We start from the raw sequence: 56,286 nt of genomic DNA on the forward strand, positions 1-56,286 counted from the left end.
TCCAACCGTTTTTTTTCCATCAGGAGGTCCAACAACCGCCCCGTGAGGGCCGTCGGTTTTCCCAAGGCCCGGGCCAACAGCTCGCCTTTGACGGCGGGCGCCACCCGGGGGTGCTGCAGGGCCGCGGCCCATTCGGGCACCGCCGCCGCGACCTCGAGCCACCGGGCCAGATCGACGCGCACCGCGTCGACGGCTTTTCCGCTTTGGGCGGCCTCGAAGAGGGCCCGGGCGTAACGGTCGATGACGGCGCGGTCGGCGGCCTTGAGCATTATTTCCCCGCGGACCCTTCCATGTCGCCCAGGGCTTCCTTGAGCAACCGGTCCTGGGCGGACTTGTCCAACCCCTGGCGGAGAATTTTTTCCGCCGCGCGGAGGGACATTTCGGCCACTTCCGTGCGGATCTCGCGCAGGAGCCGGCGCTCCTCGTCGGCCATTTTCTTCCGGGCGGCGTCGAGCAGGCGCTCGTTCTCCGTCTGGGCGGCGCGAAGGATTTCGTCTTTGGCGCGGCGGCCGGCGGCTTCCGCCTCGGCCAGGATGTCCCGGGCCTTCGCGTCCATCCGCGCGATCTGCGCCTCGTAGTCCTGGCGCAATTTTTCCGCTTCGGCCTTGGACCGTTCGGCCGCCTGGATGTTGTTTTTGATGGATTCTTCCCGGGCCCGGAGAGCCTCCAAAATAGGCTTCCAGGCGAACCGGGCCAGGACCCCGACCAACAACAGGAAGGTCAGGGCCGTCCAGACCATCAGCCCCGTGTGGGGCGTGAAGAGTTGCTCCACGGACGTTGTCCTGGGGCGGCGCTTATTTCACCGTGTCGTGGTGCGCGGCGGGTTCCGCGGCGGCGCCCGGCAGCGGGATGGCCTTCAAACCGAGGTTCAAGGCGATGACGTAGGCCACGCCCAACCCGACGATGCCCAAGCCTTCGATCAAGAAGATGAAGAGCTGCATGTTGCCCTTGATCGCGTTGGCCGCTTCCGGTTGACGGGCGGTGCCTTCGACGGCGGCGCTGACCACTTTTGCGATGGCGCCCGCCGCGCCCAAGACCACCAACCCCGCGCCCAAACCGGCCGAGATGTAACCCAGACCCAAGAAGAATTGCTCAGACATGATTTCCGCTCCTTTGATGGTTTAAAAAGTAAATCAGTGTTCGGGGTGCAACGCCCCGCCGACAAAAATCGCCGTCAACATCGTAAAGACGTAGGCCTGCACCAGCGCGACGATCAATTCCAGCAGGTAAAGCCCCAGCGTGAGGCCGACCAAGACCGGCGAGACCGCCAGACCCGCCGCGACGCTGCCCTGCCCGAAGAGCAGGATGAGCCCCAGGAACAAGAGGATCACCAAGTGGCCGGCCGTCATGTTGGCGAACAACCGGATGCAGAGGGCGAGGGTTTTGGTGAGGTAACCGACGAATTCGAGCACGAAGACGGCCGGGGCCAGAACCCAGGGCACGCCGTGGGGAATCAAGTTGCCGAAATGGTGGAAGAACCCGTGTTCCCGAATGCCGGAGAAGTGGATCAAAAAGAACGTGAGGAGGCTCAGGGACGCCGTCACGGAAATATTGCCCGTGGCGGAGGCGCCGAAAGGCACGAGACCCAGCAGATTCATCAGCAGAATGAAAACGAAGAGCGTGAGGAAGTAGGGCATGAACCGCCAGCCGCTGGGCCCCATGGCCGGCTCGACGATGTCCTTCCAAAGAAACTCGACCAGGGCTTCGGCCATGGACCGCAGCCCCCGCGCGACGGCGCCCCGGCCTCGGGCCGCCGGCACGAAGATCCCAATCGACAGGGCGGCGGCGAAGATCATCATGAACATGTGTTTGGTGTAGACGAAGGCGCCCCACCGCGCCAAGGGCGCGTCGGCCAAGTGATGAACGATGAGGGAGGAAAAATCCATTATTGTTTTTTAAGAGTGACCCACGCTTGTCCAATGGTTTGAAGCACCGCGGCGGCCAGAATGAAGACCACCACGTCGCCGGGCCGCCGGTTCGCCGTCCACAGAAATTGGGCGGTCCCGAAGAGAATGACAAACCGCAAGGAAAAACACGAAAGTTGGACCAAAACTTCACGGCCGGGGAAGCGGCGCCCCAGACGTCCCGCCGCCCAAGTCAACCCGACGTTGACGGCCGCCACCGCCGCGGCGCTCCAAAGGGCCTGGCCCACGGCTTAACGGAACGCCCGGGCCAACTGATAAAAACCCACGACGGCGCCGCCGAAAAAACCGCCCAGGGTACCGAAGGGCGTCCACCCCCGTCGGAGATCCAACCAATGGCCCAGGGCCAAGCCCAGCAAAATCGTGAGGGCGAATTGAAAGCCGTGAAACAGGCCGGCCACCGTTTTTGGGGGCGGTTCGGATCCCGGCGGCGGTGTTTTCAACAAACCTCCACGGGCGAGCGCGCCACGTTTGAACCCACGATGGTGATCGGATGAGACGGAGAGACCCACGACGTCGGGCGAATGTTAGCAAAGGCTCCGGGGAGTGTCAAACCGGCCCGCCGCTGGACCGACGTAACAGAATTGAAAAAAAAATTTCCTCGCAAAAGTGCGTAGTTTTTATTGTAACGGGCATGTTAAAATTCCGCCAATGGGCAGCCCCGCCGCGTCACAGGATCGCCGTTCGGAAGACCGACGGCAAACCGATCGACGGTCGCGGCGCCGTCGTCTCCAGAAAATGGGCGGCGGAAAAGAACGACGGGAAGGCGCCGATCGGCGCGCGGCGAACCGGCGTCAGGGATTGCGCCGCGCCTCCGACACGTTTGCGGAGCGAAAACGAAAATTTGCCGCTTGGGAACGGTTTCCCCGGGTAGTGGCCGCCCCGGACCTGGGGGCGGCCCTCAATTTTTCCACCGACGCCGGTTCCGGAAAACCTGCCAGCGGAGAAGCGCCCGCTCCCGGAGCGCCGGCCCCAACAAAACCAAATAGCTGAGCACCGCCGCGGCGATCGCCAGCCGGGTCGTCGGCCCCATCGTCCCAAAATCCCACGCCAGCCAAACCCAGGTCAAGTATCCCAGGTATTTGACCTTCACGGGCAAAACAAAAAACAACAGCAATTCCATGTCGGGGAAAAGCGCCGTAAAAGCGAGAAATAGGCTCGCGTTCAAATAGGCGTTGGGCACGGGTTCCGGGGAGGGATAAAACCCCACCGCCGCGGTGGCCAGGGAACCGACCAGGTAATAAACGGTGAACCGGAAGGTGCCCCAGGCCCGTTCCAGGGCGTTGGCGTAAAGAAAAACCAAATAGAGCCAAAACGCCATGAACAACGGGTTCATCGGGGGCGGCACGAAAAGAAACGTGACCAGGCGCCAGTACTCCCCCGCGGCCAACGCGGGGGACGACAACCGCAAAAAAGCGGTCAGCCCCGGCTGGACCAGATCGAACAGGAAGACCAGGGCGTTGGAGGAAACAATAATGAGAGGAAGGCCTTCGATCCCCGCGAAGGCTCTCCAGCGCGACGAAAGGCGCGGCATGGGTCGGTTCCCGGCGGATCGCCGGGCGGCGGTCAGGCGGCCGGCGCGGGCTTGGCCTCGGGCTTCACGTTCGCCGCGGCCGGGCCCTTGGACCCTTGGGTGACTTCGAACTCAACGGCTTGACCGTCCACCAGGACTTTGTCTTTCCCCTTGGCTTGGATGGCCGAATGATGCACGAACACTTCCGCGCTGCCGTCCTCCGGGACGATGAACCCGTAGCCTTTCACGCGGTTGTACCACTTGACTTTACCTTTCATGGAACCTCTCCTCTCTCCAGGGAACTCTCCGAAGAAAAATTCGTTCCCGAAATCAGCGGGCCGCGCGCTCCGCGGCCAAAACCGTGTTCCAGAGCAACAGGGCCACCGTCATGGGGCCCACGCCGCCCGGCACCGGCGTCAACGCGCCCGCGTGGTCCCGGGCCGCGGCGAAATCCACGTCGCCGAAAAGCCCCGCGGCGGTACGGTTCATGCCGACGTCCACCACCACGGCGCCCGGCTTCACCCAATCGCCTTTGATCATCCGGTCCTGCCCGATGGCGGCGATCAAAATATCCGCCGAGCGGCACACTTCGGGCAAATTGGCGGTGCGGGAATGGGCCATCGTCACCGTGGCGTCCGCGGCCAAGAGCATCAAGGCGATGGGCTTGCCCACCAAGGTGGAGCGGCCCACCACGACGGCGCGTTTCCCGGCGACGGACACGTCGTTTTGGCGGAGCAACTCCATGACGCCCGCCGGCGTGCAGGGGAGCGGAATGCCCGAGGCCAGCACGTCCTTCCAGGATTTCAACTGGGCCCAGCGGCCCTGATTCGACGGGTGGAGTCCGTCCGCGTCTTTGGACGGATCCAAGGCCAGCAGCACCCGTTCGGCGTTCAGGCCTTTGGGCAGGGGCAATTGAACGATGATGCCGTGCACCCGGGGATCCCGGTTGAGTTTGTCCACCTGGGCCAGCAAATCGGTTTCGCTCACCGTCGATGGCAACGGCACGTGAATCGAGGCCATCCCGGCGGCCTCGCACTTCTTGATTTTTTGACCCACGTAAATATGGGACGCGGGGTCGTCCCCCACGAGCACCGTGGCCATCCCCGCGGGGAGGCCCCGGGCTTTGAGGGCCTGGGCTTTTTCCGTCACGCGCTCCAACACGCGCGCGGCGGCGGCTTTTCCATCCAAGAGTGTGGCGGTCACGATCGTCCTCCCGCGGCGGCGGGCGCGGGGAGAACCCCGAGCTTCCGCGCCAGCGCTTCCAGATTTTCAACGTCTTCCCGATTGTAGCGCAACAGCAAATCCAACGCGTCGGCGTCCCCGGTCCGGTGGGCGTGCCACAAACGAATCGCCGCCCAGCCGTCCACCCCTTCGGTGTCCCGGTGAATGCCCAGTCGTTGTTCCACTTTCTTGAGTCCACCGTACAGATTTTGGGCCCAACAGTCCAGCATTAAATCCCGGTGCCGAAACAGCCTCACCAAATCCGCTCCCAATTGATCCCGGACCAGGGGCAAATCAAACCGGGCCCCGTTGTAGGTCATGAGCAGCTCCACGTCGGTCAAATAATTCAGCAATTCCGTCCGCGAAAAATTCGGACGAATCCACTGCCGGTGCCCCCGATCGGGTCGGAAAACGCCCAGAACCGTGAGCGCGTGGCGCTCGTCGGTCTCAACGTCCAGATAGGCGCGGATCACGGCGCTCTCTTAATGGGTGACCCACAACTTCACCCGGGGTTTCAGCAATTCAAAATCCACCCGGCGGGCGGCCTTGGCCGCGGGAGGCTCGCCGTCCGACTGGGGCCACAGGGGCGATTCGGACTCGATCGTGAGGCGGGAGGCGGTGATCTTGGTCACTTTGTCGTCGAACAACGGCGCGCCCATGCGCCCCCGCGCCAAACGCAGAGCCAGGCGGATTTTGGAACGGGCCGGCACCAAATAGAAACGCAGGACGCCGTCCTCGGGCGACAGATCCTTTTCGAAATGAAGCCCGCCGGAGAAATAGGGCCCCAGGGCGGCCAATCCGAAGTAAGCCCGGGCGCTCAAATGACCGTCGCCCCACCGCACGGTGACGGCGAGAGGTTTGAACGATCGAAGCACCCGCCAGGGGGTGTCCTTACGCTTAAAGGAACTCCGCGGCCGACCGAAACCGGCGTTGTTGATGAAAATTTCCGTTCCGTCCGGATGAGCCGCGTCGGCCTGGGCGCGCCAGGACATTTGGCCGAGGCTCAAAGAGGCCAGCCGGCCCTGGGGCGATTGGGTTTCCCATCGCCCCCAGCATTCCCAGGAAAGGCCCAACCGGCGCGCGAGGTCGTTGCAGGTGCCCATGGGGACCAAGCCCAATTCCATTTTGCCCAAGGCGTCCCGGTCCCGAAGGCCCCGGACGACCCGGTGGAACGTCCCGTCGCCGCCCCAAACCACCAACCGGGTGACGCCCGTTTTGACCGCCCAATCCAACAACGTTTCCGTGTGGTGGGGGTGTTGGCGCGCCACCAACGCCCAGGGGGCCATGCCGCGCGTGACTTTGGTCACGAGCTTCACCCGGGGCAAATTGCGCAGGGACGGGTTCATCAAATGGAAGACGTTGGCCATGGGTGGAAGATAATTAAACGAAAAAACAAGGACTTGTGGTATAATATGACCTCGTTGTTCGGAGTTTACCCTCCCCCTTTTCCCCTCATCGAAGCACAGGGTTGAAGCGGTCCACGCATCGGACCCCGGGGTCGGATTTTGCCTATATGGAAACCACACTTATGGAAAAAATGGAAACCGTCACACCGAAGGACACCGGCGCGCCTCGACGCCCCGACGTGCGAAACATCGCCATCATCGCCCACGTCGACCACGGGAAAACGACCTTGGTGGACGCGCTGTTCCGTCAGACGGGCGAGTTCAAGGTGAAGGCCGACCAGGCCCAGGAATGCCTCATGGACTCCAACCCCCAGGAGCGGGAGCGGGGCATCACGATTTTGGCCAAGTGCACCTCCGTGCAATACGGCGAAACCCGCATCAACATCGTGGACACGCCCGGCCACGCGGATTTCGGATCGGAAGTCGAACGCATTTTGACCATGGTGGACGGGGTGCTGCTCTTGATCGACGCCCTGGACGGCCCCATGCCCCAAACCCGGTTCGTGCTCCGGAAGTCCCTGGAACTCGGCCTTCGACCCGTGGTGGTCATCAATAAAGTCGACCGCCCCTTCGCCGATCCGGCCAAAGCCCTGAACAACACCTTTGATCTTTTCGTCGACCTGGGCGCCTCCGAAGATCAGTTGGATTTCCCCATCGTCTACGCCTCGGGGAAAAACGGCTGGGCCACCCTGGATCTAAAACACCCCACCACGGACCTCAAGCCCCTGTTCGAAACCATTCTCCGGCACGTGCCGGGGCCCGTGGCCGACCCCAACAGCCCCCTGCAGATGCTGACCACCATGGTGGATTACAGTTCTTACGTGGGGCGCATCGCCATCGGCCGGATTCTGGCCGGGACGGTGTCCCGCAACCAGCCCGTGATGTTGATGAAAAACGACGGCCGCGCCCTTCCCATGCGGGCCACCCGGATCTACGGCTTTTTCGGCCTGGAACGCCGGGAAATCGAAAAAGCCTACGCGGGCGACATCGTGGCCATCGCCGGCATGGAAGAAGCCCGGGTGGGCGACACGGTGGCCGACGCGGAAAACCCCGTGGCGCTTCCCCCCATGATGATCGACGAACCCACGCTTTCCATCGAATTCATGGTGAACGACAGCCCCTTCTCGGGCCGGGACGGCAAGTTTCTCACCTCGCGCCACCTGCGCGAGCGATTGGAACAGGAAGTCAAAACCAACGTCGGCCTCCGCGTCGAAGAACTGACGCAAAACACCTTTAAAGTGTCCGGCCGGGGCGAACTGCACTTGTCGGTCTTGATTGAAACCATGCGGCGGGAAGGCTTCGAACTCGCCGTGTCCCGGCCCCAGGTTATTTTGAAAACCGAGAACGGCAAGACCCTGGAACCCGCGGAATATCTGGTGGTGGACATTGAGCAATCCTACCAGGGCGCGGTCATGGAGAATCTGGGCAAGCGCGGATTGGACATCAAAAACATGCACGCCGAAGGCGGGGGCACGCGCCTGCGCATCGAAGGCGTCATCGCCGCCCGGGCGCTCATCGGCTTCAAATCCGAATTCCTGGCCCAGACCAAGGGCACGGGCTTGATGCACCACAGTTTTCACGGCTACATTCCGCGATCCAACGTCGTGACCCGGCGCCTGGCCGGCGTGTTGATCGCCAAAGAAACCGGGTTGGGCACGTCCTACGCCCTGGAAAGCCTTCAGGCGCGGTCCGTGCTGTTCGTCGCCCCGGGCACCGACATCTACGCCGGCATGATCGTGGGCCAGAACGCCCGGGAAAACGACATGGTCGTCAATCCCTGCAAAAAGAAGGCCCTCACGAACATGCGCGCCGCGGGGTCCGACGATTTGATCCAGCTGATCCCCCCGCGGATCTTCAGCTTGGAACAGGCCATGGCGTACATCGAAGAGGACGAATTGGCTGAAATCACGCCCAAAAACATCCGCCTTCGGAAAAAAGAGCTGGACCACAGCCGTCGGCGAAAAACCGAGAAGGAAGAAGAGGAAGGCTAAGACCCATGATCATCGAGCCCCAATCCAAGGGCTTCATCTGCCTCACGGCGCACCCCGCGGGCTGCGCGAAAAACGTCGCGCTTCAAATCGAGCACGTGTCCCGGGGCGGCCGCTTGGCGGGCCCGAAAAACGTGCTGGTCATCGGCGCCTCCACGGGGTACGGATTGGCCAGCCGGATCGCCGCGGCCTTCGGCTACGGGGCCAACACCCTCGGGGTGTTCTTCGAAAAGCCGGCCGAGGGGAAGCGCACCGCGACGCCGGGGTGGTACAACACCGCCGCTTTTGAAACCGCCGCCCACGCCGCGGGGCTCAAGGCCGTGAGCTTGAACGGCGACGCCTTTTCGGACGAGCTAAAAGCGCAGACCGTCGCGGCCCTTAAAAAAGATTTCGGCCCCGTGGACCTCGTGATCTACAGCCTGGCCTCTCCCCGACGAACGCACCCCCGGGAAGGCGTCGTCTTCACCTCGGCCCTCAAACCCATCGGCCGGGCCTACACCTCCAAAACCGTCAATTTCCAAAACGGCCAAATGTCCGAAGTCACCCTGGATCCCGCCACCGTGGCGGACATTGAAAACACCGTCCACGTCATGGGCGGCGAAGACTGGGCCTTTTGGATCGACGCCCTTCAACACGGGGGCGTCCTGGCCCGGGGCGCCGTCACGGTCGCCTACTCCTACGCGGGCCCCGAGATCACCGCCCCCATTTACCGCCAAGGGACCATCGGACGGGCCAAGGAACACCTGGAATTGACGGCCCACCGGCTGGAAGAACGGCTGGGCTTGATCGGCGGCCGCGCGGTGGTCTCGGTCAACAAAGCCCTGGTCACCCAGGCCAGCGCCGCCATTCCGGCCATGCCGCTTTACATTTCGCTGTTGTTCCGGGTGATGAAAAACAAGGGCCTGCACGAAGGCTGCATCGAGCAAATGCGCCGGCTGTTCACGGAACATCTCTACGCCGCGGACCCGCCGCCCACCGACGAAGTCGAGCGCATCCGGGTGGACGATTGGGAAATGCGGGCCGACGTCCAGGCCGAGGTCGCGGCCCTCTGGGAAAAAGCCGCGGCGGACAACGTGGAACAACTGGCGGATTTGGCGGGTTACCGGGAAGATTTCTTTAAGTTGTTCGGCTTCGGTTTTCCGGGCGTGGATTACGGGGCGGACGCGGACCCGAACGTGGCGATCCCGTCCCTGGGCGCGGCGGCCCCGTCCGCCGATTCCTGATTTCGGTTCGGAACGAAGTTAAAATTCGAGACGCCGGTCCCCCCGAACGGCGTTTTTTTTCGCCGGTTTGGCCGGGGGGGGGCTCTTGGCCGGTGGTTTGGACGCCGGCCGCGCCCGCAAATTGGACCCCACGGCGGCCCGCCGCTTGGGGTGGGCGATGATCGTGATCCGGGTTCTCTTGGTGTTGCTGGCCGTGGTGGCCCGCCGCACGTCCTCGCCCACCGAGTCCAAGGCGTCGTCCGCGGCGGAAAGATCCACGTTCAACAGCTTGTAGTAGGTCTTCAATTCCTGCAACCGTTCCTGTTTCTTCGCCGCCGGCAAGCCCGAGGAGGCGACCTCGGCGATTTTGGCGTTGAACATCTTCTGGTCGTGCTCGTGCGCTTTTTTTAAATCCAACTGCTTGTCCAAATTGGCCTGAAGATCCGACAAGTCCGCTTCGCTGCCCTTGTAGGTCTTGTACAACCCCTGCAGATAGAGCAAGTCGGGTTCGTAAAACACCTTGGCCACCCCGAATTTAAAATGTTCCGCCAATTCGCGGTTGAGGGACGCCTGGTCCGCCGTTCGAACGGGGTTCCAGCCCAACACCCATTGAACGGCGATCCAGTAGGCGAAGTGCCCGGCCGCCAGAACCCCGACCAAAGCCGGCCAACGGACTTTGATCGTGTAAAGGCGAAGCAGAAAAGGGAACGCCACAACGCCCACGGCCAAGGCCACGGCGAACTGAAGAGCCGACACCTGGAACAAGGCGCCGGTTTTGTGCAGGCCCTTCTCCGCGCGGAGGATCAACGAGGAGAAAAAAACGGCGCCGAAGGCCGCCGAAACGCAAACCGCGACCAGGCACTCCCGAAACACTTTTTTCCGCCAATCCGATAAAATCGCCAACGCGGTGAGGTGCCCCGGCGAATAGGACAACGTTTCCCGGGCGAGATCGGCGGCTTTTTTCCAGTCGCCGGTCCCGAGAGCCTCCTCCGCCGCCACGGCGACGGAATTGCTGAGGGACGACAGGGGGTCTTTCTCGGCGATGATCTCCGGGCGGCCCGCCGCCATCCAAAAAGAAAATTCCTGCCCGGCGCAGTAACCGCTCACGCGAACGACGCTGCCTTCGGCCACCTCCAAACGGTATTTCACGGCGCGGGTGTTCGACGACAACCGCGCCCGAAGTTTCTCCGACAATTGCTGCAACGTGGCCCGGCCGTGGACCCCCGCTTCCAAATTTTGGACTTGTTTTTCAAAGGGCTCGTCCGCCGAGACCGCAATTTCCCCCACGGGCTGGACGGTGGGGGCCGCCAGCTCCATGGCTTCCCGGGGGCCGGGCACCGCCAGCCCCTTGACGGAAACCTGAAACGGTTTGAAATCGGCTTGGAAAGCCAATCCCACCACGATTTTCTTGTCGCCCAGGCACGTCGGACAGGCCATTTTTCCCTGGCCGTTGCATTTTTTGCAGGGCCCTTTCCCCCCCCCGTTGCAGACCGCGCAAGGCACCTTGCCCTCTTTGCAGTGGGTGCAGGGGAATTTGCCCGTGCCGCTGCACGCGTCGCACCGGGCCGCCCGGGTCACGCCCTGGACGCCGCCCGCCGTCATTCGGCCTTCGCCCCCGCAGCGGATGCAGGTGACTTTTTCCAGCCCTTTGCAATACAAGCAGGATTGGGTGCCGGAGCCCAGGCAGTTTTGACAGGCCTCCTCCCCTTTGCCGAAACATTGCTTGCATCCCGTTTCGCCCCGCTGAAAACAATCGTTGCATTCTCGTACCTGCAACGTGTTCGGAACGAAGTAGGTGTTTTCGTAGGCCGAAAAATCCGGGCGCGGTTCGGTCGAAAATTGCCAGAGGTCGTTGGTGTCCTTGGGGGGCGCCGGCGGGAGCACGTTTTCCGCCGGCCGGTCTTTTTCGGGCACCTGCCGGAGGGCCTTGGTCACGTTTTCGGGTTTGGGCCCGCGGGATTCCAACAGGACCTGAAGGGTGAAGGTGTAGAGGGGAATCTTCTCGCCCACCGTGATGTGCAGGTTGGAATCCACTTGTTGGCGAGTTTGGGCGTTGCGGGCCCGAAGATACGCCAGCAATGTTTCTTTAAAGGGGGCGAGATCTTCGGGCGACAATTCCTGGGGCGACGACGTGGTCAACTGAAGCGGCACGAGAACTCCTCCATCGATGTTCCGGGGGCGACCCCGATCGGTTCCCCCCAAGTGTAGGGGGAGTTCCGCCCCGGGTCAAGACCGGGGCGCGGCGTCTGTCGAATCCTCGCCGAACCCCACGGCGCGTCGCACGAGGAAGAGGGGACGTCCCTTGGCTTCGTCCAGCACCCGGGCGAGATATTCCCCGAGGATTCCCAATGCCAAAAACTGCGCCCCGCCCAATAAAAGGACGACGGCGATCAAGGAGGTCCACCCCTGAACCGTCCGGTGCGCGACGAATTTAACGTAAAACGCCCAGCCCAGGAGGACCGCGCTTCCGCCCGAGGCGGCGAACCCCGCCACCGTCACCAACCGGAGCGGGAAATGGGAAAACGACGTCACGCCGTCGACCGCGAACCGGATCATTTTCCACAGCGTGAATTTGGTCTCTCCGGCGGCCCGGGCCGGGCGGTCGAAGGGAACCCCCTCCTGCCGGAACCCGACCCAGCTCACCAAACCCCGGAAGTAGCGATGGCGCTCGGGCAAAGCGTTCAAGGCGTCCACCACCCGTCGATCCAATAGGCGAAAATCCCCCGCGTCCGCCGGGAGAGGCACCCCGGCGATTAAACCCAGTCCCCGGTAAAAAAGCCGCGCGGTCCATCGCTTGAAAAAGGAATCGCCCGGACGGTCGCGGCGCACGGCGTACACCACCTCGACGCCGGCGCGCCAACGCTCGACCATCCGCGGCAATAGGGCGGGCGGGTCTTGAAGATCGGCGTCCATAAAAACGCACGCCCGGCCGGTGGCCCGCGACAGTCCCGCGGCCAGCGCGCTCTGGTGGCCGAAATTTCGCGAAAGTTCCACAATCCGCACCCGGCCATCGGCCGCCCGCAAGGCGTCCAGCCGGGCGGCGGTTCCATCAACGCTCCCGTCGTTGACGTAAACGATTTCGGTCGCGATGCCCAGGCCGTTCAGCGCCTCGGCCAGGGCCCGATGAAACACATCGACGACCCGTTCTTCGTTAAACACCGGAACAATCACCGACAATTCCGCTGACGTCATGGAGCCCCCCATTCCAAATAGCCTCCGCCCGATTCGTCGGCGGGGACGGTGCGCAACGCGGGAAACCGAACGCGGACCGGCAACCGTCCCCCGGGCGTCAGAGCCAAACGGCGCCGACGCCAGGGCCCCAGGGCCAAAACGGGGAGACGAACCCCGGCCAATTCCAGGCGTTCCACCCGGGCCTCCAGGGCCGGACCCGGGACCGACGTCGCCTCCACCGCCGCCCGAAGGTGAAGCGGAACCCCCCAACAGCGCCCGCTCACTTCGACGCGGTTGTCGGCCAAAAATCGAACCCGGGCGTCGCGCAGGACCGGTGCCTGGGACGCCAGAAGGCGCTCCGCGTCGGCCGCGGACCAACGCGCGGACACCAATTCCAATCGGCGAAGGTCCAGGAGGCGCGGCTGCCCCGCGTCGTCCCGCGCCAAAACAAGGCCGTCCAAAAGCAATTGAACCCCGCCGATGGACCACGCCCCGACGGTCAGGCGGTCCGTGGACAAACGGCACATGGTTTGGCCGGGATAACGCAGACTGGGCTCCAGGGACCCCTGGAACCCTTCCAGAGAAATGCCGTCGGCCAGCGTGGGAAGGATTCCGGCCAGGCCCGACGGGCCTTCCAGGAAAACGCTTTGGGTCGACCGTTGAAACAAAACCGCCGACGCGCCCTCCGACAGAGGCCAGCGACCCGTTTCGTTGAAACCCCGGCGAAACCAACCGACGGGGTTGAGGACTTCGTCCCGGGCGACCTCCCAGGGTTCCCGCTTTCCCACCGCCGGGGCGGTGGCGGTTTTCACAAGGAGAAATTCGGCGAATTGGCCCAGCCGGTCCAGGCGGGTCTGTATTTCAATCCGATTGGTTAAGCCGCGCTCCTCCAGGAGCCACGCCAGGGAGCGTTCGTTCAAGAGGGCGTCGCGGGCGACCAAGGTTAAAACCGGGGGCGTATCGCCGGACGGCAAACGTTCCCGCAGGCGGTCCACGATGGAATCCAGGGCCGAGGCCTCCGGGGAAGCGCGAAGAGGGGACGCCGGTCCCCACGTTGTCCACGCGGTGGCGGACAGGGCGCCCGCCGCCAAAACGGCGGGGACGTGAAAGGGCAGCGCCGCGGCGGCCACCGGAAGCACCAGCGCCACCGGAACGAGAACGCGCGCCTCCCGGAAAGGGCACACGACGGCCGCGCCCAGACCGGTCAAAAGCCACGCCAGGGGCCGGCCCGCAAATCGACGTTTTCGAAAAAGAGCCCAGGCCAAACCGGCCCCGCCGGCGAGGAACCACGCGAAGGCGCCGGGCCAAAGGGAGGGCGATAGGAACCAAACCGACGGGGAAATCCCGGACGCGCCCCCTTTCCGGAAAAAGGAAATCCCGGCGGGGATCAGGACGGTGGCGTTTAAAACATACCAAGGGCCGCCCACCGCCGCCGCCGCCAGAAAGCCCAGGAGAAGGCGCCGTTTGTTTTTTCGCTGGAGAAAAAACGTTCCGGCCGCCGCGGCCAGTATGGGAAAAACATATATTAAAAAAGTCCAGCGGACGAGGACCCCCACCCCGAGGGCGACTCCGAGAGCCACGGTGCGGCGAAAGCGGGAAAACCCGTCGCTCGCCACCCAAAGACCGTGCGCGTATACGACGGCGGCGGCCAGGGCCGCGTCCGGGGCCGGACGACGGGTCCCGATCAAAAAAAGCGGAAAGGTGGAGGCGAGGACGGCGGCCGCGAGACCCGCTTCCGTCCCCCCGACCGGAAAAGCGAATCGGTAGGCGCCGACGGAAAGGAAAACGATCGAGAGGAATCCAACGACGAACACGGCGGCGTCGGCGGCGTCCACCCCGAGCCATCGCCCGAGCGACAATCCGACCGACAGAAGGGCGGGCACCAACGGCGGGGAAAGCCACGACGCGCCCCCGGGGCGAGCTTCCAACCAATCGAACAGCCGGCCGGCCCGCAGATCGGTTTCCACCCGGCGGGCTTCCAACAAAAGGCCCGCGGCGCTTTCCTCGGGAAGACGGGTGTCCCACCGCAACCAGGACCAGAGGACCGCCGCTTGAATCCCCGCCAACAACACGGCGGCCAAAAAGAAAACCCCGCGTCGACGCGGGGCCGGCGCCGCCGGTGGAACGGTCACGCCCCGGCTCCCCGCCGACGATAAAGCTCGTACAGGAGGGCCGCCGAGGCGCAGGAGGCGTTCAGGGAAGGCACTTTGGCCTCCCCCGGGACGGCGATCAGATCGTCGCAGCGCTCGCGCACCAATCGGTGCAATCCGGTTCCTTCGGCTCCGATGACCAAAGCGACCGGTTGGGCGAAATCAAAGGTGGCGCAGGAACGGCCGGCGGCGTCGGCGCCGTACACCCAATACTCTTTTTTCTTGAGCTCCAGAATCGTCTGCCCGATGTTGGCGACCTGAACGAGGGGCACCAGGCCCGCGGCGCCCGCCGAAGCCTTGTCCACGGCCCCCGTCATGCCGGCCGAGCGCCAGCGGGGAATCACCACCCCGCGCGCCCCGAAAAAAGCGGCGTTTCGAAGAATCGCTCCCAGGTTGTGGGGATCCGTCACGCCGTCCAACAACAACAGGGGCGAGGGCCGCCCCGCCGCGAACAAATCGTCCAGGGTTTTGTATTCGTGGGCGGAGACCCGGGCGGCCACCCCCTGGTGCACGGCCCCGGCGGTCAAACCGTCCAGGCGCTGCCGGTCCACCCATTGAAAAACGACCCGGGAATCCCGGGCGGCTTGAAGCACTTCCTCCAACCCCGAGGCGCCCCGGAGGATCCACAGCTTGTTCACCCGACCCGCCGTGAGCGCGGCGGCCACCGGGTGACGACCCCACACCAAATCCGACGTCAGTTCGTTTTCCACCAGCGAGGTCCCTGGGGCGTGTCTTCCACGACGATGCGCCGGCGCGCGAGCTCGTCGCGCAGGCGATCGGCTTCCGGCCAATTTTTGCTTTTGCGGGCGGCGGTTCGTTGGTTCACGAGGGCTTGAATGTCCCCGTCGGCTTCCCCCGCCGCCGCCGACAATTCGATCCCCAACACCTGTTCAAAGGCGTCCCGCAACAGGGCGACGCCCCGGCGGAGCCCCTCGGTGGAAAGGGCCTTCGGCGTCTCCAACCGCGTTTTCAGCTCGCCCAACAGGTCGTGCACCACCGCGAGGGCTCGGGGCGAATTAAAATTGTCGGCCAAGGCGTCGTTCAGCCGTTCGGGAAATTCCGCCAGGGTTTTTTCCAACGTTTTGCCGTTCTTGGGTTTGTCCGTCAGCGGGGTCTTGAGCCCCGCTTCCAGCCGCCGGAAATCTTCGTCGATTTCGGCCAGGCGTTCCGCCGCCTGCTTCAATAAATCGTCGGAAAACTCCAAGGGGCCCCGGTAGTGGTGGCTCAGCAGGAAAAAGCGGACAACCCGGGGAGCGTGAAGCTTGAAAATGTCCGTCAGGGTGAAAAAATTGCCGAGGGACTTGGACATTTTCTCTTTATGGACCGTGACGAACCCGTTGTGGATCCAGTAGCGGGCGAAGGTTTTTCCCGTGGCGCCTTCGGATTGGGCGATTTCGTTTTCGTGGTGCGGAAAAATCAAATCCTGTCCGCCGCCGTGAATGTCGAAGGTTTCCGTTTGGAGATTGGCCAGGCTCATGACGGAGCATTCGATGTGCCATCCCGGGCGCCCAGGCCCCCAGGGAGAGGGCCACGACGGTTCCCCGGGTTTGGCCGCCTTCCAGAGGGCGAAATCCAGGGGATCGTCCTTCCGGGCGTCCACCTCGACCCGCGCCCCCGACAAAAGATCGTCCGGCGAGCGTTTGGCCAGCCGGCCGTAGGCGGGAAATTTCCGGACGGCGTAGTAAACGTCGCCGTCCCGGGGGTAGGCCAGGCCCTTGGCGACCAGCCGCTCGATGAAAGCGACGATGGCCGGAACGTGCGTGGTCACCCGGGGGTAAATCGCGGCCCGTTGAACCCGGAGGCGGTCCATTTTGTCGAAGTAGTCGGCGATGTATCGCTCCGCCAGAGCCTCGGGCGTCTCGCCCCGCTCGGCGGCGCGGCGGATGATCTTGTCGTCCACGTCGGTAAAATTCTGGACGTGGGTCACGGCGTAGCCCAAGCGCTCGAGGCAACGGCGGACAAAATCGAAAGTGACGTAGCAACGGGCGTGGCCCAGGTGGCACTCGTCGTAGGGCGTGACGCCGCAGACGTACAGGGAAACCCGCCCCGGCGTCAGCGGCTCGAAATTTTCCTCGCGGCCCGTGAGGGTGTTGTGGAAGCGGAGCGGACGGGGAGTCACGGGCGGGACCGGGGGGCCAAGGCGACGACCGCCAGGGCCGCCAACCCCTCCCGGCGGCCGACAAAGCCCATCCCCTCGTTGGTCTTGGCTTTGACGTTCACGCGGGACGGCGGCACGCCCAGGGCCCGGGCCAGACGGGCGCGGATGCGATTTTTGTAGGGACCCAAACGGGGCGTTTCGGCGAGCAGCGTGGCGTCAACGTTCACGACGTGGTGGGAACGGACGGTGCGCCGGCGGGCGTCCGCCAGCAACTTCAAACTGTCGGCGTTCTTGAAGCGCGGGTCCCGGTCCGAATACCACGTTCCGATGTCGCCCCGGCCGGCGGCGCCGATCAAGGCGTCGATCACGGCGTGGGTCAGGACGTCCGCGTCGGAGTGTCCGTCCAACCCGCGGTCGTGGGGAATGCGCACGCCGCCCAGGATCAGCGGCCGGCCTTTTTTGAAACGGTGGCTGTCGTAGCCGAATCCCACGGCGGTCGGGACCGCGGACCGGGCCGGCACGGGACTCACCGGTCCTTCCGGGCGATCAAGACCCGGCGGCAAAGATCGAAATCCTCGGGCAACGTCACTTTGAAATTATCGGCCGACCCCAAAACGATTTCCACCGGGCGCCCCGCCCGCTCCACGGCTTGAACGTCGTCGGTCAGGGGGCCGGTCACCTCAAAAAACGCGCGGGTTTCGGCGCGGCGAAATCCCTGGGGGGTTTGGGCCAGCCAGAGGCCCGTGCGGGGCACCGTGCGACGCACGGACCAGCGCCCGGCGCGTTGAACGCCCTCTTTGATCGTGTCCGGCACCGGCCAGGCGGCCAACGCGGCCCCGGTGCGGCGCGCGGCGCGGATGACGCGGTCGATCACGGGGCGCGTGACCAGGGCCCGGGCCGCGTCGTGAACCAAAACGAGGTCGCAGGGGCCCGGCAGCGCCCGGAGACCGGCCCGAACGGAATCCGCCCGTTCGGCGCCGCCCGGCACGACCGCGATCACTTTTTTGAACCCGGCGCGGCGAAGATAGCGGTCGGTCCAGAGCCGGCGGTCCTGGGGGACCACCATCACGATGGCGGTCACCGCCGGGGTACGCTCCAGGGCCCGGAGCGGCCAATGAAACAGCGGCCGCCCGTTCAGGGAGCGAAATTGCTTGGGCGGACCGCCGCCGCCGAAGCGGCGACCGCGGCCCGCGGCCACGAGGACCGCGCCAACCGGCATGGGGCTTTACAGATCCGGGTGGGCCGGCGTGGCCGGCCGTTCCGCGGCGGCGGCCGGCTCGGCGTGGCCCCGGGACATTTTGGTGAAAATCATCCGCCCGGCGGAGGTTTGAAGAATGGACGTCACCGTGGCGTGAACCTTTTGCCCGATGGCGCGACGGCCTTCCTCCACGACCACCATGGTCCCGTCGTCCAAATAGGCGACGCCCTGGTCCCGTTCCTTGCCTTCTTTGAGCACGAAGACGTTCATGACTTCGCCGGGGAGCACCACGGGCTTCAAGGCGTTGGCCAGATCGTTGACGTTCAACACCGTGACGCCCTGGAGGCTCGCGATTTTGTTGAGGTTGAAGTCCGTCGTCAACACCTTGGCGCCCAGGTCTTTGGCCAGGGCCACCAACTTGGAATCGGCTTCCTTGATGTCGGGATAATCTTTATCAAAAATGCGGACCGGCACCTCCGGGTTTTCCTGAAGCCGCGCGAGAATGTCCATGCCGCGCCGCCCCCGGGCCCGCTTGGCCCCGTCGGAGGAATCCGCCACCGCCTGAAGTTCCTGCAGAATGAAGCGCGGAACCACCAGCGTCCCGTAAATAAATTTCGTCTCGCAGATGTCGGCGATGCGGCCGTCGATGAGGACCGACGTGTCCACCAAGTGGGTGGCCAGCGCTTTTTTCTTCGCCCCTTTGACGATCAGATCCCGGTCCAACAGTTCCAATTCCGACCGTTTCCGAACGAACAACACCATGCCGAGATACGACAGCACCAAGTGGGAAATCAGGGACCCCTTCTGCGCGAAGGCGAACACCTTGTCGCTCCCCAGTTGAAACGTCACCCAATTGAGCAGTTGCGCGGTCACCAACCCCAACACCGCGCCGATCACCGCCGAAATAAGCGCGTCCAACGCCACCCGTTCAATGATAATTTCGGCGCCGATGACCAAGAGCGCGACGCCGACGCCGATCAGAATTCCCTTGGAATCATGGGAAATCTGAGTGTAACTGATGATGGGCCCGATCACGATGACCAAGCCCCTTATGATGTTGATAAGCACGGAGTACCCCCCCCGATTAGGATAATAAAATCATTGGGCCGAAAGACCGGCCTGCGCCAAGGCTTCCGACAAGGTCGCCACGGCCCGCACGTCCAACCCTTTGGGCGCTTCCAGGGCGCGCCCCCGCGCTTTGGGCATGATCACGCGGGAGAATCCCAACTGCGCGGCCTCGCTCAACCGTTCCGCGGTCTGGGCGACGGGGCGCAATTCGCCGCTCAACCCCACTTCGCCCAGCCAAAGCGTCTTGGCCGGGATGGAACGATCCAAAAAAGAACTGGCGATGGCCGCCGAAATGGCCAAATCGGCGGCGGGTTCGCGCACGTCCAGACCGCCGGTGGCGTTCACGTAGACGTCCTGGGAATCCAGGTGAAAACCGCACCGTTTGTCCAACACCGCCACCAGGAGCAACGTCCGGTTGTAGTCGACCCCGGACATCTGGCGTCGGGGCATGCCGAAAAGGGTTCGAGAGGTGAGGGCCTGAACCTCCACCAAGAGCGGCCGGGTGCCTTCCAGGGCGGCCAAGACCGCCGTGCCCGCCGGGGCGGCCCCCGCGTGGTCCCCCAAGAAGAGCGCCGAGGGATTTTTGACTTCGGCCAACCCCGTTCCCGTCATCTCAAACACGCCGATCTCGTTGGTGGGGCCGAACCGATTTTTGACGGCCCGCAAAATCCGGTGAATGTCCTGCCGCTCGGTTTCAAAATAAAGGACCGTGTCCACCATGTGTTCCAACACCCGGGGCCCCGCCAAATCCCCTTCCTTGGTCACGTGGCCCAGGAGGAAAACACCGATGCCCCGGCCCTTGGCCAGGTGAAGCAGCTCCGCCGCGCATTCCCGGATTTGAGCCACGGCGCCCGGGGCGCCGGCCACGTCGGGCTTGTGAACGGTTTGGACGGAATCGACGACCAACACGCCGGGCCGCGTTTCCTCCACGGCTTCGAGAATCTTGGTGAGGTCCGTTTCGGCCACCAAAAAGAGGGCCGGGTTGCGGACGCCCAAACGCGCCGCCCGCCCTTTCACTTGATCCGGCGACTCTTCCCCCGAAACATAGAGAACCGGAAAATCCGGCCGGGCCAATTGATTCGCCACCTGGAGCATCAGCGTCGATTTGCCGATCCCCGGAGCGCCCCCGAGCAAAACCAGGGAGCCGGGCCACAACCCGCCGCCCAAAATTCGGTCGAATTCGCCGATGCCGGTCAACCGCCGCTCCGCCGTGAGGACGGCCGTGTCGGCCAGGGACATCACCGGGGACGAAAACTCCGTGAGTCGGCGGGGCGCCGCCGCCGGCGGCGCGTCCTTCCGTTGCACCAAGGTGTTCCATTGCCCGCAGGCGGGGCATTGTCCGGCCCACTTGGGCGTGTCGGCCCCGCAATCGCCGCAGACGAACAGAACCCGCGTTTTCGTTTTCACCGGCGGGCCGACCGCGCGCGGGGGGTCATTTTTTCGGCTCTTCGCCGCCCGCCTCGGGGTCCTGGGGTTTTTTTAAATCTTTAAAAAAATCTTCGGGCTTCATGGTTTGAAGGCTTTTCTTGAACTCCTGCACTTCCTCCTCGGAAATGGGCTTCAGGAGTTCCGGACACGCCTCGAACACCTCGTCGGCCACGAAGATGGGGCAATTGCGCCGGACCGCCAAGGCGATGGAATCCGACGGGCGGGCGTCCACCACCAGCCGCTCCTCGTCCCGTTTCAAATGGATTTCCGCAAAAAAAGTGCTGTCGCGCAGGTCCGTCACCACGACCTTCTCGAGGGTCGTCCCCAGACGCTCCAGGGCGTCCAGAAAAAGGTCGTGGGTCAGGGGCCGGGGAAATTTTTGGCCGGCCAGCGCCATTCCGATGGACCCCCCTTCGTACAACCCGATCCACACCGGGAGAAGTCGGGGGCCTTCGGTTTCCTCCAACACCAAAACGCACTGGCCACCCACGTTGGCCAAAGAATAGATGCGGGCTTCGTGCAGCATGATCGCCTTTCTTATCGCGCGATGTTGACGAGGCCGAAGAGAAACGCGATGTCTTCGTCCTTAAAGAGAACGTTCACGTTGGCGTTGACGTTTTTGCGCACCGCCAAATCCTCCACCCCCCCGCCGACCCACACCCAGGGGGCGATCGCGTTCACCCGCAGGCCGGCGTTGTAGACCGGCTTGTCCATTTTGACCCCGCGAACCGTTTCGTCCCGTCCGAAATTGTAGGCTTCGCCTTCCACTTCGACGCGGCGGTTCCAGGCCGAGGAAGCGGGCAACGGGCGGAACCGGGCGCCCACGCCCCCCGCCGAGCGGATGGCGCCGGCGTAAAGCGTCAGGGGACCGAAATCCTTGCCCATGACGGCGGTGACGGTGTTGCGTCGCTCCAAATCGGCGTTGGGATCGGCCTTCCGGTCTTCCCGGCGGCCCAGGTTGTTGCCGGCGATGTAGTAAAACTTGCCCGGCCGCGGAACCCAGCGCAATCCCAAATCCGCCCGGAACTTGTCGTCCTCAAAATCGTAACGATGACGGTAATCCCAGTAGACCTCGATGCGGGACACCCGGCCGGTGAAAGTCTCCATATCTTTCGTCGCCTGCTTGACGCTGGCCATGGTCTGCTTCAATTCGTCGCCCATCTTTTCATCGGTGACCAGCTTGCCCAGAAGGCCTTGGCCGCTCTGCACCCGGGCGGTCAAATCGTCCAACCGTTCGGAAACGGATCGGAATTTGGCCAAGGCGACCTTGATGTCCTCTTTGTGGTCCGTGGTGATTTCGGCCATGTCCGCGGCCACGCGCTTGGCGTGGGCCGAAACGTCCCGGATGTTTTGGACGATTTCGGTCATTTCGGCCCGCTGTTCGCCCAGGGAGTCCGCCAGCGCCTGGGAAACTTTTCGGAAATTCGCGAGGGTGGCCTTGAGGTTTTCCCCCACGGCGCCGGTTTTGGGGTCTTCCTTGAGGAAATCCCCCAGTTTGGTCATGATTTCATCAAAGGTCAAGGAGGGGTCGCCTTCCAAGGTGTCGCCCGGTTGAAGGACCGGGGCGGCGGGATCCCCTAAATTGAGGTCCAGGAATTTGCTCCCGATCAACCCGGTCGAGGACACGTGGGCCCGGGCGCCTTGGTGAATCGACACGTCTTCCCGAAGTTCGATGCGCACGCGGGCCCGGGGCCCCACGAGATCGATGGTGTCCACCTGTCCCACTTCGACGCCCGCGATTTTGACCGGTCCTTTTTTCGGCAGGCCCCCCGCGTCGTCGAAATAGACGTAAAGGGGGTAGCGGCTTCGAACGTGGAAATCCCCCAGGATCAAGATGCCCGCGGCGAAGACAAAAAGCCCCGCCAGGGTGAACAACCCGACTTTGGATTCGGAGGTGAGGGCCATCAGACGTAGGCCTTGACGGGCATCTGAATGGGGCCGTGGGAGGAGCCCGTGATGAACTGGCGGAGCACGGGGTCCGTCGTCGCCTGAATTTCCGCGGGGGTGCCCACGGAGACCAGGCGCCCCTCGTAAATCATGGCGATGCGGTTCGAGATCTTGTAGGCGGATTTCATATCGTGGGTCACGGCGATGGAGGTGATTTTAAGCTTCTCCCGAATGTTGACGATCAAATCGTTGATGACGTCCGACATGATGGGGTCCAGCCCCGTGGTCGGCTCGTCGTACAAAATGTATTCCGGCTCGTGGGCGATGGCCCGGGCCAATCCCACGCGCTTTTTCATCCCGCCGGAAAGCTCCGCGGGTTTCAGCCGCGCCACTTCCGGCTTGAGCCCCACCAAACCCAGGCTCCGCTCCACCAGTTCGTCCGCCCGGCCCAGGGATTTGCGGTTCAGGTTCCGGACCCCGAAAAGTACATTTTCGGCCACGGTGAGCGAATCGAACAGGGCCGCGCCCTGAAAAAGAAAGCCGAATTTCTTCTGAACCTCGGCCAGGGCGTCTTCGCCGATCCCGGCGATGTCCTGGCCGTCGACGATCACCCGGCCCTGGTCCGGCCGCAACAGACCCACCATGAGCTTGAGCGTCACGCTTTTTCCGGTGCCCGAGCCCCCGATGATGGTCAGGGTCTCCCCGTCCCGGATTTCCAGGGAGAGGCCGCGCAGGACGCGGTTGGCCCCGAAGGCCTTGTGGACGTTGTCCAGCCGAATCATCAGCCGATGCCCAGGGACACCAGGAGCGCCGACAGGAAGTAATCGCTGACCAAAATAAAAACCATGCTGACCACCACCGCGCTGGTCGTGGCCCGGCCCACCCCTTCGGCGCCGCCGGAGGTTTTGAGCCCTTTGTAACAGGACGTCGTGACTATTATGAGAGCATAAGCCAGGGACTTGATCAACCCGTGAAACGCGTCCTCCAATTCGATGGCGTTGATTTCGTCCCAAAAGGTGGAGGAGGGAATCCCCAGACGGAAATGGGCGACCAGATACCCGCCCCCGATGCCGATCAAATCGGCGAACACGGTGAGGAGCGGCACCATCAAAAGGCACGCCAGGAAGCGCGGCACGACCAGATAACGCACGGGGTTGGTGCCCAGGGTGAAAAGGGCGTCCACCTGCTCGGTCACGTTCATGGTCCCGATTTCGGCCGCGATGGCGGCCCCCACCCGGCCCGCCACCACCACGGCGGTTAAGACGGGGCCCAGTTCCTTTAAGAGCGACAACCCCACCACGGTCCCCACGTAGAGGGGTTCGTTGAAGACTTTTTTGAAGGAAAATCCGGTTTGAAGGGCGAGCACCATGCCCGTAAACAGCGCGGTGAGGCTGGTGACCGCGAAGGATTGGTAGCCGATTTCGTACATCTGGGCGACGACGTTTTTGGTGTCCAGGCGGGTCGTGAAAATCGTCCGCACGGTTTTCCGCAGCAACACGATGACGCTCCCCACGGTCTCGGAAAGATCCACGACCTGCCGGGAGAAAATCTGAAAGGTGACGCGGATCGGTTTCACGGGGTCTCCCGGTAAAGGCGCGGCACGCGCTTGGACACGCCGCAAAGAATTTCGTAGGGGATCGTTCCGGCGGATTGGGCCACGTCCGCCGCCGATATGTTTTGCCCGCCTTGCTGGCCGATCAAAACGACCTCCTCGCCCACGTCCACGCCCCGCAGCCCCGTGACGTCCACCAAAATCTGGTCCATGGTCACGCGCCCCACCACGGCGCAGCGCCGGCCCTTGATCAGGACTTCCCCCCGGTTGGAGAGATTCCGGGGGTAGCCGTCCGCGTAACCCACGGGGAGGGTCGCGATCCGCGACCGCCGTCGGGCCCGCCAAGTCCACCCGTAACTGACCGGGGTGCCCTTGGGAATCATTTTCACAAAAACGACGCGGGTCTTCCAGGACAAAACGGGCCGAAGGGAAAGGATTTTCCCCAAGGACGGCGACGGAGGCACGCCGAAGAGCGCGATTCCCGGCCGGACCAAATCGTAGCGGGCGGCGGGCCGGCCCAGGGCCCCGGCGGAATTGGCGGCGTGGACCCAGGGGGGGCGGCTCGGAAGGCCGCCGAGCGCCTCTTCAAAAGCCCGCAGCTGCTGGGCCGTTTCGGGGGCGGAATCCCCGCAGGCCAAATGGGTGTAGACGCCTTCCACGCGCAAAAACGGGTTCGCTTGAAAAAGACCGAGGGCTTCCCGGGCGGTGGCCGGGGCCATGCCGATCCGCCCCATGCCCGTATCGATTTTCACGTGGCATTCCGCGGGGCGGCCGAGCCGCCGGGCCCGGTAGGCCAAGGCCTGGGCAGCGCCGCGGCTACCAATCGTGGGCGTCAAGCGGCCGGCCAGGGCCGCGTCCAAACTTTCGAAGGGATAAAGGCTTCCCAGAATCAGAATTCGTTCCCGAAGGCCCCCGGCGCGAAGGGCCAACCCTTCCTCCACGCTGGACACCCCGAACCCCCAAAGGCGGATTTTCTGGCCCAGCCGGGCCGCGGCCCGGGCCAGGGGAAGGGCCCCGTGGCCGTACCCATCCGCTTTCAGAACGGCCATGATCGACACCCGCCGGGGCAAAAAACGCGCCAGGGATTTGAGATTGAATCGGAAGGCGTTGAGATCGATTTCCGCCCAGGTGGGACGGAGGGAACCGGCGGCGTAGGACGGAAGGACGGGCAGCGCCGCGGGGGCGCCCCGCGACGGAGACGACACTAAAACTCCTCGCCCTCGCGGGCGGGATCGACAAACTTGGTGTAATCGGAAAGGAAATTCAAATCGATGTCGCCGATGGGGCCGTTGCGCTGTTTGAGCACGAACAATTTGGCTTTCCCCTTGAGGTCCGGATCGTCCCGCCGGTAGACTTCCTCCCGGAAAATGGCGGCCACGACGTCGGCGTCCTGTTCCAGGGCCCCCGATTCGCGCAAATCCGACAGTTGGGGCCGGCCTTCGCGCCCCTTGTCCTCGGGACGGCGGTTCAGCTGGGAGAGGGCGATCACGGGAACTTGCAATTCCCGTGCCAGGGCCTTAATGGACCGGGAAATTTCGGAAATTTCCTGCTGGCGGCTTTCCACGGCGCCCCCAGCGTGAAGCAGTTGAATGTAGTCGATGACGATCAAAGACAGGGGATTGCCCCGGTGGCGGAGTTCGTGGGCCCAGCGGCGGGCGGAACTGCGGATGTCCAAAATGGAGGGGCTGGTGGAAAAATCGAAATACAACGGCGCTCCGGCGATTTGGCTGGCCACGTTGGTGATGTTGGGCCAACTTTTCCGGGACAAAAAGCCCTCCCGCACGCTCCGCAAATTGATGCGCGCCTGGCTGGAGAGGAGGCGGAGCCCGATTTCCTGCTCGCTCATTTCCAGGGAGAAGAACACCACCGGCCGTTTTTCTTTCAACGCCACGTGCTCGGCGATGTTCAGGCAGAAAGCCGTTTTGCCCATGGAGGGCCGGCCCGCGATGATGACCAGGTTGGCCGCCTGAAGGCCCGAGGTCATCTTGTCCAGCTCCGCAAACCCCGTGGCCACGCCGGTCACCAGCTTGCTGGACTCCGCCATTTTCTCCAGGGTGGAAATGGCGCCCTGCATCAGAACGCTGGCCGCCGTCATGCCCTTGGTGGACCGGGCCTGGGCCAGCTCGAAAAACATCTGCTGGGCTTCGTCCAACAACTTCTGGGCCTCGTCGCCGGACTCGAAGCAATTGCCCGACACCTTTTTGGCGATGTCGATCATGCTGCGGAGAATCGACTTTTCCCGAACGATGCGGGCGTAGTGCTCGACGTTGAGGGCGGAGGGAACGAGGTTCGTCAGCTGGATCAGGGTCGCCCGGCTGACCGACTCGTTCAGTTTGTTGTTGTGCTGGAGGTAGTCGCCGACAGTGATAATGTCGGCGGCCACGTTTTGATCGTGGAGGGTTCGAATGGCTTCGAAAACGATCTGATGGGTGGGGGAATAGAAATCCCCCTCCCGGAGCATGTCGAAGGCCTTAAGAGCGGCCTCTTTTTCAATCAACATGCTCCCCAGGACGGCCATTTCGGCCTCCGTGTTTTGGGGAGGGACTTTGCCCAAACCCAGGACTTCCCGAATGGATTCCGGCATGGGACCTCCGGGCGCCCCGGCGGACTTACGCCTGGGGCTGGACCTGGATCTTGAAGGTCGCGCGAACCTGCGGGTGCAGGCGCACGGCGCCCTGAAATTCGCCCGTGGTGCGGATCTGGTCTTTGAGCTCGATCCAACGGCGGTCCAAGGTCACGCCCTTTTCGGCGAAGGCCCGGGCCACGTCGCCCGTGGTGATGGAGCCGTAGAGCTTCCCGTCTTGGCCGGCGCGGGAGCTCAGGGTCAGGACCACGTCCTGGATCTGCTTGGCCCGTTCCTGGGACGCAGTCAGCTTCGACTCGCGATCGGCTTCCACTTTTTCCTTCTGGGTTTCCCAGTATTCCCGGGCCCGGGGGGTGGAAGGCACCGCGAGCTTCCGCGGAATCAGGTAGTTCCGGGCGTAGCCGGGAGCGACGTCTTTCGCGTCGCCGGCGATGCCCAGGTTGGGAATGTCTTTTTGGAGAATGACTTTCGTTTTCATGTTATTCCCCCGTGTAGGGCAGGAGCGCCAGGGTCTGGGCGCGCTTGATGGCCTGCGTCAATTGACGCTGATGGCCGGCGCAGTTGCCCGTGGTGCGTCCCGAAAGGATTTTGCCCCGGGCGGTCAAAAAGCCCCGGAGAATGGGAATGGCTTTGTAGTCGACTTCGGAGATCTTCTCCGCACAGAAGCGGCACACCTTGCGGCGCGGGGGCGGACGGCGGCCGCGGCCGCCGGGACCGGTGGGACGGCCGCCGGGACCCGAGCGGGGACCGCCGGGGCCGGAACGGGGGCCGCCGAAAGAGGGACGTCCACCGGGACGCGCGCCCATGGGGGCGCCCAGGGGTTTGGGACCGGTCGAAACCGGGGCTTTATCGCCCGCGCCGGCCGTGGGGGCCGCGGGGGTCGTGGGGGGCAGGGATTCGGTCATTTTCGTTCTCCTAAAGGGTTCTTAAAAGGGCACTTCTTCAGCGCCCGCGGCGGCCGGTGCTTCGGCGCCGCTCTCCGCGTCGGGGGCCGACGGTTCTTCGTCGGTGGTCGGGGCCCCTTCGGCTTTCTCCAAAAACTGCACGCGCAAGGCGTCCACTTCGAGTCCGGAGCGCTTCTGGCCGTCCTTGGTTTCCCAGGACTTGCTCTTGAGGCGTCCTTCCACGAACACGGGGCTGCCCTTCTTAAGTTTTTCCCCGCAACGTTGGCCGGCTTCGCGCCAGACGACGACGGGAACGAAGGACGTGTCGTCCTTCCATTCTCCCGCCTTGTCTTTGTAGCGGCGGTTGACGGCCAGGTCGAAACGGCAGACGGGGGCGCCCGAGGTGGTGAAGCGGAGCTCGGGGTCCCGGGTCAGACGGCCGACCAGGGTGACGTTATTGAGCTGGAGCAGCCGGAGCGGGTTGGCCATGGGATTCCTCCGTGGGCGTGGGCGCGGCCGCGGCCGGGACGGCGGGCGCGGCGGTCATCGCCGGGGCGCCGTGGGGACGGGGGCCGTGGGAGCTGTGGCCGCCGAAACCGTGGGAGCCCGGGGCCACCGGCGGCAACGACATGGTCGGCGAAGCCGGTTTGCCCTTCAGCGCTTTGCAAATCACTTGACGGATGACTTCTTCCGACACGCGGAAGAACTGGTTGAGCTCGGCGATAAAGGCCGAGGGCGCCTTGAATTGGAGAAAGGTGTAGAACCCTTCCCGGTGGCGGCGGATCGGGTAGGACAGACGGCGGCGGCCCCATTTATCCACGAGGACCACTTCCCCGCCTTTGGCGGTGATCATGTTTTTGATTTTTTCGACATACTCGTCCGTTTTTTGGGGCGAGAGATCGGCGGGCACAACGAACACGGTTTCGTACAGTAGCAATTCAGCCTCCTTTGTGGGCTCTCCCTTGCCCCGCGAGCGCGGGGACCGCAGGCGACCGCGATGCGGTCAAATTCCCTGCAGGAGTCGGGCTCCGGGCTCAACGACCGACCGGAACCAAAGTGTGGTTATTTTACACTATTTGGCCGTTGGAAGGCAAGGGACGCGGGGCGCCGGGCTTCAAAAGGCCTACCAGGCGCTCCAGGTGCGGCCTTGTTGGTCTTGGTGGGAACAATCGATTAAAATCCGCCCGGCCGTCCCGGTGATGTCGTACAACCAGCCGCCGGTGTCGTTGATGGTGCCCGTGTAGTCTCCCACGGTCTCGGAGCGCGGATGGTCCCCGGGCGGAGGGATGAGAACGGCCGGAATTTTATCGATGTAGCGGCCCAAAACAGCGGCGGCAAACCCTCCGGCCGACGGGAAAAATTGGTTGTCCGCGTAATACAGGCTTAGGGAGGAGCGGACGGAGCCGAGACCGTATTTCGTCTGGGCCTCCCGGGATTTGTTGATCAAACCGGCGAACTTCGGAACCGCGATCGCGGCCAGAATGGCCAAGACGGCCACAACAATCATCAATTCGATGAGAGTGAATCCGGCGGGAGACGAACGGCGTGTCATGACCGCAAAAGAATAACCGCTTTGGATACAAAAATCAATGGGGATTTCGGGGCGTCAAGCGGCGTGGGCGTCGTGGTCGGATTCGAGCACCCGCCGGTAGCTGTTCAGGGTTCGTCGGGGAACCGGGAAACCCAGGCGCGCCTGAAGCCGCTCCTGAAGCTCCTGGTCGGTGCGATGGTCGAATTGCTGGTCTTCCGCCTCCAGGCTTCCGAGGGCTTCCACGCACAGGGATTTGCGGGAACAAAACATTTCCTCCAGCAAGACTTCCTCCCCCCAGGGAAGCACCAGGCTCCGGCCCTGGATGGCTCGATTGATGGTGGAGGGGGCCACGGCCAATTTTTTGGCCAACTGCCGCTGGGTGATGGGGATTTTCTTCAGGGCGTCGCGGTGCGCCAGGAAATGCCGCTGGGTGTGGCAGACGAAATCCAAAATCCGATACAGCGTGTTCTGCCGCCAATTGATCAATTCCAGCCGCCGCACGAAGGCCTTCAGATGGCGCCGTTCCTGGGGAGTCAGTCGCGAGGTCCGTAAAAGAGTCTGCAACCGCTCGTATTGAATGTCGTACCGCCCCCGAGCCAAAACAGGCGAACGGAACTCGAAAACCGGCTCCTCCTTTTCATCCACCCCCAATTGGGCGACCCGAACGATGCGTTGGCCCAGGGGCTGAGACCGAGCGGAGGGGTCGAAAAATTCGGCCTGGACGGAATAAGCCAGGAGGAAATCCCGCACTTTCTGGGCCTCCGCCGGAGCCAGTCCCACCGTCCGGGCCACGGCGTCCAAAGGAGCGTCCGATTCCGCCCGGAGGAAATGCTTTTCAAAATTCTCCTGACCCATCCGCTGAATCAGGGCCAGCACGTCCCGCCGATCGCCCAAAAGCTGGACGGCCTCGGCCGGAGCGCCGGCGGGGAGTGCGTCTTCCTTCGCCTCGTAAAAAGACGGCGACAGCCGCGTGCGGGGATGGGGTTGAAATCGAACGATTTTCCAGGCGATTTCCTGGGGGTAGACCAGCCGGGAGAACAGGGGGTCGTTCTCCACCTGGCGAATGAGGTCCGCGATTTCGGGCTCCGCCAAGGTCAAGAGCTGAATGGTTTGAAGGCGCGCCAGAAGCGTGGCCCGAAGGCGGACGTCGGTCCGCTGGGCGTTCAACAGGCGCGGGGGATCGGCTTTCCGGTTCAAAATGGTCCTCCCGTTGCTACGGAAGTAAGTGTAAGGGGCGAACAAGCCGCTTTCAAGACCTATTTTGCCGAAACAAACCCGTTTTTATTTAACCTTGACAGAAATGGGCATTTCTGTTACATAAGAATGTGAAACAACTTGCCAACCCCCTGTGGAGGTTTACGATGTACCGCCTTTGGCGCCGATGGCGGAAGGAATTCGGCCGCCGCCTGACCATCATGGTGGTCCCCCACGGGATCGCCCGACCGCGACAAATCTCCTTTTCCGTTCCGTTCATGGTGTTTTTATTCACCCTTTGGACAGGATTGACGAGCTGGGCCGGCTTTTTGGCTTCCCAGCAATTCGATTATTGGCGGGCCAAGGCCAACGCCCATTTCCTCCGTCTCAAAGTCGACTATTTCAGCGGCCAATTGACCCAGTCCCGGGCCATGCTGGACGAGGTGAAACAGCTGGAAGGGGAGCTCCGCACCTTGATTGGCCTCGGCAGCCGGGACGCCATCATTCAAGCCGAAAACAGCCCCCAACCCCTGGAAGGCGCCTCGAACCAAGGAACGGGGGGCCCGAGCCTCGCCGACGCCCAGGCCCTCCAGAGCCTTTTGGAAGGCAAAACCCGGGACATGAGCTTTGAGGAAATCTCCAAGGAAATCCAGGACTTGCGGGCCGAGGCCGAAGTGCGCTTGGCCAGCGTTCAATCCCTGAGCCAGCGCATCACCGAGGAACGGGCTCTTTTCCGGTCGACCCCCAACATTTGGCCCACCAACGGCTACTTGACGTCGCACTTCGGTCCCCGACTTTCCCCCACCCACGGCTTTGAAGAAAACCACAAGGGCATGGACATCGCGGGCCCGGCCGGTTCGCCCGTCCGCGTCACGGCCGACGGCGTGGTGAAGCTGGCCCGCTGGGCCGGCGGTTACGGGAAAGTCGTGGTCATCGACCACGGTTTCGGCTATTCCACCCGCTACGGGCACAACCGACAACTCCTGGTCCAAGCCGGCGAGCGGGTCCGCCGAGGACAGATCGTTGCTTTGATGGGCGAAACGGGCAACGCCACCGGACCCCATTGCCATTACGAAGTTTGGTATAATGGCCGGGCCGTGAATCCCGGAAAATTCCTCAAACGACCGAGCTCCTGATGTTCGGCAAAAAAGACATCGACCCCGCCAAGATGGAGACCGTCATTGGTCCGGACACCCGATTTCAGGGCAACGTCCGCTCCAAAGGCTACGTGCGCGTGGACGGGGAAGTGGATGGCAGCGTGTCGGCGGAGGGCGTGATCATCGGCGAAAAAGCCGTCGTCACCGGCGACATCACCGCCAAAATGGTTTTTGTGGGCGGCAAAGTGACGGGCAACGTGACCGCCGCCGCCGCCCTCGAGCTTCAGCCCAAAGGCCAGATCCGCGGCGACATCCGCACCGCCCAGTTGTCCATCGCCGACGGGGCCGTTTTCGAAGGGCAATGCGTCATGGCCGCCGACAAAGTCGGGGCCGTCGACATCGACCGGCTCCTCGAAAAAGCCTCCGCCTCCTAACGCCCCTCCCGTGAAGTGGTTCCATAAAAGACAAAAACAAATCTATTTATTGATCGCCGGGGTGCTCATTCTGGGCTCCTTCGCGGGCTTCGGTGGCTATTTTCTCACCGGTTCCCCCCTGGACGCGGCGGTCGTCGTGGGCCAGCGCAAAATCCCCTATAAACGCTTCCAAGCCATTTACGAGCGGGCCTTGGAACAACAGCGAGCCCAGGGCGGTTCGCCCACGGACCAGCAACGGGATATGCTGAAGCGGGAAATGGTGCAGGCGCTGGTTCAGGAATCGATTTTCTTGGATGAGGCGGACCGTTACGGGGTGGTGGTCACCGACCAGGAATTGGCCCAGATGATTCAATCCGTACCGGAATTTCAAACCCAGGGGCGCTTCGACCCGTCGCGCTACCAGCAGGTGTTGGCCCAAATGCGTCTGTCGATTCCCGACTTCGAGGACGAGCAGCGCCGCCAGGTGCGGATTCAGAAAACCCAATTTCTGATGGCTTCGGGCGTCAAGATCACGCCCCGGGAGTTCGACCGGGCGATTCGCCAAGCCCTGGCCGAGGCCAAACCCGAAGACCGCAAAAAGATTTTGGAGAACCCGGACGCCCTCCGCCAACAATGGCGCGGCCGGCAAATTCAGGCCTCCCTTCAGGAGTGGTACAACGCGGTCAGCCCCCAAATGAAAGTCCGCGTTCAAATCGACAAACTCGAAGGAAAATCCCCCGTCGGATAATTACCGCTTTGCGGGCCGGCGGCCCGCCGCGCGCGCTTTCCCCAGCAGCTCCCGCACCCCCGCCATCGGCAGTCCCACCACGTTATCGAAGGGCCCCCGGTGTTTCTCCACAAAGGGATTCCCCCGGGCCTGGGCCGCGTAGGCCCCCGCTTTGTCCAAATGGCGGTGGGAGTGTCGGGCGATGGCGGCCCGGTCGAGCCGCCGCACTTTAACCTCCGTCCGCCACACCCCCTGCCAGGCGCGCCGTCCCGGCCGCGCCACCAGCGCCAATCCGGTGTAGACACGATGCCAGCGTCCCGAGAGCGCCTCCAACATCCGGCGCGCGTGGCCGGGGGAGGCCGGCTTTCCGAATATTTTTCCCCGAAACACCACCACCGTGTCGGCCCCCAAAACCAAGCCTTCGGGAATTTCCCGGGCCACCGCCCGGGCCTTCAACAGAGCCAGCCGCCGGACGTAACGGTCCGCCCGTTCCCCGCGCCGCCGCGGAGGCTCCACCGCTCCGCTGGGGCGCACCCGAATTTTCCAGGGACCCGCCGACAAAAGTCGGCGGCGCCGGGGCGACGCGGACGCTAAAACGAGCGGAACGCGGCCGGGAAGCGTCGGGGAGCGGGGGGCCCTGCGGCGGGAACCGCGGGGGTTAACGGGCACGGGAACGGGGCGGGGACGCGGTGGAAGTTCGAAGCCAATCCAGATAATCCGAATTTCCCCCGACCACCGGCAGGGCCAGGATTTCGGGCACGTCGTCGGGGTGAAGGGTTTTAATTCGCCGGACCAGATCCGTTAGGCGGGGCCGACGGGTTTTGATTAAAAGCAAATGTTCCGACGTCCGTTCCACTTTTCCCTTCCAACGGTAAACGGAAACGGCCCCGGGAACATCGGTTACGCAGGCCGCCAGCCGTTCTTCGACCAGCGCCTCGGCCAGGCGGCGGGCGGTGCGGGCGTTCGGCGCCGACACCAAGAGGACAACCGTTTTCACTTCGGGCGGTTGAGCGCGTTCTTGAGGCGGCCCGATTTGTAAAGCCGGGCGAAGGATTCCACGCAGGCGGGATCGAATAATTTGCCGGCGCCGCTCTCGAGTTCCTTCAAGGCGACGTCGGGCGGCAGCACTTTTCGGCCCCCACCGCCGTTGGTCAGGGCGTCAAAAGCATCCACCACGGCCAGTACCCGGGATCCGTAGGGTATCTCCCCCGCGGACAATCGGTCCGGATCGCCCAAGCCGTCCCACCGTTCGGTCACGTGCTTCACCAGGCGCGCCGCCTCGGACAGGGCCGGAACGGGGTTGAGGACCGCCGCGCTCACCCGGGATACTTTGGACAGGGCGTCCCGTTCCGCCGCCGTGAGATCGGCTTTTTTCGTGATCAGCTCCGCCGGCAAAGTGGCCAAGCCGATGTTAAAAAGCAAGGCCGCCCATTCCAGTTCCCGCAATTCCTGTTCCCGAAAACCCAAGGTTTCGGCGAGAACGTGGGAAAGGGCGCGGATCCGCTCGTGTCGGCCTTGGTCCAGGGCCGTCCGGGTTTCGATCAAATCGGCGACCAGTCCCAGCACGGACCGGTGGGCGTCCAACAAATCCCGATGCAGGAGGGTTTTTTCCAGAGCGGCGGACCCCATGAGAGCCAAACCGCCCAGGCCGACCACGTCCTCCTCCAAAAACGAACCGCTGTTCCTTTTATTTATCAATTCAATGACGCCCAACAGTCGGCCTTGAGCGGCCAAAGGGGCGACCAAGAGCGTTCGGGTCAGAATTCCCGGGGCCTCGTCAATGGTTTTCGAAAAACGGTCTTCCTTGGTGACGTCCGTGACGCGAAGAATTTCCAAACTTTCGGCCACGGCGCCGGCGATCCCTTCGCCCTTCTTGAAAGCCAGGGAAACGCCTTTGCCGGCCGCCACCGCGGTGGAGGCGGCCAGGGCCAACCGCTCCGTCCGAGCGTCCCACAAGAACACCTGCACCGCCTGGGCGTTCACCAGACGGGCCGCCAACTCCATGAAATTCTTCAGCACCCGGTCCGCCGACAAGGTGAAGGCGAAGGGCTCGACGGATTTGAGGAGCCGGGTCATTTGCTGCGGCGGCGTGGCCGCCTCGGCCATGGCTTTCAGGCGTTCGTTCTCGTCGCCCAGGTCCTTCACGCGGCGCGTGTTTTGATCCTGCACCTGGAGGGCCGCGTCCAGCAGTTTGCGGGTTTCGTCCAGTTGGGCCTGGGCGTCCCGGACCGCCCGCCGGGCTTCTTGAAGTTCGGCCGCCGCGGCCGGATTGGGCTTGGGCGCCTCGGGTTCGACCGCCTTCGGCGCCGGGGCGGGAACGCTTTTCGCCACCGCCGCCCGTTGACGGTGAAGATCAATCACCAGGGCCGTCAAGTGGGCCAACGACACGGCCAATTCCAAATCGCTGGAGGCGAACACGCCTTTGGGAGTTTTGTTGAAGAGTTCCAGGACGCCGAGGGGTGTTTCGTCCAATTGGAGGGGCACGGCCAGGAGATTTCGTATTTCGTAGCGGGCCGCGTCGGCCACGTCTTTGCGGAACACGGCGCTCTTGGTCACGTCGGGAACCGTCACCGGTTCCCGGTTTTGAAACACCTGCCCCACAACGCCCTCGTTCAACTTGACGGGCGAGGCTTTCAAGGCTTTTTCGCGATCGGCCGATTCCGCGGGAGAGAGAGAAACCCAGCGGGCCGCGGCGAAATCAAACTGTCCGGTGGCGGGGTTCGCCAGGAAAACGGTGCCCGCGTCGGCCCCGACCAACTCCATGACGCTCTCCAAAATCTCCGAAAGCACCGATTCGAGTTTGGCCGAGGACCGGGCAAAAAGGGCGATGTGCTCCAAGGCCGCGGCCCGGCGTTCGAGGGCTTTGACGGTGTCGAAATAAACGTCCCGAGCGCCCTTAGCCACGGGGCGCCTCGGGACATCGGACGCGGAGCGGGCAGTCGCCGCAACGGGGAACGGCCCGGCAGTGGGCCTTGGCGTGGGCCACAAAGAGGGCGTGGGCCTCGCGGCAGAACGGAACGCGCCGGGGGAGTTGGCGGTAAAAATAGGCTTGGATCATGTCGGTGTTATTGTAGCGAAAAAGTCGAAGGCGGTGTGCCACACGGCGGGTGTAGGCGTCCACCACAAAAACCGGATGGCGCCCGGCGTAAAGCAAAATGGAATCGGCGGTTTCCGGGCCGAACCCGTTCAAGGCCAAGAGCGCGGATCGGGCCTCGGGCATTGGACGCGCCAACAAACGGTCGAGGCGGCCGCTCCAACGGTCCCGCAGATGGGCGGCCAGCCCGCGCAGGGCCTTCGTTTTTTGACGGAAAAAGCCCGAGGGGCGAATCCATTCCTCAAGCCGGACGGGACGAACCGCGAGCCATCGTTCGGGCCGGAGCGCCCGGGCCCGCCGGAGGGCGTCGAGGGCTTTCTCCACGTTGGTCCAGGCGGTGTTTTGGGTGAGGACCGCGCCGACGGCGACTTCGTATTGCTGAGTCGGCGTCAGGGGTTTTTGGGTCCAGCGGGGATCGTAGCGCGCGGGCCGGCCCGGGGCCGGCGCCACCGGCCACCAGCCCTGGGGGCCGTAACGCGCGAGCAAACGGCCGATCGCCCAGGCGGGCGTGGCGGGAATTATTTTTTTCGGGCGGGGCGTCGTCGGGGGGACCGGGCGTAACGTTCGGCCAAAGCGACGTACCGGCGGGCGTTTTCGCGAATTTCCCGGGCCTCGCCGTCGGTGAGCTTGCGGACCGTGCGCGCGGGGGATCCGAGGGCCAAGCGGCCCGCGTCCACGTGGGCCCCCGGCGGGACCAGGGCCCCGGCGCCCACCAGGGCGCCTTTTTGAACGACGGCCCGGCCCAGGACGATCGCGCCCATGCCGATCAACGCGTCGTCTTCGACGGTGCAGGAGTGCAGGATCGCCCCGTGGCCGACGGTGATGCCGTTTCCCAAAACGGTCGGGACGCCGTGGTCGGTGTGAATCACCGCGTTGTCTTGGACGTTCGTGCTTTCGCCCAGGACGATGGGCTCGATGTCGCCCCGGAGCACAGCGCCCGGCCAAACGGAGGCGTGGGGACCGATGCGCACCCGGCCGATCACGGTGGCCGCCGGATCCACGTAGGCGGTGGGGTGAACGACGGGCGTGTCGAGACCCAGGGCGCGGATCACCGGGCCCGTCCGCCGCCCAGACAGTGAAGCAAGACGGCTTTTTGCACGTGCAACCGGTTCTCCGCCTGGTCGAAGACCACGGACCGGGGTCCTTCCAAAACGGCGGCCGTGATTTCCTCGCCGCGATGCGCGGGCAGGCAATGCATCACCACGGCTCGCGGAGCGGCCAGGGAAAGCAGTTGATCGTTGATTTGATAGGGGCGGAAGACCGTACGCCTTTTTTCGGCCTCGGTTTCCTGCCCCATGGAGGTCCACACGTCGGTGTAGACCACGTCGGCGCCGCGAACCGCGGCGGCGGGATCCCGGGTCAGGTCCACCGACCCGCCGGAGGCGCGGGACAATTCGGCCGCCTTTTGCTGCACCGCGGCGTCGGGGGCGTAACCGGCGGGCGTCGCCGCGACAAATTGGAGGCCCAGAACGCCGGCCGCGAGCATCCAGGAATGGGTCATGTTGTTGCCGTCGCCCACGTAGGCGAACCGGAGTCGACGCAGATCGCCGGTCTTTTTGAGCCGGAAGGCTTCCAGGGCCGTTTGAAGGTCCGCCAGCACCTGGCAGGGGTGCTCTTTGTCGGTCAGGCCGTTGATGACCGGGATGTCGGCGTGGCGCGCCAATTCTTCCACGTCGACGTGGCGGTTGGCCCGCATCAGGAGACCGGACAGATAGCGGGACAGGGTGCGGGCCGTGTCGGCCATGGTTTCCCCCCGGCCGATTTGCAAATTGCGCGCGTCCAGCGTCAGGGCGTGGCCGCCCAATTCCACCATGGCGACCGCGAAAGACACGGAGGTGCGCGTCGACGGTTTCTCAAAAATCATGCCCAGGGTTTTCCCGGCGAGTCGCCGGTCGGGGCGACGCCGGGCCTTGAGGCGTCGGGCCTCGGTCAACAGCCCGTCGATGTCCCGGGCGGAAAGTTCGGCCATGGAAAGTAAATCGTGTTTGAGGTTGGTCATGGAAAAATCCTTCTTGAGATCGTCAGCGGCCCCAGTCGGGGGAAAAGGAACGGCCCGGAATGTTGCTCAATCGCCGGGGGTTGGACCCGTCGGCGTTCATCACCCAGAGCTCGGGCCGTCCACGGCGGGAACTGGTGAACACCAGGTGCCGGCCGTTGGGCGACCAGGCCGCGTTTTCGTTGTTGCCTTCCCCGAACGTCAGCCGGGTGGAACGCCCGGTGGCGACCTCCAGGGTGTAAATGTCGTAGTTGCCTTTCAGGCTCATGGTGAAGGCCAGCAGGTGGCCCAGGGGCGACCACCCGGGGGAATCGCACTGCCCCTCGGTGGTCAGGCGCTGGAGGTTCGCGCCGCTGGTGTCCATGGCGTAAATCTGGGGCGGCCCCGGGCGGTCCGAGGTGAAAGCCAGGCGCAGCCCGTCGGGGGAGAGCGTGGGCGCCGTGTCCGCGGCGGAGGAGTTCGTGAGGGTCTTGATCACCCGGCCCTCCAAGTCCACTTGGTGCAAATTGGGCTCCCGGCCCAGGGACAGGGTGGCGATCAGGGATTTCCCGTCCGGGGTCCAGGCGGCCGCGCTGTTCAGCCCGTCGTAGCGGCACACCACGCGGCGGTCCTTGCCGTTGGACCGCATGACGTGGATTTCGGGCCCGCCGTTTTTGTAGGAGGTGAAAACGATCCATTCGCCGTCCGGCGAAAATTTGGGGAACAGGGCGATGGAGCGGTCGTTGGTCAGGCGTTCAAAATGGGAACCGTCGTAATCGACCGCGCAGATTTCCTTCTTGCCGGTGGCGTCGTTGGCGAAAACGATGCGGGTGGAAGCGACGCCGGCTTGGCCGGTGAAATATTTGATGATTTCGTCCGCCCACCGGTGGGCGGTGCGACGGCCGTCCTCGTCCTGGGGCAGGGATTTGGCCAGAAGCGTTTTTCCGGTGCCGACGTCCCGAAGCGTTCCTTCGAAGGTCGGGCGACCGAAGCCGCCGCCCGTGAGCCGGCCGCCCGCCACGACCTCGGCGCCCAGGCGCGACCAACCTTCCAAATTCACGGTCGACCCTTCGCCGACGGGGCCGCCTTCAATTAAAGTGAAAAGTCCGGTGAATTCCAGGTCCCGTTTCAGGGTGTCGGAAAAATCCTTGCCCGCGGCCGGGGAGCCCGGCTCGGCGGTGACGTCCATGAGTCCCAAGTCCGTTTTTTCGCCCCGGCTGGAAAGTTCCAGGTAGAGGGAGTCGGCGGCTCGACCGCCGACGGGCAACGCGAAAAGGAACAGGAGGGCCCAACGCTTCATGGGGAGAGAAACGCCTTAGGGCGCCTTGGGGGCCGCGGCGGGGGCCGCCTTGGGCGCGGGCTTGGGTTTCGCCGCGGGCTTGGGCTTGGCCGGGGTTTTCTTGGGTTCTTCGCTGCGCAGAGCGGCCAATCGTTGACGCGCCGTTTGGGATTCCTTGCGGTGGGGGTACGTCTTCGTCACCGATTCATACACGTCGATGGCGTCGGCCGTCTGACCCTGGGTTTCCAAAACCTGGCCTTTGCGGACCAGGGCCGCGGCCACGTAGGGGCTCTTGGCGTGGTCCGCCAGCACCGCGTCGTAGGCCGCCAGAGCGTCCGGAAGATCGTTTTGGGCGAGGTGGATTTCGCCGATCATGTACTGGGCCAAAGGCGCGCGCTCGGTGTCCCCGTATTGGTCCAAGTAGGTTTGGAAGGTGGTGAGCGCCTGGTCGTAGCGGCGATGGTCGTAGTCGCTCTGGGCGGCGGTGAAGAGACGCGAGGGCGACGGGGCGGGAAGGGATTTGACGCCTTGCAGGGTTTTCACCACCGTGTCCAGGCGGTTGGTGATGTTTTTGTCCAGATCGTCCAAGCGATTGGCCAGGGAGGCCATGCGGTCGTCGCTTTCCTCCAGATGGGCCGAGACCACGTCCAGGTTGCGGTTCAAGTCGCCCATTTTGGCGAGCACATCGGCCTGGTTGCCCTGAAGGGCATCCTGGTTTTCCTTCAACGCGGTCTGGAATTCCCCCTGGGCGCTTTGCTGGGCGTTCAAGGCGGACTGAAGTCGAATGATGTCGGCCCGCAGATCCTCCATTTCCTGCCGGGTGGCCAAGCAGCCCCCCAACGGCAGAAAAGCGAAAAGAAGCGCCGCAAAACGACCGTGATGCGTCGTCATTTCGGCAGGGGAATCTGGACGGCGGCGGGGGCCCGGAGGGTCGTTTCGCCCCGGCGGTTTTGGCGCCAGCAATCTTCGTCCGACTGGGTGCAGACGGGCCGTTCTTCGCCGTAGGAGATGCCGCTCAAGAGGGCCCGGGGAATGCCCAGGGAGGCGTAATAATTCTGCAGGGCGTTGGCCCGGCTTTGGCCGAGGGCCAGATTGTATTCCAAGGTTCCCCGCTCGTCGCAATGGCCTTCGACGCGGATTTTAACCCCGGGGGACGCTTTAAGGACCGTCTTCAAAACGGCGGCGTTCTTTTTGAGAGACGCCCGGGCGTTATCGGACAACTCGGCCCGCATGCCTTCAAAATAGACGGCGTCCAGGAAACCGGGAGCGGCGGCCCAATCGGTTCCCACCGAAAGGGTCGGAACGGCCGGGGCGGCGGCCTCGGGGGCGACGGGAACGGCCGCTTCGGGGGCCGGCGTTTCCGGTTCGGGGCCCTTGGCCTTGGGGCATCCGGTCAGAAGGATTCCGGCCGCCAGCCAAGGCGACAACCGGAAAAGAGAAAAAGCGGAATTTCGCATATAAAGGACTCCTTATTTCGTGAATGGCAAAATTGTGGGGGCAAGGTTAGTTAATCATATTCCCGCGCCGTCTGGCAAGCGCGTTGCGGCCGGGTTCAAAATCTGCTATTCTTTACGTCTCAAACCATGTTCTCCCCGGTGGACCTTTTTTCGTTGTCGACCGCCCACGAGCGTGTTCAGGAACGCCTCCGAAGCGCCGCCCGCCGTGCCGGCCGGCGCCCGGAGGACATCGACCTTGTGGCCGTGACCAAGAATCAACCCCCCGAAAGGGCCGCCGAGGCCGTCCGGTTGGGCTACCGGCAATTGGGCGAGAGCCGGGTCCAGGAAGCGGCCGGCAAACGAACCGCCCTGGCGGATTTGGGCGGGCCCGAAGTCCGGTGGCACCTGATCGGCCATTTGCAGTCCAACAAAACCCGCCGGGCGGTGGAACTTTTTGATTGCGTGCAATCGGTGGACAGCCTGAAACTCGCGCGGCTTTTGAATCAGGAAGGCGAACGCCGGGCTCAACCCGTGTCCTGCCTGGTGGAAGTCAAGATCTCGGACGAACCCGCCAAACAGGGTCTTCCCCCCGGGGAGATCGACCGGTTTCTGGAAGAGGCCGCGCGACTGTCCTTTTTGCGCATTGAGGGCTTGATGGGCGTGGCGCCCCTGGGCGAAACCCCCGAATCCGCCCGCCCATCCTTTCGAAGATTGAACGCGCTGTTTGAGCGGCTCCAAAGTCATTTCCTCGGAGGGCGACCCATTCTTTCCATGGGCATGTCCCAGGATTTTGAGGTGGCCATTGAAGAAGGCAGCACGATGATCCGCGTGGGCACGGCGCTCTTCGGCCCCCGGCCCGAGTGAGCGCCCGCGGCCCGCGCCTCGCCGTGATGGGCGGGGGCAACATGGGCGGGGCCCTCGTGGGCGGTCTTTTGGCCGCCCGAAGCCGCCGCGCCGCCGACATCGTCGTGGTTGAAATCGACGCCGCTCGCCGCCGGGAATTGAAGAAGAAGTGGGGCGTGGGAACCACCGAAGATCCGCGGGCCGCCGTTCAAGGGGCCGACGCCGTGGTTTTGGCGGTCAAGCCCCAGCAAATGAACGATCTTTTGGGCGCCTTGGCCGGCGCCGTCCGGCCGTCCCAGGTGGTGGTTTCGGTGGCGGCCGGCGTGACCACCGCGGCCATCGAAAACGCCCTCGGCGCGGTGCCCGTGGTGCGGGCCATGCCCAACACCCCGGCCTTGATTCGGGCGGGCGCCATGGTCTATTGCCTGGGCCGGTCCGCCCGGGCCGCCCACGAAACCCGGGCGCGAAAAATTTTGTCGGCCGTCGGTCCCCTTTGGAAGGTGGACGAGAAAGACATGGACGCGGTGACGGCCCTGTCGGGCTCCGGCCCCGCCTACGTTTTTTATCTGGCCGAAGCGATGGCCGCCGCCGGCGCGGCCCTGGGCCTGGCGGCCCCGCTGGCCGAGGCCCTGGCCCGGCAGACGGTGTACGGGGCGGGACGCCTCCTGGCGGAATCGTCGGAGGCCCCGGGCGAACTGCGCCGGAAAGTCACGAGCCCCGGCGGCACCACCCAGGCCGCCCTGGAGGTGCTCGAGGCGGCGGGCGTCAAACCCATTTTCGAGAAGGCCCTGGACGCGGCCCGACGGCGATCGAGCGAATTGTCGTCGTCGGCCCGCGGACCCCAGGCCCCAAAGGAGAGCAACCCATGATCATTCGTGTCCGAGTGATACCCAACGCGGTACGCAGCGAAGTGGTCGGGCGCATCGGTTCCACCGTCCGCGTCAAAGTGGCCGCCCCGGCCATCGACGGCAAAGCCAACAACGAGCTGACCACCTTCCTCGCCGAGTTCTTCGAGGTCAAAAACCGCGGGGTCAAGATCGTTCGCGGCCAAAACGGCAAAGAAAAAACCGTGGAGATTTCCGGCCGGGCGGAAGAAGAGCTCGAAGAAGTGATGGAGACCATTCCCTAAGCCGCGGGCCTTCCTCGTCCCCGCCGTGCGCGGGGGCGGGGCCGCGCCGTTTCATGCCCCTGTCCCCCTACCGCTGGTCCGGCCGGCGCCTGTGGATCCTGGAACAACGGGATCTGCCCGGCCGTCGGCGTTTCTTCGCCTGCCGCACCGCCGCGGACGTGGCCCGCGCCATCCGCGACATGTCCGTCCGGGGCGCTCCCGCCATCGGCAACGCCGCCGCCTTCGGCCTGGCCTTGGCCGCCCGGGAGCGCGTCTTCCGCCGCCCCGGCGACTTGGTCCGCCATCTTGAAAAGGCGCGCGCCCTTCTGGCCGCCACGCGCCCCACCGCTGTTAATTTATTCTGGGCCCTGGAACGCATGGCCCGCTTGTGGCGAACCGCCCCGGACGCCCGGCTCCCCGCGCGCCTCGAACGGGAGGCCCGGGCCATCCACGCGGAAGATTTGGCCGGCTGCCGGCGCATCGGCGCCGCGGGCGCCGGGCTCCTGCCCCGGGGCGCCGTCGTCCTCACCCACTGCAACGCCGGCGCGCTGGCCACCGCGGGCCACGGCACGGCGCTGGGCGTGATCCGGTCCGCCCACGCCGCCGGCAAAATAAAAAAAGTTTACGTCGATGAAACACGGCCCTACCTCCAAGGGGCGCGCCTCACGGCCTGGGAGCTCGACCGGGAAGGCATCCCCTACGAAATTTTGACCGACAACATGGCGGGCCACATCCTGAAAACCGAGCGGGTGGACGCCGTGGTGGTCGGCGCCGACCGCATCGCCGCCAACGGCGACACCGCCAACAAAATCGGCACCTACCCCCTGGCCGTGTTGGCCCGGCATCACGGGGTCCCTTTCTACGTGGCCGCGCCCTTTTCCACCATCGACCCGAACACCGCCACCGGCCGGGACATTCCCATCGAGGAACGGTCCGTGGCCGAAGTCACCTTCTTCCGTGGAATTCCCATCGCCCCCCGGGGCGCGCGGGCCCGCCACCCGGGGTTCGATGTCACCCCGGCGGATCTCGTAACCGCGCTGGTCACCGACCGGGGGGTCCTTCGACCACCCAATCGGGCGGGACTTCGCCGCCTTCAAAAATTCTCGTCATAAATCCGGTACAGCCGGTTTCCGTCTTCATCGACCCGCGCCGGTTGACCGAAAACATATTCCAGCAACCATCGGGTGTCCCGGGCCGCGGCCGCTGAAAACCCCGGCAAACCCGGGTGAAAAATGGCGTATTTAATTTTCCATCGAGTGAAAATCCCCTGGCCATCCCGGCGCAGGCTCTTCAAACGGGAGGCCAACCAGGGACTCTCCCGCAACGAAGAAATAACGCCGGGGTGGGTTAATTCATACACCAAGGGGGTCTCCTCCGTAAAACGGAGAGAGGCTTCCGTGTAGCGGGGAGGACTTCCCAGCACCAAGGGATGGCCGTGCCGGGTCTGGTAGCGCATATAGGTGTACCCGATCACGGGGGTTTCGGGGGTGGCCGGCGAAAGAGCCTGGGGGAGTTCCAGCAAGGCGAAATCCCCCGGATCGGCGCGGAGGGTTTCGTAAACCGAAGGAACCGCGGCGGGGGCCTTCCATCCGCCCAAGGCCCCCAAATCGAACTCCCAAAATCGAAAAACCAAGAGACCCCCCACCACCGCGGCCCCCCACCACCGGGACCGGTTTTTTAGGAGCTCCGCCAAAACCAGCGACGCCAGGACCGACGACGCCAGGAGCGCCAAGGCCCATGTCCGGGACACCGCACGGAATTGCGAAGCGAGGGGAAGCCTTTCGAGAAAAGCGCCCGGGAGGGGAAAGGGAGAGGGGGCGGAGGATCGGATTTTCAAGTGAGCGCCCAGGCTCAGCACACCGGCCCACAAAAATAGGAATCCCCACAACCGAAAGCGGGCGTCTCGTCGAAAGCGGATTCCCGCGGCGCCCATCCCGAGGAGCGCGAGGACTTCCCATCCCAAGAACGCCGTATTTTCCTCGGCCGAATGGGGAACGCCGCCCAGCGGGCGCAAAAATTGAACCCAGGCGCTCGGATGCCAGGAAGGCATGTCGATCACCGACGCCAGGATCATGCTGAGCCGTGTGTCGCCGCCTTTCCACCGCCCGTAATGGGCCACGAGCGGGGCGTAGAGACATCCCTCGGCGAGGCTCACAAGCAGCAGACCGCCGAGAAGAACGATCCACGGCGCGCCGACGGGCCGGCCCCGGAAAAATTCCGGGGCACGCGCCCCTTCAAAAACGGTCAACCCCAGAAGGAACAACACCCCCATCGTGTACGTGGCGTAGGGACCCGTGAGTCCCAGAAGGCCCCACCCCAGCACCACGCCGATCGCTCGTCCCGCCGACGCCCGCTCCCGGAAGCGGAGAACCGCGGCGGCGAACAACGGACCGGCGAAAAGCGACGCGGCCCCTATTTGGCCGAAAGCGTGCTGGGCGATGGTATAATCGCTGAACGCGAAAACAAAAGCGCCGAAAAACGACGCCGCCGGATGGCGGGTCATATGGTAAATCAAGAAATAGGCGGCGGCGCCATTGAGGACGAACAAACCCATCATCACCGCGTTGGTCCCGGCCACGAGGGTTCCACCGCGGCTTAACAGCACCCCGGCGGCCTCGCACAGGGGCGACACCGTCAACACCGGCAGACCGTCGGGGTACATCAACATTCGGGTGAAGAACAAGGGGGACCCGGTGCGAAAGGCGTGGTCCCACCACCAGGAAAGCCAAAGGTAAACGGGGCCCACCATGTCGCCCCCCAGAAGAAACCGGCTCGGCGCGGCGAGGACGTCCCGGTGGAGGAACGCCGTCAACAAAACCAACGCGCCCAGCGCGACGAAATAATGGGCTCCGGCGCGAACCGCCGATACCGTCCGAGCCCCTTCTCGGGCCAAACGCATGACATCTCCTTTGGCCGGACATCGGCCACAACGCTCCAGGAAGCGTTCACGATGAACGGCGGGGTCGAGTTCCTCCACGACGTTTCCGAGCCAATTTAGCATTTCATCCCAAGGAGTCGTCGCCACGATTGTCAAGCTCCCCCTCTATTCCCGTTGGTCCGTTTTCCTGGGGACCACGGTCTTTTTAGCGACCGCGGCGGTGCATTTCCCGGTCCTGGGCCTGGGTTTCCTTAACTGGGACGACAACCACAACCTCCTCCTCAACGAGCCGTTTCTGGCGGGGGGTGTTGGGGCCCTCCGATGGGCGTGGACCACCTATTATTCCGGACTCTACATGCCGCTCACCTGGATGAGCTTCGGCCTGGACAAAGCCCTTTGGGGTCTCGTCCCTTTCGGTTTCCATCTGACCAACTGGGTTCTGCACGCCGTCAACGCGGTCCTTTTTTTCTCTCTGTCCTTGGCTTTGTTCCGACACGACCCGGAATCCGTCCCCCCCTCGCCCCGCGGGGCGGTGGCCGCCGCCTTGGCCGCACTCCTCTTTTCCATCCACCCGCTCCGAGTGGAATCCGTGGCCTGGATCACGGAACGAAAGGATGTGCTGGGCGGATTTTTCTTTTTGCTCTCCCTTCTTCTCTATGTTCACGCGGCCGATCCCCGGGCCGGAAAACGGGCGCGGGGTCTTCGAACCTTGTCGTTGGGGTCTTATCTTTTTTCGCTCCTGAGCAAACCCATTGCCCTGGGCGGGCCCTTGATTTTATTGGCGTTGGACTATTTCCCCCTTCAACGGTGGACGGACCGCCGTTCTCTTCCCGCTCTTGTTCGTGAAAAAATTCCCCACTTCGCCTTGGCCGGGGCCGGAGCCCTTCTGGCCCTGGCGACCGGGGGCCGCCCTTCCGCTGACACCTACGGGTGGGACGCCCGGCTCACGCAATCCTTGGCCTGTCTCCCCTTCTACCTGCTGAAGACTTTCTGGCCAAACTCCTTGGCCCCGGTCCATGAATTCGCCTGGGATATGAACGTGTTTTCCTTTCCGGCGGGCGGGTACGCTTTGGGGGGAATCGCTTTGATGGCGCTGATTTTTTGGGCGCGGGCGCGGGCGCCGGGCTTTTTTGTCGCCGGGATCGTGTATCTGGCTCTTCTCGCCCCCATCGCCGGCCTCTTGCATAGGGGACCCCAATGGGCCGCCGATCGGTATACGTATTTATCCTGCCTGGGCTGGGCCGTATTGGCCGGGGGCCTGGGGGCCCGATGGGTCTTCCGGGCGCCCCGGGCACTCTCCACGATCTTGGTCCTGGCCGCCATCGCCTTGCTCGGAGGCTTGGCCACAACCACTCGGGCGTATATCCCGTGCTGGCGCGATTCGGAAAGCCTTTGGCGACGGGAGCTGGAAATCTATCCCTGGTCTTACCTCGGCAACTACAATCTGGGAACGACCCTCTTGGAACGAGATCGTCCCGCCGACGCCCTGCCATTTCTGACCGCTTCCATTCGCCTCCATCCCGAGGTGCCCGACACCTACAACAACCGGGGCCGAGCCTTGCTTGCCCTCGGCCGGCCGGAAGACGCCGGGACGGATTTCAGTCGCGCCCTGGCGTTGAATCCGGCCATGGCCGAAGCCCGGGTCAATCGGGGGCAGGCGTTCATGAACCGGCGGCGGTTCGCCGAGGCCGCCCTGGATTTCGCCGAAGCGGCGCGCCTGCGCCCGGACTGGACGTCGGCCTGGATCAAATTGGGCCTGGCCCGGCGCTTGGCCGGGGATTTGCCCGGGGCCGCCGCGGCTTTTCGCCGGGCGCTGGACCTGGACCCGCAACAGGAATCCGTTCGCCGCTGGCTGGCCGAGCTTCCCGCGTCCTAAGGCCGGCGGTTTCGCTCCCGTCGCCGATCAGCTACAATAGTCGCCGTGAAACCCCCGAAGTTTTCCGTGCATCTTCCCAAAACGAGTTTCCCCATGAAAGCGGACCTCCCCCTCCGGGAACCCGCCACCCAGTCCCATTGGGAGAAAATCCACCTTTACAAAAAGATGCAGGACCGGTCGACGGAGAATAAATCCCCGGCCTTTGTCCTTCACGACGGTCCGCCCTACGCCAACGGCGCCATCCACGTGGGCCACGCGTTGAACAAAATCCTGAAAGACGTCATCGTGAAATACAAGGCGATGAAGGGATTCCGCGCCCCCTACATCCCGGGCTGGGACTGCCACGGCCTGCCCATCGAACACCAGTTGATGAAGGAAAAAGGGTGGGACAAGCGCAAAGTGGGCCGCCTGGCTTTCCGCCAGGAAGCCACGCGTTACGCGGAGCATTGGATCGACCTCCAACGCCGGGACTTTAAGCGCCTGGGGGTTTTGGCCGACTGGGACCATCCCTACAAAACCCTGGCCCCCGAGTACGAAGCGGCCGTGGCCGAAACCTTTTACAAACTCTTTGAGGCGGGCGGCGTCGTCCAGGACAAGAAACCGGTCCACTGGTGCCCCTCCTGCGAAACAGCCCTGGCCGAAGCCGAGATCGAATACGAAAACAAAACGTCCCCCTCGATCTTCGTCAAATTCCCCATCACCGAGTGGCCCGCCAACGAGGACGCCCAGTCCCTGGCCAAGGCCCCCGGCAAAAAGCCCACCGTCCTGGTTTGGACGACAACCCCCTGGACGCTCCCGGCCAACGTGGCCCTGGCCTTCCACCCGGACCACACCTACCGGCTTTGGGAATCGGCCAAAACCGGGGAGCGCTTTTTGGTGGGAGATCCCGGGCTGGCGGTCCTGGAGGAAGTCCTGGGGCCCGGCAAAGCGGTCGCCGTGGAAGTTTTGGGGGAATCCCTGGAAGGCCTGGTGGCCAAAAACCCCATCAACAACAACGACAGCCAGGGCGTGCTGGCCAAATTCGTTTCCAACACCGACGGCTCGGGCGTGGTGCACATCGCCCCGGGCCACGGCGAAGAAGACTACGTCGTGGGTCGGTCCTACGGACTGCCCGTGCTCTCCCCCGTGGACGACGCGGGCCGGTTCTCCCCCGACGTCCTCCCCAACGATTTGGCGGGAAAAACCGTCTGGGAGGCCAACCCCCTCATCATCGAACGGCTGACCAAATCCCTTTTGCTGTTGAAAACCGCCCCGGTGGCCCACAGCTATCCCCACTGCTGGCGGTGCAAAAACCCGATCCTCTTCCGGGCCGCACTCCAGTGGTTCCTCAAAGTCACCGAGGAGTTCCGCGCCCAATTGATTGAGAGCACCGAGCGGGTCCGCTGGATTCCCGATTACGGCAAAGAACGAATTTTGGGCATGTTAAAATCCCGGCCCGACTGGTGCCTCTCCCGCCAGCGCTACTGGGGCACGCCCATCCCCATGTTCGCCTGCGTCAAATGCAACGAGCCCCTTAAAGACAAAAAGGTCTTCGCCGCCGTGGTCGAAGCCTTCCGTCAAAAGGGCGGCGACGTGTGGTACGAAAAAGACCCCGCTTTCTTCGGCGTCCAGGGCCCCTGCGCCAAGTGCGGCGGCACGGCCTTCAAAAAGGAAGAAGACATTTTGGACGTGTGGTTCGACTCCGGCGTGTCCTGGGCCGCGGTGATTAACGGACGCCCCGAAACCCACGGAACTCCCCGCGCCGACGTAATGTATCTCGAGGGCTCCGACCAGCATCGCGGGTGGTTTCAGACCTCGCTTCTCCCGTCGGTGCGCCTCACGGGCGAACCGCCTTACGGCCAGGTGCTGACCCACGGGTTCGTCCTGGACGGCCAGGGGCGGGCCATGTCCAAATCCCTGGGCAACGTCATCGCCCCCCAAACGCTGATTGAAAAATACGGCGCCGACGTGCTCCGCCTCTGGGTGGCCGTCACCGATTACCGGGAGGACGTGCGGCTCTCCCAGGACATCCTGGACCGGGTCATCGACACCTACCGGAAGATCCGAAACACCCTGCGGTTTCTCCTTGGCAACCTCGGCGACTTCGTGCCCGCGCAACACGCCGTGGCGTTCAATAAAATGGAACCTCTGGATTTGGCGGCGCTCACGGGCCTCAAGAAACTGATCGACCAAACCACGGCCCATTACGACCAAAGCGAGTTTCACCAGGTGGCCGGGGCCCTGGCGGACCAATTCTGCATCAACACCCTTTCGGAGTATTATTTGGACGTTAGAAAAGACATCCTTTATTGCGACTTAGCCGACAGTCCCCGTCGACGAAGCGCCCAGACGGCTTTTTGGCACATCGCCCGCGCCCTGGCCAAACTGCTGGCCCCCATCCTGTCCTTCACCGCCGAAGAAACCTGGCAGACCCTCCGGGAGCAAAACCTCCTGGACGCCTCGGACAATCCCGAAAGCGTTTTTCTCAATTCCTTCCCCGTCGGCCCCGAAATCTCCCCGACCCCAACGATCGCCGAATTTCTCTCGGTCCGGCGCTTGATCAATGAAGCGGTGGAAAAAGCCCGTCAAGCGGGGACCCTCAAGGGAGCCAACGACGCCCTGATCGTCTTAAAAATCGGCGACGCCGGCCCCGACTTCAAAAAACACGTCAAATCGGACGCCGAACTGGCCTCCGTCCTCGGCGTGGCCGCCCTCCGACTTGAAAAAGGAGACGGCGGACCCACCGTGGAATCGGTGTCCCTCGCCCCCGGCGCCAAGTGTCCGCGTTGCTGGCTTTGGCGTCCCTTGGGCGGCCGGGGCCTTTGCGAACGCTGCGACGCGGCCGAACCCCAGACCGCGGCCGCCCCCGCCCCCCGATGAAAAAAGCCGCCGCGTTGACCCTTGGTGTCCTGGTGTTGGACCAAGTCGTGAAGGCCGCCCTGCGGATCTCGATTCCCTTTGGGCACGAGATCCCGCTCCTTCCCATTTTCTCCTTGGTGCACGTGCAAAACACCGGCGCGGCCTTCGGCATCCTTCCCCAAACCAACGCCCTTTTCGTCGGGGTGACCCTGGTCATCCTCGCGGTCCTGGTGAAGCTCGGCCGGGAGTTGGCGTCCCAGGGGCCCTGGTCCCGGGCCGCTCTTCCTCTGGTGTGGGGCGGCGCCCTGGGAAATTTAATGGACCGCCTCTGGCAGGGGGCCGTGACCGATTTCCTCGATTTTCACCTGGGGGCCTGGCACTGGCCCGCCTTCAACGTGGCCGACAGCGCCATTACCGTCGGCATCGCCTGCTTGGTCGTCCAGCACTTCGTACCCCGTTCCCTTTCCCAGGGATAACTTGCACCCCCTCCTCCTCCACTGGAAATTCTTGAGCCTCCACACCTACGGGCTATTCGCGGCCCTGGCGGTCCTGGCCGGGCACGGCTTCACGGTGGCCTGGGCGCGAGGACAAGGTCGGGACGCCGCGGCGGTGTCCGACAGCCTGCCCGCTCTGGTGGTGGGCGGCCTTTTGGGCGCGCGCGCGCTTTACGTCCTCGTCCATTGGGGCGAATTCGCGGGGGCCCCCGTCGATGTTCTTAAAATTTGGCAGGGCGGCCTCATGTGGCACGGCGGGGTGATCGGCGGCGTGACGGCGGCGGCGCTCCATTTTCATCGACGGGGAATGCCGGTGCGGGCCTGGGCGGATTTGTTTTCCCCCGGCTTGGCCCTGGGCCAGGCCCTGGGCCGCGTGGGCTGTTTCTTCGCCGGGTGCTGTTACGGGCGGACCTGCGATCTTCCCTGGGCCGTACGCTTCACCGATTCCGCGGCTTTGGCCCCCTTGGGCATTCCCCTCCACCCCTCGCAGCTTTACGACGCGGGTTGGAACGTTCTCCTCTTTTTCGGACTTTGGCGCCTGGCCCGCCGGCCCTTTTGGAACCCGGGCCGGGGACGACTGGCCGCCCTGTACCTGGCCCTGGCGGCCGTCGGCCGATGGGCCGTGGAAGCCACCCGGGGGGACGACCGGGGCTCCTTGTGGGGACCCATCACCGCGACCCAGGCCTTGGCGGTTTTTGCGGCCGTGACCGTCGGCGTGTGGCTCCTCAAACGGCCGGCCTCGTGACGACGGAACGCCGTTTTACCTACAAGGGCGCGCCCCAACGGCTGGACGTGTTTCTGGCCAAGAACCTCGAATCCCTTTCCCGCACCCAGATCCAGCGCCTCATTAAGGAAAACCGGATCGACGTGGACGGCGCCCCCGCGCCCGCCCGTCACCCGCTCGCCCCGGGCCAGACCATCGTGGTCCGACTGCCCGAATTTTCCTCCCTGCCCCCCTCGGCCGCCGACAGCGTGCCCGTGCTTTTCGAGGACGACGATGTGATCGTCGTCAACAAACCGGTGGGCTTGGTGGTTCACCCGGCGGGGCCCCACCGGGAGGACACGCTCATTCAACGGCTCTGGCCCAAGCTCTCGGTCGGCTGGGGAAAGGGCCTGGCCTCCGGCGACACGCGCCCCGGCGTTGTCCATCGGCTGGACCGCGGCACCTCGGGCGTCATGGTCCTGGCCAAAAACCCCGCCGCCGCCGAGTCCCTGTCCAAGCAATTCGCGGACCGCCGGGTGACCAAGATTTATTGGGCCGTCGTCGAGGGTCTGCCCTCCGCCAACGAGGGCAAAGTCTCCTCCCCCGTGGGCCGATCCCGGAAGGAACCCCACCGCATGTCCACGGAGGTTCCCGGTCGGTGGTCCGAAACCGAGTTCACGGTGCTTCGGCGTTTTGCCGAGCGCGGCCCCAAGGGATCGGCGCTTCTCGAGGTTCGTCCCAAGACCGGACGCACCCATCAAATTCGCGTGCAACTTGCGGCCCTGGGGCACCCCCTGGTCGGCGACAAAACCTACGGCGCGGCCGAAGACGGCCCCCGCCCCTTTCTCCACGCCCGAAAACTTTCCTTTTTCCATCCCCGGACCCGGAAGGCCCTGACCTTCGAAGCCCCTCCGCCGGCCGATTTCGAATCCTACGGGCCCGTGGAATGACGGATTCCGGCGACGGCGATTGACCGTCGGCGGATGGAAAAGCTATAATAACCAACGGTCCCCCAAAACCCCATGATCCGAGGCCTTCTCCTTGTCGTGTCGGCGCCCTCGGGCGCCGGAAAATCCACTCTTTGCCAGGCCCTGGTGCAACGCCGACCGGACCTGACGTTGTCGGTGTCCTGCACCACCCGGCCCCCGCGGCCGACGGAAAAAAACGGGGTCGATTACCACTTTTTGTCCGAAACGGAATTTGAAAAACGGGTGACCGAGGGCGCCTTTTTGGAATGGGCCCGGGTCCACGGGTTCGCTTACGGCACCCCCCGGGACCGGATCGACCAGGCCCTGGCCGCGGGCCGGGACGTGGTGCTCAACATCGACATTCAGGGCGCGGAATCGGTGCGGAAGACCTTTCCCTTGGAGAGCGTGCGCGTTTTCATCACGCCGCCCTCCTGGAAAGAATTGGAAGGGCGCCTTCGGGGGCGCAACCAGGATTCGGACGAGGTCATTCAGCGCCGCCTTGCCAACGCCCGGGCGGAACTGGCCCACGCCTCCCGCTACGATTACTGGGTCATCAACGACGATTTGGAAAACGCGCTGGAGGAGTTGGACGTGATCCTCCGGGCCGAACACCGCCGGGTGCCGCGTCTGTCGGAAGAACTCTCCGCGTTGGAGCATTGGGGCCTCGCCAAGAGCGCCCGGAACTGATTCGTTTTGATTCCAGGAGGAACACCGTGACCGAAAAGAAAAAAGCCGTCGAAACCGCCGAACCCGCCGTCAATCCGGACGCGCCCCTCAGCCAGCTCTTGTTGGACTGCACCAAGGAAAAGTACCGCCTGGTCTCCCTGGCCACCCGCTGGGCCCAGGAAGTGAAAGTCCGGGACCAATCCACCCTTCAGCCCCAGGAACTGTTGGACGTCGCCCTCCGGGAGATCATGCTCAAGAAAGTGACCCTGGACGCCATCGAAAAACTTCCGCCGCCGCCCAAGGTGGAGAAAAAAGACATCGAGTTCACCCTCCCCACCCTGTCGCTCAAGGACGTTCCCGACGAACCGGCCGACAAGGCCGTTGAAAAAGAATAACGGGGCCCCCCCGCCATGCCGTCCTTGTCGGGGCGCGAAATCCTCCTCGGGGTGACCGGCAGTATCGCGGCGTACAAATCCCCCGACGTGGCGCGCCGCCTGCGGGACGCCGGCGCCACCGTGAAGGCCGTCCTGACGCCCGGGGGCGAGCGGTTCATCACGGCCCTGACCCTCACCGCCGTCACCGGCCGCCCCGCGGCCACCGACCCCTTCCTTCTGTCCGATGGCCAAATGCCCCACCTGGCCCTGGCCAAAGCCGCCGACGCGGTCTTGATCGCCCCCTGTTCCGCCGACTTCCTCAGTGCCCTGGCGGCGGGGCGGGCGGACACGCTCCTGGCCTCCATCGTTCTCTCCACCCGGGCCCCGGTTTTTCTGGCGCCCGCCATGCACGACCCCATGTGGACCCACCCCGCCACCCGCCGCAACACCGGAATCTGCCGGGAACTCGGTTACCAATTCATCGGTCCCGAGCGCGGCGCCTTGGCGTCGGGCGATTCCGGCCAGGGGCGAATGACGGACCCGGAAGATTTGGTCCGCCGTCTGGCCACCGCGCTTTCCAAGAAAGCGTGACCCCATGGGCGCCGGATTTTGGCGTGGAAAACGCCTGGTGATCACCGCCGGCCCCACCCGGGAAGCCCTGGACCCCGTCCGCTTTCTCTCCAACGAATCCTCCGGCCGCATGGGCTGGGCTTTGGCCCGCGCCGCCCGACGACGGGGCGCCCGCGTGACCCTGGTGCACGGCCCCACGGGGCTGCCCGCGCCCCGGGGCGTCCACTCGATCCCCGTGACCTCGGCCCGGGAAATGCTCGCGGCCACACTGCGGGCCGCCCGCGGAGCGGAGGCCGTGGTCGGCGCCGCCGCCGTGGCCGACTGGCGGCCGGGCGTCGTTCAAAAATCAAAAATAAAAAAAAGCGGCCGCCCCCTCGCGATCCGCCTTGTGCCCAACCCCGACATTTTAAAAACCCTCTCCAACCGCCGGCGAAAGGGCAAACCGCGCCTGGCCGGCTTCGCCTTGGAAACGGACCGCCTTTTGGACAACGCCCGAAAGAAAATGACCGAAAAAAAACTGGATTTCATCGTCGCCAACGGCCCCGCGGCCCTGGGCGCTTCGCGGTCCGACGCTTGGATCTTGTCCGCCACGGGCTGGGCCGTCCGCCACCGCGGCACCAAAGACGCCCTGGCCGGACGTTTGTTGGACGCCCTGGGGAACCGCCCGTGACCGACGACGCCCGAGGGGACCTGGCCCGGGTGGCCCGGGAATTGAAGCGCCATTTAAAGGCACAACCCGCCGCCGCCCTGCGGTCGCGGAAGAAAACCGCGCCGCGCGCAAAACTCGCCACGACGACCCCGGCGGCGGCGACGCCCCCTTCCAAGATTCCGGTCTCTCCGGCCGCCGAAGTGGCGTCCTGGGACTGGCTGTCGGATCCGATTCCGGCGGAACAAAAACTTCAAAAGTTGCGGGATTTGATCGGCGACTGCCGACGATGCCCCTTGGGAGCGCCGCGCATTCAATTGGCCTTCGGCGTGGGGAACCCCGAGGCCCGGGTGCTCTTCATCGGCGAAGGCCCCGGCTACGCCGAAGACCGGAAGGGCGAGCCCTTCGTGGGCCCGGCGGGACAATTGCTGGACAAGATTTTGGCCGCCACCGATCTTTCCCGCCACGCCGTGACGCCCGCCTGGAAATGGATTTACATCGCCAACATGGTCAAGTGCCACCCCATGATCGACCCCACGGACAACACGAAACGCGGGAACGACCGGCCGCCGACGCCGGAGGAGATGGCCGTGTGTTCGCCTTTTCTCATGGCCCAGATCCGGATCGTCCGGCCGTTGTTCATCGTCGCCCTGGGCGCCACCGCCGGGAAAGCCCTCCTTCGCACCGAGGAGGGAATTTCCAAATTCCGCGGCCGGTGGTTCGATTATTCCCCCGAGGGCGATCCCGCCCTTCGGATCCGCCTGCTTCCGACCTACCACCCCGCCGCGCTTCTCCGGAACCCCGGTCTCAAGAAAGACGTTTGGGAGGACATGAAAAACCTCAAGGCCGAGCTGGAAAAAGCCTCGGCCAAGTAAGATGGCCGAACCGTTTTTGGCGGAGGTCGTTTTTTCCCTGCCGCTTCGGCGGGCCTTCGACTACCGGGTTCCCCCGGCCCTGGACTCGGCGATTCGCCCCGGCCACCGGGTGTGGGCGCCCTTCGGGGCCCGGGGCCGGAAAATGGGAATCGTTGTTCGCCGCCATCCCGCCGAGAGCGCCGCCCGGACGTTGGACTCCCTCAAAACCATCGATGCCCTGGTCGAAAGCGACGTGGCCCTCCCGGAGCGGGAGATCGCCCTGGCCCGTTGGATGGCCGATCGCTACTGGTGCTCCCTGGGCGAAGCCGCGTTCACCGTCTCGGCCCTGGGACGAAAACTTCCCCCCAAGCGCCCCGTTCCGCCCCGGACCCCCGAAGCCCGGGAGCGCCCCGCCCCGTTCGCCCCCACGCCGGACCAACAAGGCGCCGTCGACGTCCTGCTTCCCGCCGTGCGGGCCGGGGGCTTTCGCCCCTTCCTGATCCACGGCGTGGCGGCCGCCGGAAAAACCGAGGTTTACCGCCGGGCCATTGAAGCGACCTTGGACGGGGGCCGGGGGGCCATCCTTCTCGTTCCGGAAATCGGGTTGACGCCCCAGATGGAGGACTTGTTCCGTCGCTGGTTCGGCGCCGCCCTGGAGGTGTGGCACAGCCACATCGCCGACGGCGATCGCTGGCGGATCTGGCGCCGGGCCCGGTCCGGGGAGTGCCGCCTCGTGGTCGGTCCCCGCTCCGCGCTCTTCGTTCCCGTCACGCCCCTGGGACTGATCGTCGTGGACGAGGAACACGACGCCTCCTACAAACAAGACAGCGCCCCCCATTATCACGCCCGGGACGCCGCCTGGGAAAAGGCCCGGTTGCACGGGGCGGCGCTCCTGCTGGGGAGCGCCACGCCGTCTTTGGAAACGCTCCAGGCCGCCCGCGAAGGCCGCGTGGAATCCCTGGCCCTGCCGCGGCGGGTCGACGACCGGCCCTTTCCGACCGTCCGCATCGTCGACACGCGAAAGGCGGGGTGGTATATCTCCGACGAACTGGTGAACGCGGTCCGGGACCGTCTGGCCAAAAAAGAACAGTCGCTCCTTTTTCTCAACCGGCGGGGCTACGCCACCCGCCTGCGGTGCCGGGCCTGCGAATGGGAAAGTCGGTGCCCCCGGTGCGCCGTGAGCCTCGTGCTGCACCGGGACCCGCCCGCCGACGCCCTCCGCTGCCACCTGTGCGAACACACGGAGCCCCCGCCGGACCGCTGCCCCCAATGCCGGGGCGAAATGATCAAAGCCACCGGCCGGGGCACCCAAAAAGTGTTGAAGGATTTGGCCACGCTTTTCCCCGCGGCGCGGCTCCTCCGATGGGACCGGGACGCCATGTCCCGCCGCGGGTCCCAAACCCGGGCCTACGAATCCGTCCGGGCGGGCGAGGTGGACATCGTCGTCGGG

General features: G+C 64.3%; 62 protein-coding genes (2 of these 62 only partly in view). 20 read left to right on the top strand and 42 right to left on the bottom strand.

The window, feature by feature from the left end; all coding sequences use genetic code 11:
* The 11 genes from atpH to IPP68_08150 form a co-directional block, all read right to left on the bottom strand.
* Positions 1–269: the 5' end (the start) of an ATP synthase F1 subunit delta gene (gene atpH / locus IPP68_08100; GenBank protein MBL0350321.1), read on the bottom strand. It extends 283 nt beyond the left edge of the window; only the first 269 of its 552 coding nucleotides appear in the window; it begins with the start codon at positions 267–269; its stop codon lies beyond the left edge, outside the window.
* Positions 269–772: a F0F1 ATP synthase subunit B gene (atpF, locus tag IPP68_08105; protein ID MBL0350322.1), complete on the bottom strand. Its 504-nt coding sequence runs from the start codon at positions 770–772 to the stop codon at positions 269–271. Before atpF ends, atpH begins: the two co-directional genes overlap by 1 nt.
* A 22-nt stretch (positions 773–794) precedes the next feature.
* Positions 795–1,100, bottom strand: coding sequence for an ATP synthase F0 subunit C (locus IPP68_08110; protein ID MBL0350323.1), 306 nt, complete (start codon positions 1,098–1,100; stop codon positions 795–797).
* Positions 1,101–1,133: 33 nt separating this feature from the next.
* A complete protein-coding gene (gene atpB, locus IPP68_08115; protein MBL0350324.1) occupies positions 1,134–1,886 on the bottom strand; it encodes a F0F1 ATP synthase subunit A in 753 nt (250 codons plus the stop codon).
* Positions 1,886–2,152: a hypothetical protein gene (locus IPP68_08120; protein ID MBL0350325.1), complete on the bottom strand. Its 267-nt coding sequence runs from the start codon at positions 2,150–2,152 to the stop codon at positions 1,886–1,888. Before IPP68_08120 ends, atpB begins: the two co-directional genes overlap by 1 nt.
* A 3-nt stretch (positions 2,153–2,155) precedes the next feature.
* Positions 2,156–2,365 carry an AtpZ/AtpI family protein gene (locus IPP68_08125; protein ID MBL0350326.1) on the bottom strand — a complete coding sequence of 70 codons (210 nt, stop codon included), beginning with the start codon at positions 2,363–2,365 and terminating at the stop codon, positions 2,156–2,158.
* A gap of 458 nt (positions 2,366–2,823) precedes the next feature.
* The gene (locus tag IPP68_08130; GenBank protein MBL0350327.1) at positions 2,824–3,456 is read right to left on the bottom strand and encodes a hypothetical protein; all 633 of its coding nucleotides are present in this window, start codon (positions 3,454–3,456) and stop codon (positions 2,824–2,826) included.
* 32 nt (positions 3,457–3,488) lie between these two features.
* Positions 3,489–3,713: a cold-shock protein gene (locus tag IPP68_08135; protein ID MBL0350328.1), complete on the bottom strand. Its 225-nt coding sequence runs from the start codon at positions 3,711–3,713 to the stop codon at positions 3,489–3,491.
* Positions 3,714–3,765: 52 nt separating this feature from the next.
* On the bottom strand, positions 3,766–4,638 hold the full coding sequence (folD, locus tag IPP68_08140) for a bifunctional methylenetetrahydrofolate dehydrogenase/methenyltetrahydrofolate cyclohydrolase FolD (GenBank protein ID MBL0350329.1): 873 nt from the start codon (positions 4,636–4,638) through the stop codon (positions 3,766–3,768).
* Positions 4,635–5,129: a ribonuclease H-like domain-containing protein gene (locus IPP68_08145; GenBank protein MBL0350330.1), complete on the bottom strand. Its 495-nt coding sequence runs from the start codon at positions 5,127–5,129 to the stop codon at positions 4,635–4,637. Before IPP68_08145 ends, folD begins: the two co-directional genes overlap by 4 nt.
* A gap of 9 nt (positions 5,130–5,138) precedes the next feature.
* Complete coding sequence (locus IPP68_08150; GenBank protein ID MBL0350331.1) at positions 5,139–6,023, bottom strand: hypothetical protein; 885 nt, start codon at positions 6,021–6,023, stop codon at positions 5,139–5,141.
* 170 nt (positions 6,024–6,193) lie between these two features.
* On the opposite strand from IPP68_08150, the gene typA reads away from it, so the two are divergent.
* Together typA and IPP68_08160 are read left to right on the top strand one after the other, a co-directional pair.
* Positions 6,194–8,053 (top strand): translational GTPase TypA, encoded by a 1,860-nt coding sequence (gene typA, locus IPP68_08155; protein MBL0350332.1) that lies wholly within the window; start codon positions 6,194–6,196, stop codon positions 8,051–8,053.
* Positions 8,054–8,058: 5 nt separating this feature from the next.
* Positions 8,059–9,273, top strand: coding sequence for a trans-2-enoyl-CoA reductase family protein (locus IPP68_08160; protein ID MBL0350333.1), 1,215 nt, complete (start codon positions 8,059–8,061; stop codon positions 9,271–9,273).
* Between the two features lie 18 nt (positions 9,274–9,291).
* Here the strand turns inward: IPP68_08160 and IPP68_08165 are convergent, their stop codons facing one another.
* The 21 genes from IPP68_08165 to IPP68_08265 all read right to left on the bottom strand — a co-directional run bounded on the left by IPP68_08165 (position 9,292) and on the right by IPP68_08265 (position 30,000).
* On the bottom strand, positions 9,292–11,403 hold the full coding sequence (locus IPP68_08165) for a hypothetical protein (GenBank protein ID MBL0350334.1): 2,112 nt from the start codon (positions 11,401–11,403) through the stop codon (positions 9,292–9,294).
* A 75-nt stretch (positions 11,404–11,478) separates the two neighbouring features.
* Positions 11,479–12,456, bottom strand: coding sequence for a glycosyltransferase family 2 protein (locus IPP68_08170; protein ID MBL0350335.1), 978 nt, complete (start codon positions 12,454–12,456; stop codon positions 11,479–11,481).
* Complete coding sequence (locus tag IPP68_08175; GenBank protein MBL0350336.1) at positions 12,441–14,555, bottom strand: glycosyltransferase family 39 protein; 2,115 nt, start codon at positions 14,553–14,555, stop codon at positions 12,441–12,443. The genes IPP68_08170 and IPP68_08175 overlap by 16 nt, the downstream gene beginning before the upstream one ends.
* The gene (gene rlmB, locus IPP68_08180) at positions 14,552–15,286 is read right to left on the bottom strand and encodes a 23S rRNA (guanosine(2251)-2'-O)-methyltransferase RlmB (protein ID MBL0350337.1); all 735 of its coding nucleotides are present in this window, start codon (positions 15,284–15,286) and stop codon (positions 14,552–14,554) included. The genes IPP68_08175 and rlmB overlap by 4 nt, the downstream gene beginning before the upstream one ends.
* Positions 15,268–16,692 carry a cysteine--tRNA ligase gene (locus IPP68_08185; GenBank protein MBL0350338.1) on the bottom strand — a complete coding sequence of 475 codons (1,425 nt, stop codon included), beginning with the start codon at positions 16,690–16,692 and terminating at the stop codon, positions 15,268–15,270. The genes rlmB and IPP68_08185 overlap by 19 nt, the downstream gene beginning before the upstream one ends.
* Positions 16,689–17,192 (bottom strand): 2-C-methyl-D-erythritol 2,4-cyclodiphosphate synthase, encoded by a 504-nt coding sequence (locus IPP68_08190; protein MBL0350339.1) that lies wholly within the window; start codon positions 17,190–17,192, stop codon positions 16,689–16,691. The genes IPP68_08185 and IPP68_08190 overlap by 4 nt, the downstream gene beginning before the upstream one ends.
* 5 nt (positions 17,193–17,197) lie before the next feature.
* Positions 17,198–17,890 carry a 2-C-methyl-D-erythritol 4-phosphate cytidylyltransferase gene (ispD, locus tag IPP68_08195; protein MBL0350340.1) on the bottom strand — a complete coding sequence of 231 codons (693 nt, stop codon included), beginning with the start codon at positions 17,888–17,890 and terminating at the stop codon, positions 17,198–17,200.
* A 6-nt stretch (positions 17,891–17,896) separates the two neighbouring features.
* On the bottom strand, positions 17,897–18,631 hold the full coding sequence (locus IPP68_08200) for a TRAM domain-containing protein (protein MBL0350341.1): 735 nt from the start codon (positions 18,629–18,631) through the stop codon (positions 17,897–17,899).
* A gap of 336 nt (positions 18,632–18,967) precedes the next feature.
* The gene (gene radA, locus IPP68_08205) at positions 18,968–20,344 is read right to left on the bottom strand and encodes a DNA repair protein RadA (protein ID MBL0350342.1); all 1,377 of its coding nucleotides are present in this window, start codon (positions 20,342–20,344) and stop codon (positions 18,968–18,970) included.
* Between the two features lie 25 nt (positions 20,345–20,369).
* The gene (locus IPP68_08210) at positions 20,370–20,891 is read right to left on the bottom strand and encodes a bifunctional nuclease family protein (GenBank protein ID MBL0350343.1); all 522 of its coding nucleotides are present in this window, start codon (positions 20,889–20,891) and stop codon (positions 20,370–20,372) included.
* Positions 20,892–20,902: 11 nt separating this feature from the next.
* Positions 20,903–22,270, bottom strand: a complete 1,368-nt coding sequence (locus IPP68_08215; protein MBL0350344.1) for an MCE family protein — start codon at positions 22,268–22,270, stop codon at positions 20,903–20,905.
* Positions 22,270–23,034, bottom strand: a complete 765-nt coding sequence (locus IPP68_08220; protein ID MBL0350345.1) for an ABC transporter ATP-binding protein — start codon at positions 23,032–23,034, stop codon at positions 22,270–22,272. The genes IPP68_08215 and IPP68_08220 overlap by 1 nt, the downstream gene beginning before the upstream one ends.
* Positions 23,034–23,819, bottom strand: a complete 786-nt coding sequence (locus IPP68_08225; GenBank protein ID MBL0350346.1) for an ABC transporter permease — start codon at positions 23,817–23,819, stop codon at positions 23,034–23,036. Before IPP68_08225 ends, IPP68_08220 begins: the two co-directional genes overlap by 1 nt.
* A 5-nt stretch (positions 23,820–23,824) precedes the next feature.
* Positions 23,825–24,976, bottom strand: coding sequence for an alanine racemase (gene alr, locus IPP68_08230; protein MBL0350347.1), 1,152 nt, complete (start codon positions 24,974–24,976; stop codon positions 23,825–23,827).
* A gap of 32 nt (positions 24,977–25,008) precedes the next feature.
* Entirely contained in the window at positions 25,009–26,388 is a 1,380-nt protein-coding gene (gene dnaB, locus IPP68_08235) for a replicative DNA helicase (GenBank protein MBL0350348.1), read from the bottom strand.
* 25 nt (positions 26,389–26,413) lie between these two features.
* Positions 26,414–26,866, bottom strand: a complete 453-nt coding sequence (locus IPP68_08240) for a 50S ribosomal protein L9 (GenBank protein MBL0350349.1) — start codon at positions 26,864–26,866, stop codon at positions 26,414–26,416.
* A gap of 1 nt (position 26,867) precedes the next feature.
* Entirely contained in the window at positions 26,868–27,293 is a 426-nt protein-coding gene (locus IPP68_08245; GenBank protein ID MBL0350350.1) for a 30S ribosomal protein S18, read from the bottom strand.
* 21 nt (positions 27,294–27,314) lie between these two features.
* Positions 27,315–27,761: a single-stranded DNA-binding protein gene (locus tag IPP68_08250; GenBank protein ID MBL0350351.1), complete on the bottom strand. Its 447-nt coding sequence runs from the start codon at positions 27,759–27,761 to the stop codon at positions 27,315–27,317.
* Positions 27,727–28,209: a 30S ribosomal protein S6 gene (gene rpsF / locus IPP68_08255; protein MBL0350352.1), complete on the bottom strand. Its 483-nt coding sequence runs from the start codon at positions 28,207–28,209 to the stop codon at positions 27,727–27,729. The genes IPP68_08250 and rpsF overlap by 35 nt, the downstream gene beginning before the upstream one ends.
* A 186-nt stretch (positions 28,210–28,395) precedes the next feature.
* Positions 28,396–28,824, bottom strand: a complete 429-nt coding sequence (locus IPP68_08260; protein ID MBL0350353.1) for a prepilin-type N-terminal cleavage/methylation domain-containing protein — start codon at positions 28,822–28,824, stop codon at positions 28,396–28,398.
* A 54-nt stretch (positions 28,825–28,878) separates the two neighbouring features.
* Complete coding sequence (locus IPP68_08265; protein MBL0350354.1) at positions 28,879–30,000, bottom strand: hypothetical protein; 1,122 nt, start codon at positions 29,998–30,000, stop codon at positions 28,879–28,881.
* A 164-nt stretch (positions 30,001–30,164) separates the two neighbouring features.
* On the opposite strand from IPP68_08265, the gene IPP68_08270 reads away from it, so the two are divergent.
* From IPP68_08270 to IPP68_08280, 3 genes are read left to right on the top strand one after another with little or no spacing between them, the layout of a single operon-like run.
* Positions 30,165–31,133, top strand: a complete 969-nt coding sequence (locus tag IPP68_08270) for a M23 family metallopeptidase (protein ID MBL0350355.1) — start codon at positions 30,165–30,167, stop codon at positions 31,131–31,133.
* A complete protein-coding gene (locus tag IPP68_08275) occupies positions 31,133–31,528 on the top strand; it encodes a polymer-forming cytoskeletal protein (protein MBL0350356.1) in 396 nt (131 codons plus the stop codon). The genes IPP68_08270 and IPP68_08275 overlap by 1 nt, the downstream gene beginning before the upstream one ends.
* Positions 31,529–31,538: 10 nt before the next feature.
* Positions 31,539–32,255 carry a SurA N-terminal domain-containing protein gene (locus IPP68_08280; protein ID MBL0350357.1) on the top strand — a complete coding sequence of 239 codons (717 nt, stop codon included), beginning with the start codon at positions 31,539–31,541 and terminating at the stop codon, positions 32,253–32,255.
* On the opposite strand, the gene maf is transcribed toward IPP68_08280, so the two are convergent.
* The 9 genes from maf to IPP68_08325 are packed head-to-tail and all read right to left on the bottom strand — an operon-like array spanning position 32,256 to position 39,814.
* Positions 32,256–32,903: a septum formation protein Maf gene (gene maf / locus IPP68_08285; GenBank protein ID MBL0350358.1), complete on the bottom strand. Its 648-nt coding sequence runs from the start codon at positions 32,901–32,903 to the stop codon at positions 32,256–32,258.
* A complete protein-coding gene (locus tag IPP68_08290) occupies positions 32,893–33,231 on the bottom strand; it encodes a divalent-cation tolerance protein CutA (GenBank protein MBL0350359.1) in 339 nt (112 codons plus the stop codon). The genes maf and IPP68_08290 overlap by 11 nt, the downstream gene beginning before the upstream one ends.
* A complete protein-coding gene (locus tag IPP68_08295; protein ID MBL0350360.1) occupies positions 33,228–35,138 on the bottom strand; it encodes a GAF domain-containing protein in 1,911 nt (636 codons plus the stop codon). The genes IPP68_08290 and IPP68_08295 overlap by 4 nt, the downstream gene beginning before the upstream one ends.
* Entirely contained in the window at positions 35,131–35,814 is a 684-nt protein-coding gene (locus tag IPP68_08300; protein MBL0350361.1) for a hypothetical protein, read from the bottom strand. The genes IPP68_08295 and IPP68_08300 overlap by 8 nt, the downstream gene beginning before the upstream one ends.
* Positions 35,815–35,846: 32 nt before the next feature.
* Entirely contained in the window at positions 35,847–36,380 is a 534-nt protein-coding gene (locus IPP68_08305) for a gamma carbonic anhydrase family protein (GenBank protein ID MBL0350362.1), read from the bottom strand.
* Entirely contained in the window at positions 36,377–37,327 is a 951-nt protein-coding gene (gene argF, locus IPP68_08310; GenBank protein MBL0350363.1) for an ornithine carbamoyltransferase, read from the bottom strand. Before argF ends, IPP68_08305 begins: the two co-directional genes overlap by 4 nt.
* A 22-nt stretch (positions 37,328–37,349) precedes the next feature.
* Positions 37,350–38,603, bottom strand: coding sequence for a PD40 domain-containing protein (locus tag IPP68_08315; GenBank protein ID MBL0350364.1), 1,254 nt, complete (start codon positions 38,601–38,603; stop codon positions 37,350–37,352).
* A gap of 15 nt (positions 38,604–38,618) precedes the next feature.
* A complete protein-coding gene (locus tag IPP68_08320; protein MBL0350365.1) occupies positions 38,619–39,473 on the bottom strand; it encodes a tetratricopeptide repeat protein in 855 nt (284 codons plus the stop codon).
* Positions 39,470–39,814, bottom strand: a complete 345-nt coding sequence (locus tag IPP68_08325) for an OmpA family protein (protein MBL0350366.1) — start codon at positions 39,812–39,814, stop codon at positions 39,470–39,472. Before IPP68_08325 ends, IPP68_08320 begins: the two co-directional genes overlap by 4 nt.
* Before the next feature lie 351 nt (positions 39,815–40,165).
* Between IPP68_08325 and IPP68_08330 the strand changes: the two genes are divergently transcribed.
* The 4 genes from IPP68_08330 to mtnA are packed head-to-tail and all read left to right on the top strand — an operon-like array spanning position 40,166 to position 43,081.
* On the top strand, positions 40,166–40,882 hold the full coding sequence (locus tag IPP68_08330; GenBank protein ID MBL0350367.1) for a YggS family pyridoxal phosphate-dependent enzyme: 717 nt from the start codon (positions 40,166–40,168) through the stop codon (positions 40,880–40,882).
* A 26-nt stretch (positions 40,883–40,908) separates the two neighbouring features.
* The gene (locus IPP68_08335) at positions 40,909–41,730 is read left to right on the top strand and encodes a pyrroline-5-carboxylate reductase (protein ID MBL0350368.1); all 822 of its coding nucleotides are present in this window, start codon (positions 40,909–40,911) and stop codon (positions 41,728–41,730) included.
* On the top strand, positions 41,727–41,990 hold the full coding sequence (locus tag IPP68_08340; GenBank protein MBL0350369.1) for a YggU family protein: 264 nt from the start codon (positions 41,727–41,729) through the stop codon (positions 41,988–41,990). Before IPP68_08335 ends, IPP68_08340 begins: the two co-directional genes overlap by 4 nt.
* Before the next feature lie 53 nt (positions 41,991–42,043).
* On the top strand, positions 42,044–43,081 hold the full coding sequence (gene mtnA / locus IPP68_08345) for an S-methyl-5-thioribose-1-phosphate isomerase (GenBank protein ID MBL0350370.1): 1,038 nt from the start codon (positions 42,044–42,046) through the stop codon (positions 43,079–43,081).
* On the opposite strand, the gene IPP68_08350 is transcribed toward mtnA, so the two are convergent.
* On the bottom strand, positions 43,063–44,868 hold the full coding sequence (locus IPP68_08350) for a hypothetical protein (GenBank protein ID MBL0350371.1): 1,806 nt from the start codon (positions 44,866–44,868) through the stop codon (positions 43,063–43,065). The genes mtnA and IPP68_08350 overlap by 19 nt on opposite strands.
* 199 nt (positions 44,869–45,067) lie before the next feature.
* On the opposite strand from IPP68_08350, the gene IPP68_08355 reads away from it, so the two are divergent.
* The 11 genes from IPP68_08355 to priA form a co-directional block, all read left to right on the top strand.
* Positions 45,068–46,723 carry a tetratricopeptide repeat protein gene (locus tag IPP68_08355; protein ID MBL0350372.1) on the top strand — a complete coding sequence of 552 codons (1,656 nt, stop codon included), beginning with the start codon at positions 45,068–45,070 and terminating at the stop codon, positions 46,721–46,723.
* Between the two features lie 93 nt (positions 46,724–46,816).
* The gene (gene ileS / locus IPP68_08360; protein ID MBL0350373.1) at positions 46,817–49,582 is read left to right on the top strand and encodes an isoleucine--tRNA ligase; all 2,766 of its coding nucleotides are present in this window, start codon (positions 46,817–46,819) and stop codon (positions 49,580–49,582) included.
* The gene (lspA, locus tag IPP68_08365; protein ID MBL0350374.1) at positions 49,579–50,037 is read left to right on the top strand and encodes a signal peptidase II; all 459 of its coding nucleotides are present in this window, start codon (positions 49,579–49,581) and stop codon (positions 50,035–50,037) included. Before ileS ends, lspA begins: the two co-directional genes overlap by 4 nt.
* A gap of 1 nt (position 50,038) precedes the next feature.
* Positions 50,039–50,800, top strand: coding sequence for a prolipoprotein diacylglyceryl transferase (locus IPP68_08370; protein MBL0350375.1), 762 nt, complete (start codon positions 50,039–50,041; stop codon positions 50,798–50,800).
* Positions 50,797–51,708: an RluA family pseudouridine synthase gene (locus IPP68_08375; protein ID MBL0350376.1), complete on the top strand. Its 912-nt coding sequence runs from the start codon at positions 50,797–50,799 to the stop codon at positions 51,706–51,708. The genes IPP68_08370 and IPP68_08375 overlap by 4 nt, the downstream gene beginning before the upstream one ends.
* 72 nt (positions 51,709–51,780) lie before the next feature.
* Positions 51,781–52,413: a guanylate kinase gene (gene gmk, locus IPP68_08380; GenBank protein ID MBL0350377.1), complete on the top strand. Its 633-nt coding sequence runs from the start codon at positions 51,781–51,783 to the stop codon at positions 52,411–52,413.
* 26 nt (positions 52,414–52,439) lie between these two features.
* Positions 52,440–52,787: a hypothetical protein gene (locus IPP68_08385; GenBank protein ID MBL0350378.1), complete on the top strand. Its 348-nt coding sequence runs from the start codon at positions 52,440–52,442 to the stop codon at positions 52,785–52,787.
* Positions 52,788–52,802: 15 nt separating this feature from the next.
* Entirely contained in the window at positions 52,803–53,357 is a 555-nt protein-coding gene (locus IPP68_08390; protein MBL0350379.1) for a hypothetical protein, read from the top strand.
* 4 nt (positions 53,358–53,361) lie between these two features.
* Entirely contained in the window at positions 53,362–54,006 is a 645-nt protein-coding gene (locus tag IPP68_08395; GenBank protein ID MBL0350380.1) for a hypothetical protein, read from the top strand.
* Positions 54,003–54,857 carry a uracil-DNA glycosylase gene (locus tag IPP68_08400; GenBank protein ID MBL0350381.1) on the top strand — a complete coding sequence of 285 codons (855 nt, stop codon included), beginning with the start codon at positions 54,003–54,005 and terminating at the stop codon, positions 54,855–54,857. Before IPP68_08395 ends, IPP68_08400 begins: the two co-directional genes overlap by 4 nt.
* A 1-nt stretch (position 54,858) precedes the next feature.
* On the top strand, positions 54,859–56,286 hold the 5' portion of the coding sequence (gene priA / locus IPP68_08405; GenBank protein MBL0350382.1) for a primosomal protein N'. The gene runs 570 nt beyond the window's last position; 1,428 of the gene's 1,998 nt are visible here — the first part of the coding sequence; its start codon is at positions 54,859–54,861; its stop codon lies off the right edge, out of view.

The organism is Elusimicrobiota bacterium (assembly GCA_016722575.1).
GTDB lineage: Bacteria > Elusimicrobiota > Elusimicrobia > FEN-1173 > FEN-1173 > JADKIY01.

What these genes read in the sequence shown, in the direction of transcription:
- IPP68_08110 (MBL0350323.1), bottom strand. Translation starts at nt 1,100, where the DNA reads ATGTCTGAGCAATTCTTCTTGGGTCTGGGTTACATCTCGGCCGGTTTG.
- IPP68_08320 (MBL0350365.1), bottom strand. Translation starts at nt 39,473, where the DNA reads ATGACGACGCATCACGGTCGTTTTGCGGCGCTTCTTTTCGCTTTTCTG.
- IPP68_08135 (MBL0350328.1), bottom strand. Translation starts at nt 3,713, where the DNA reads ATGAAAGGTAAAGTCAAGTGGTACAACCGCGTGAAAGGCTACGGGTTC.
- IPP68_08390 (MBL0350379.1), top strand. Translation starts at nt 52,803, where the DNA reads ATGCCGTCCTTGTCGGGGCGCGAAATCCTCCTCGGGGTGACCGGCAGT.
- IPP68_08210 (MBL0350343.1), bottom strand. Translation starts at nt 20,891, where the DNA reads ATGCTGCACGAAGCCCGCATCTATTCTTTGGCCAACGTGGGTGGCCAG.
- IPP68_08275 (MBL0350356.1), top strand. Translation starts at nt 31,133, where the DNA reads ATGTTCGGCAAAAAAGACATCGACCCCGCCAAGATGGAGACCGTCATT.
- ispD (MBL0350340.1), bottom strand. Translation starts at nt 17,890, where the DNA reads ATGCCGGTTGGCGCGGTCCTCGTGGCCGCGGGCCGCGGTCGCCGCTTC.
- atpB (MBL0350324.1), bottom strand. Translation starts at nt 1,886, where the DNA reads ATGGATTTTTCCTCCCTCATCGTTCATCACTTGGCCGACGCGCCCTTG.
- IPP68_08215 (MBL0350344.1), bottom strand. Translation starts at nt 22,270, where the DNA reads ATGGCCCTCACCTCCGAATCCAAAGTCGGGTTGTTCACCCTGGCGGGG.
- dnaB (MBL0350348.1), bottom strand. Translation starts at nt 26,388, where the DNA reads ATGCCGGAATCCATTCGGGAAGTCCTGGGTTTGGGCAAAGTCCCTCCC.
- IPP68_08170 (MBL0350335.1), bottom strand. Translation starts at nt 12,456, where the DNA reads ATGGGGGGCTCCATGACGTCAGCGGAATTGTCGGTGATTGTTCCGGTG.
- IPP68_08130 (MBL0350327.1), bottom strand. Translation starts at nt 3,456, where the DNA reads ATGCCGCGCCTTTCGTCGCGCTGGAGAGCCTTCGCGGGGATCGAAGGC.
- IPP68_08150 (MBL0350331.1), bottom strand. Translation starts at nt 6,023, where the DNA reads ATGGCCAACGTCTTCCATTTGATGAACCCGTCCCTGCGCAATTTGCCC.
- IPP68_08340 (MBL0350369.1), top strand. Translation starts at nt 41,727, where the DNA reads ATGATCATTCGTGTCCGAGTGATACCCAACGCGGTACGCAGCGAAGTG.
- IPP68_08245 (MBL0350350.1), bottom strand. Translation starts at nt 27,293, where the DNA reads ATGACCGAATCCCTGCCCCCCACGACCCCCGCGGCCCCCACGGCCGGC.
- ileS (MBL0350373.1), top strand. Translation starts at nt 46,817, where the DNA reads ATGAAAGCGGACCTCCCCCTCCGGGAACCCGCCACCCAGTCCCATTGG.
- IPP68_08250 (MBL0350351.1), bottom strand. Translation starts at nt 27,761, where the DNA reads ATGGCCAACCCGCTCCGGCTGCTCCAGCTCAATAACGTCACCCTGGTC.
- lspA (MBL0350374.1), top strand. Translation starts at nt 49,579, where the DNA reads ATGAAAAAAGCCGCCGCGTTGACCCTTGGTGTCCTGGTGTTGGACCAA.
- IPP68_08350 (MBL0350371.1), bottom strand. Translation starts at nt 44,868, where the DNA reads ATGCGTTTGGCCCGAGAAGGGGCTCGGACGGTATCGGCGGTTCGCGCC.
- IPP68_08315 (MBL0350364.1), bottom strand. Translation starts at nt 38,603, where the DNA reads ATGAAGCGTTGGGCCCTCCTGTTCCTTTTCGCGTTGCCCGTCGGCGGT.
- typA (MBL0350332.1), top strand. Translation starts at nt 6,194, where the DNA reads ATGGAAACCGTCACACCGAAGGACACCGGCGCGCCTCGACGCCCCGAC.
- argF (MBL0350363.1), bottom strand. Translation starts at nt 37,327, where the DNA reads ATGACCAACCTCAAACACGATTTACTTTCCATGGCCGAACTTTCCGCC.
- IPP68_08325 (MBL0350366.1), bottom strand. Translation starts at nt 39,814, where the DNA reads ATGCGGGCCGAGTTGTCCGATAACGCCCGGGCGTCTCTCAAAAAGAAC.
- IPP68_08330 (MBL0350367.1), top strand. Translation starts at nt 40,166, where the DNA reads ATGTTCTCCCCGGTGGACCTTTTTTCGTTGTCGACCGCCCACGAGCGT.
- IPP68_08335 (MBL0350368.1), top strand. Translation starts at nt 40,909, where the DNA reads ATGGGCGGGGGCAACATGGGCGGGGCCCTCGTGGGCGGTCTTTTGGCC.
- IPP68_08200 (MBL0350341.1), bottom strand. Translation starts at nt 18,631, where the DNA reads ATGGTGTTGTTCGTTCGGAAACGGTCGGAATTGGAACTGTTGGACCGG.
- IPP68_08220 (MBL0350345.1), bottom strand. Translation starts at nt 23,034, where the DNA reads ATGATTCGGCTGGACAACGTCCACAAGGCCTTCGGGGCCAACCGCGTC.
- IPP68_08260 (MBL0350353.1), bottom strand. Translation starts at nt 28,824, where the DNA reads ATGACACGCCGTTCGTCTCCCGCCGGATTCACTCTCATCGAATTGATG.
- gmk (MBL0350377.1), top strand. Translation starts at nt 51,781, where the DNA reads ATGATCCGAGGCCTTCTCCTTGTCGTGTCGGCGCCCTCGGGCGCCGGA.
- IPP68_08395 (MBL0350380.1), top strand. Translation starts at nt 53,362, where the DNA reads ATGGGCGCCGGATTTTGGCGTGGAAAACGCCTGGTGATCACCGCCGGC.
- mtnA (MBL0350370.1), top strand. Translation starts at nt 42,044, where the DNA reads ATGCCCCTGTCCCCCTACCGCTGGTCCGGCCGGCGCCTGTGGATCCTG.
- IPP68_08270 (MBL0350355.1), top strand. Translation starts at nt 30,165, where the DNA reads ATGTACCGCCTTTGGCGCCGATGGCGGAAGGAATTCGGCCGCCGCCTG.
- IPP68_08240 (MBL0350349.1), bottom strand. Translation starts at nt 26,866, where the DNA reads ATGAAAACGAAAGTCATTCTCCAAAAAGACATTCCCAACCTGGGCATC.
- IPP68_08160 (MBL0350333.1), top strand. Translation starts at nt 8,059, where the DNA reads ATGATCATCGAGCCCCAATCCAAGGGCTTCATCTGCCTCACGGCGCAC.